Here is a 57,671-nt window from a genome sequence, read left to right on the forward strand (position 1 = left end):
CGACTAAGCTGGTCCGAATGGCGACGGTGCACGGGCAGGAGAAGGCAGCGACCCTCGCCGATGTGGTGCGGGTGCTGGACGGTTTCTACCCGCCGGACACCGCCGCCGGGTGGGACCGCGTCGGCCTCGTGAGCGGCGATCCCGCGCAGCCGGTGCGGCGGGTCCATTTCGCCGTCGACCCGACGCTCGCCGTCATCGAGGAGGCCCGCGACGCGGGCGCCGACCTGCTGGTGACCCACCACCCGCTGCTGCTGCGCGGCGTGCACTCGGTGGCGACCACCACCGCGAAGGGCGCCGCGCTCACCACGCTCGTGGTCGCCGACCTGGCGCTCTACTGCGCCCACACCAACGCCGATGTCGCCACGCCGGGCGTCAACGACGCGCTCGCGGCCGCGTGCGGGCTGCCGGCGGACGCCGCACCGCTCGACGAGGAGGACGGCCAGCCGATCGGCAAGGTCGCCGACCTGCCCGAGGCGACCACCCTGCGCGACTTCGCCGAGCGCCTCGCCGCCGCACTTCCCGCGGCGCCCGTCGGGCTGCGGGTGAGCGGCGACCCGGGGGCGACCGTGCGCCGGGTCGCGGTGCAGGGCGGCGCCGGGGACACCCGCTTCGACGCCGTGCGGGCGGCCGGCGCCGACGTCTACGTGACCGCCGACCTGCGCCACCACCCGGCCCTGGAGGCCCGGGAGGACGCGCGCGGCGGCCCGCCATACCTGATCGACGCGGGGCACTGGGCGACCGAGGCCCTGTGGCTCGACGGGAGCGCCGAGCGGCTCGCCGCGGCGATGGCGCAGGATGGGTACGACGTGCAGACCTGGGTCTCCCGGCTGCGCACCGACCCCTGGGATTTCCTGGTGACCACCAGGACGGACGATGACAGCGAAGGACCAGTGACCGCCTCGTGAAGGCTGATCTCACCCGGCAGTGGAAGCTGCTGGACCTGCAGAAGCTCGACACCCGACTCGACCAGCTCGCCCACCGTGAGCGCACCCTGCCCGCGCAGGCCGAGCTCGACACCGCGACTGCTCGCGCGCAGACGCTCGCCGAGGACGTGGTGCTCGCCCGGACCGCGGTGCAGGACAACGAACGCGCGGTCAGCAAGGCCGACGCCGACGTGCAGCTGGTGCGCGATCGGGCCGCCCGCGACCGGGAGCGCCTCGAGGGCGGCTCCGGGTCGGCCAAGGAGCTGCAGGGCCTGCAGCACGAGCTTGACACCCTCGCCCGCCGGCAGGCGGAGCTGGAGGACGTCGAGCTGGAGGTGATGGAGCGCGCCGAGACTCTGCAGCGCGAGCTCACCGCCAAGGAGGGTGCCCAGGCGGAGGCGCAGGACACCGTCGCGCGGCTCACCGAGCAGCGGGACAAGGAGGTCGCCGACATCACCGCCGAGCGCGAGCAGGTGCAGCGCGACCGCGCCAATGTCGCACCCGGCGTGGGGCAGGAGCTGCTCGACCTCTATGAGAAGGTGCGCGCGCAGCAGGGTGGCGTCGGTGCCGCCGCGTTGCAGCAAAAGCGTTGCACCGGTTGCGGATTGGAGCTGGTGCAGGCCGAGCTGTCCCGCATCCGCAGCGCCCCCGAGGACGAGGTGCTGCGCTGCGAGGAGTGCCGCCGCATCCTGGTCCGCACCGCCGAATCCGGGCTGTAACCGGACATGGGCAAGTCACTCATCGTCGAGGCCGACGGAGGGTCTCGCGGCAACCCCGGCGTGGCCGGGTATGGCGCCCTCGTGCGCGACGGGCGCAGCGGCGAACTCCTCGCCGAGCGCGCCGCACCGCTCGGCAAGGCCAGCAACAACGTCGCCGAATATCAAGGGATGATCGCCGGGCTGCTCGCCGCGCAGGCGATCGACCCGGCCGCCGACATCACCGTGCGGATGGACTCCCGCCTCGTCGTCGAGCAGATGGCCGGGCGGTGGAAGATCAAGCACGAGGACATGCGCCGGCTCGCCGGCGAAGCGCAGGAGGTGGTGCGCACCCTGCGCGCCGCGGGCGGCTCGGTCGACTGGACCTGGATCCCGCGTGAGCAGAACAAGGCCGCCGACAAGCTGTCCAACGTCGGGATGGACGGCGAGCACGTCAGCCGCGACCTGTGGCGGCAGGAGGAGCGCCGGGAGGGGACCGGCGCGCCCGCGGGCGACGACGCCGCGACCCAGCCTCCGCCGGTGCCGCACCGTGAGGTGACCACGCGGCTGATCCTGGTGCGCCACGGCGTCACCGACTTCACCCTCGCCGGCCGCCTCGACGGGCGAGACGGTGCCGACCCGTCCCTCAACGCCGAGGGCCGGGAGCAGGCCCGTCGCGCGGCCGACGCGGTCGCGCGACTGGTCACCGGGCCGGTCACGGTCATCAGTTCCTCCCTGGCCCGCGCGCGCGAGACCGGCGCCGCGGTCGCCGACGCGCTCGGGGTCGAGCCCACCGTCGATGCCGACTGGGACGAGCAGAACTTCGGGATCTGGGACGGGCTGTCGTTCGCCGAGATCGGCGAGCGCTTCCCGGGCCAGGCCACCCGTCTGCGGCTCGAGGACGACTTCCGGGTCGAGGGCGGCGAGACGCACCACGACCTGGCGGCCCGGGTCGATGCCGCCCGGCAGCGGGCGATCGCCCACGGTGGCACCGTGGTCGTGGCCACGCACCGCAAGCCGATCATGGTGGTGCTGCAGTCGCTGCTCGGCCTGTCCACCGGGCACTCCTGGCTGCTCGCCACCGATCCCGCGTCGCTGACCGCGATCGAGGTGCGCGACGACGGGTCGGCCGTGGTCGACTACACCAACGACACCCACCACCTGCGATAACCGGCGCTATGGGAAACTCCCGAGCATGAGTTATGCGGGAGACGTGACGCCGCAGCAGGCGTATGACGCGCTGCGCGACGATCCGGACGCGGTGCTGGTCGACGTGCGCACCCAGGCCGAGTGGACCTACGTCGGTGTGCCCGACCTGTCGCCGATCGGCAAGCGGGTCGTCTGCGTGGAGTGGCAGGACTTCCCGGCCGGCGCCCAGAATGCCCGGTTCGTCGACGACGTGCGCGAGGCCAACGCGGCCGGCGGAGCGGTCTACCTGCTGTGCCGGTCGGGCGCACGGTCCGTCGCCGCCGCGGAGGCGCTGTCGGCGGCGGGGGTCGGCCCGGCATACAACGTGGTGGACGGGTTCGAGGGCAACCTCGACGAGCACGGCCACCGGGCGCTCGCCGGCTGGAAGGTGGCCGGCCTGCCGTGGCGTCAGTGACCCCGCCCGAGGGCGGCTGGCAGCCGGACACCCTGGCTGTTCGAGCCGGGCTGGATCGCAGCGGCTTCGAGGAGACCGCCGAGGCGCTTTATCTGACCTCCGGTTTCGTCTACGAGACGGCGGAGGAGGCCGAAGCGGCCTTCACCGAGGAGATCGAGCGCTTCGTCTACAGCCGTTACGGCAACCCGACGGTCGCCGTCTTCGAGGAGCGGCTGCGCGCGCTGGAGGGCGCGGAGGCCTGCTACGCCACGGGATCCGGCATGGGCGCGGTCTTCACTGCGCTCGCCGCCCTGCTCGGCGCGGGGGACCGGGTGGTCGCCTCGCGAGGGCTGTTCGGCTCGTGCTTCGTGATCCTCGACGAGATCCTGCCACGCTGGGGCGTCGAGACGGTCTTCGTCGACGGCGGCGACAACGAGCAGTGGCGGGCGGCGCTCGCCGAGCCGACGACGGCGGTCTTCTTCGAGACCCCGAGCAACCCGATGCAGGAGCTGGTCGACATCGAATTCGTCTGCGAACAGGCGCATTCGGCGGGCGCGCAGGTGGTGGTCGACAACGTCTTCGGCACGCCGGTCTTCTCCCGTCCGCTCGACCACGGCGCCGACATCGTCGTCTACTCGGCGACCAAGCACATCGACGGTCAGGGGCGGGTGCTCGGCGGCGCCATCCTCGGCCCGGCCGACTACATCAACGGGCCGGTGAAGAACCTCATCCGGCACACCGGGCCGTCGCTGTCGCCCTTCAATGCCTGGGTGCTCGTCAAGGGCCTGGAGACCCTGCGGCTGCGGGTGGAGCACCAGGCGCGCTCGGCGCGGCAGCTGGCCGAGGCGCTGGAGGCGCACGACGCGGTGCGCACCGTCTGGTATCCCTTCCTCGAGTCGCACCCGCAGCACGAGCTCGCCAAGCGGCAGATGCTCGGCGGCGGCACGGTCGTCACCTTCGAGCTCGACGGTGACAAGCCCGAGGCGTTCGCGATGATGAACGCCCTTGAGATCATTGACATTTCGAACAACCTGGGTGACTCGAAGTCGTTGATCACCCACCCGGCAACCACGACCCACCGCCGGATGGGGGAGGAGGCGCGTGCCCAGGTGGGGATCACCGACGGCGTGCTGCGCATCTCGGTGGGCCTGGAGGACCCGGCAGATCTGGTGCGCGACGTCACGCACGCGCTTGACGCAGCTACGACCTGAGGCGGACGGCAAACCGGCACGTGGGTATGACGACAGTCGCTGCCCCGGCCCGTAGCGTGTTCGCCATGCCCACCCGCTACGACTTCGCGCTGGTCGCTGCGCTGATCGTGGGCACCGTCGTGCCCTACGCCGGTCACGACCACCCGGTGTGGGTGCTCGCCTGCGGTGCGGGCCAGATCGTGCCGCTGCTCTGGCGGCGGATCGCGCCGGTGCCGACCTTCGCGGCCGTGGCGATCGCGTCGGCGGCGAGCGTGCCTGTGCTCAACGTCGTCACGATCTCCGACATCGGCATCTTCATCGCGTTGTTCGCGGTCGTGTCCCGGAGGGGCTGGCGACCGTGGGGCATCGCCGCCACCGCGGTGTGCGTGCTCGGCGCCGGCATCGCGGCGGTGCGCTGGAGCAGCGACATCGAGGGTGCCCGCGGCGCCCAGGTGGTCTTCATCTTCGGCGTCAACCTCCTCGCGGTGATCGCGACGCTCGGCATCGCCGAGGCCAGCCGGCGGCGGGCGCAGCTCATCGAGCAGTTGCACGCCCGTGCGCGGGACGCCGAGCACGAGCGCGACCAGCAGGCGGTCATCGTCGCGCAGGCCGAGCGGGCCCGGATCGCGCGGGAGATGCACGACGTCGTCGCACACGCCCTGGCCGTGATCGTGGTGCAGGCGGACGGCGCGGGGCACGCGATCTCCAGGCGGTCGGCCCCCGATCCGACTGCGGCCCAGGCACTTTCGACGATCGGCGACACCGCGCGCACAGCTCTTGCCGAGACGCGCGCGCTGGTGGGCGTGTTGCGCGACGGAGGCGGGGACGGCCTCGCCGAGCTTGCGCCGACGCACGACCTGACGGCGCTGCCGTCGCTGGTCGACGGGGTGCGGGCCACCGGGCGCACGGTCCTTCTCGACGAGGGTTCGGTGCGCCCGGAGGACGTCTCGCCGGGGGTGAGCCGGGCGGCATACCGGATCGTGCAGGAGGCGACGACCAACGTGCTGAAGCACGCCGGCGACGAGGCGCGGATCTGGATCCGGCTGCGGCGTCGCGACGAGCTGCTGGTGCTCGAGATCGAGGACGACGGCGTCGGCGCGACCGATGCCTCGACGGGCGGCAACGGACTGCTGGGGATGCGGGAGCGCGTGCACGCCTTCGGCGGGCAGCTGTGGACCTCGCCGCGCCCGGGCGGCGGCTTTCGCGTCGCCGCCGAATTTCCGACGGAAGGAGAGCGATGACGGGCGCACAGGAGCCGTTGCGGCTGATGCTGGTGGACGACCAGCAGCTCGTGCGGGTGGGTTTCCGGATGATGCTGGAGGCCGAGGACGACCTGGAGGTGACCGCCGAGGCGTCCGACGGCCGGCAGGCGGTCGACCTGCTCGGCCGCGGCCTGGCCGTCGACGTGGTGCTGATGGACATCCGGATGCCCGTGCTCGACGGTGTCGCGGCCACCGGCGAGATCGTGCGGTCGCTCGGGGCGTCGGCGCCGAAGGTGCTGGTGCTGACCACCTTCGACCTCGACGAGTACGTCTATTCGGCACTGCGCGCCGGTGCGTCCGGCTTCTTCCTCAAGGATGCCGGTCCGGCCGAGCTCATCGCCGCGATCCGTGCCGTCCACGGTGGCGACGCGGTCGTGGCACCGTCGGCGACCCGGCGCCTGCTGGAGCGGGTGGTGCCGGTGCTGCCCGCCGAATCCGCGCCGGACACAAGGAAACTCGAGGAGCTCACCGACCGGGAGCGTGAGGTGATGATCGCGGTCGCACGCGGCATGAGCAACGGCGAGATCGCCGGGTCGCTCTTCCTCGCGGAGGCCACGGTGAAGACCCACATCGGGCGCATCCTCGCCAAGCTGCAGCTGCGCGACCGGGTGCAGATCGTGGTGCTCGCCTATGAGACCGGCCTGGTCCGGGCCGGCGAGGTGACCCCCGAACCCTGACGCTGCCCCTCGGGTTATCGTGGTGGGAGCAACCCGCGGGAGCCCGGAACGGACCGGGCTGAGAGGGCGACCGCCGTCGCCGACCGTCATACACCTGATCCGGGTAACACCGGCGTAGGAAGGGATGGCCCGATGGCACTTCGCACCGACTACCCGTGGTGGCCCACGCTCGGCGCCCCGATGCAGGACGGACTCGGGCGAGTGCTCGACCATCCGTTCCTCGTCGGTCTCGCCGACGGCACGCTGCCGCGAGAAGCGTTCGGCTACTTCGTGATTCAGGACACGCTCTATCTCGGCGACTACGCGCGGGCGCTCGCCCTGCTGGCCGCGAAGGCGCCCGACGGCGATGCGGGCACCCTCGCCGCGCATGCCGGGGAGGCGGTCGCCGCCGAGCTCGACCTGCACCCGAAGCTGCTCGCCGACGCCGGCATCGACCCGGACCTGATGCGGCAGACCCGGCCCTCACCCGCGACCACGGCATACACCAGCTACCTGCTCGCGACGGCGGCGCAGCGGCCGTTCCACGAGGGCCTGGCGGCCGCACTGCCGTGTTACTGGATCTACCAGCAGGTCGGCGCCGCGTTGGAGGCGGAGGGGTCGGCCGACCCGGTCTACCAGCAGTGGATCGAGGCGTATGCCGCAGCCGACTTCGCCGACACCGTCGCGCAGGTGCTCGACATCGTCGACCGCACCGTCGCCACCCTGACCGAGGAACAGGTCGCCGCGATGCGGCGGCACATCGAGACGACCACCCGCTACGAGTGGATGTTCTGGGACGCCGCCGTGCGCGGGGAGAGGTGGCCGTGGTGAGTGACGCGGACCAGGTCGCGGAGCTGCTGGCGCGGCTGCGCGCGGGGACGCCGCTGGTGCAGTGCATCACCAACGCGGTGGTCACCGGCTTCACGGCCAACGTGCTGCTGGCGCTCGGCGCGGCGCCGGCGATGGTCGACAACCGTGAGGAGGCACCGGTTTTCGCGAGCGTCGCCGACGGGGTGCTGATCAATCTCGGGACGCTGGACGCCGAGGTCGCGCAGACGATGCGGCTGACGGCGGAGGCGGCCGGTGCGGCGGGCACACCGTGGGTCCTCGATCCGGTGGCGGTGGGCGGACTGCCGCTGCGTGACCGGGTCGGCGCAGAGCTGGTGCCGTTGCGCCCCAGCGTGATCCGCGGCAACGCGTCCGAGGTGATCAGCCTGTCCGGCGCCGAGGGTGGCGGTCGCGGGGTCGACAGCACCGCCTCCACCGAGGCTGCGGTCGATGCTGCCGCGTCGCTGGTCGGGCGCACCGGGGGCGCGGTCGCGGTGAGCGGCCCCGTCGACCGCATCGTCGATGGCTCCGGGGTGCGCACGATCGCCAGCGGCACGCCGACGATGACCATGGTGACCGGGGTCGGCTGCGCGCTGGGCGCGATCGTGGCGGCGTTCGCGCCATACGCCGAGACGCCGGCGGATGCCGCATTCGCGGCCACCGCCGTGCTCACGATCGCCGCCGAGCTGGCCGACGAAAAGGCCGACGGCCCAGGCTCTTTCGCGGTGCAGCTGCTCGATGCGCTGCACCGGGTCGGCCCGGCCGACCTGGCCAGACTGCGGGTGGGCTGACGATGGATCCGAAACACCTGCGGATCTATCTGGTCACCGACGAGGGGCTGAGCGGCGCGCGCGGCGTCGTGGAGACGGTGCGGCAGGCGGTGGCGGGCGGCGTCACGATCGTGCAGCTGCGCGATCACGACGCGAGCTCCCGGCGCCTGGTCGAGACCGCTCGGCAACTCCTGGAGGTCACCCGGTCGGCCGGTGTGCCGTTCGTCGTCGACGACCGCCTGGACGTCGCGCTCGCGGTCGGCGCGGACGGCGTGCACCTGGGCCAGTCCGACCTCGACCCGGTCGACGCACGGCGCATCGCCGGGCCGGGTTTCCTGATCGGGCACTCGGTTTCGTCACCGGACGAGCTCCGCGCCGCCGATGAGTGGCCCGCCGGCACGGTCGACTACCTCGGCATCGGCCCGCTGCGAGCCACCACGACCAAGCCGAACGCCGCGGCGCCGCTCGGCTATGACGGGGTCCGCGCGATCGCCGGGGCGACCGCCCTGCCGTCGGTCGCGATCGGCGGCATCGGCGTCGGCGATGTGGCACCACTGCTCGATGCGGGCGTCGACGGGGTCGCGGTCGTCTCGGCCATCTGCGCTGCGGCCGACCCGGCCGCCGCGGCCGCCGAGTTGCGCACGGCCGTCGAGCGGAGCGCGCCGTGACCGAGTCCGCCGCGCGGCCTGAGGCCGCCCCACCGGCAACCCCATCACCCGTGCCCACGGCACTGACCATCGCCGGGACCGACCCGAGCGGCGGCGCCGGGATCAGCGCGGATCTCAAGACCTTCTCCGCGCTGGGTGCGTTCGGCACGGCGGTCGTCACCGCGGTGGTCGCCCAGAACACCCGGGGCGTCGCCGCGGTGCACCAGCTGGACGGGTCGACGGTCGCCGCACAGCTGACCAACCTGCTCGACGACGTCAACGTGGACGTGGTCAAGATCGGCATGCTCGGCACCGCCGACGTCATCGACGCCGTCGCGCAGGTGCTCGGCGAGCGGGAGGTCGGGCCGATCGTGCTCGACCCGGTGATGGTGGCCAAGAGCGGGCATCGCCTGCTCGACGCCGATGCGGTGAATGCGTTGCGCAGCAACCTGATCCCGCTCTGCGACCTGATTACCCCCAACCTGCCGGAGGCTGCTGACCTGCTGGGCACCGAGGAGACGACCAGCGTCACCGGCATGATGCGGCAGGTGCACGCACTCGGCGAGCTCACCGGGGGAGTGCTGCTCAAGGGCGGCCACCTGGACGGCGAGGCCAGCACCGATCTGCTGCTCACCGGCGGCCGGGTCACCGAGCTCTCCGCTCCTCGGGTATCGACCCGCAACACGCACGGCACCGGGTGCACGCTGTCGGCGGCGATCGCCGCCCTGCGGCCGCGCAGCGCGGGCTGGGAGCCGGCAGTGCGTGCGGCGAAGGACTATCTGACCGGTGCGCTGCGGCACGCGGACGAGTTGTCGATCGGGTCCGGTCACGGCCCCGTGCACCACTTCTGGCGCGCGTGGGACTGATCAGACCAGCGCGAGCACCACGGTGGCCGCGCCCACGGCCGCGATCGCAACCAGGAGGCTCTCGATCGTGAAACGCCGCAACGGGATCCGCAGACCGGCTCGTTCGCACCGGCTCCGCCACAGCAGCGTCGCGAGGGAACCCCAGAGGGTCACGACCGGTCCGGCGTTGACGCCGATGAGCAGCGCCATCAGACGCTGAGCGCTGTCCCCGGCTGCCGACTCCGCCGCGAGGTATGCCGGGAGGTTGTTGACCAGGTTGGCGCCCACCGCGCCGACACCGGCGACCCGCACCAGGTCGGTGAGCCCGTGCCCGCGTCCGACGAGGTCGGCGATCAGCGCGTTGAGGCCGTGCGACCCGAGCAGGTCGACCACGACGAAGAGCACGCTGACCCCGATCACCATCCGCCACGGCACGGCCACCTCGCGGATGCCGCCACGGTCGCGCATCCACAGCGTCACCGCCAGGATCGCCGCCGCGACGGCAGCCGGGATCGCCGGCGTCACCCCGGTGACGAACACCGGGCCGAGCAGCAGGCAGACCGCACCGGCGACCCGCAGCAGCACCGGGTCACCGGTCTCGGGCGCGGGCGGCGCGGCATACCGCCCGACGAGGGAGCGGCCGTGCAGCGCCGCGATGACCGCGGTGGTGGCGACCATCGCGGTCAGGGCCGGACGCCACGCCACCGACAGGTATGACGAGAAGCCACCCCAGCGCGAAAACCCATGCAGGGCAAGCAGATTCGTGAGGTTGGAGACCGGCAGCAGCAGCGACGCCGTGTTGGCCAGCCAGACCGTGGTCAGTGCGAAGGGCAGCGGGGAGATGCGTGCCTGACGGGCCATGGTGATGACCACCGGTGTCAGCAGGACTGCGGTGGTGTCCAGGCTGAGCACGGTGGTCGCGAGGCAGGAGAGCAGCACGACGATCAGCCACAGCACCAGCTTGCGACCGCGGGCGACTCGGGCGGCCCAGTGGCCCGCGACCTCGAAAACGCCTGCGCGGTCGGCGATTTCGGCGACGATCGTGATGCAGATCAGGAAGATGAGGACCGGGCCGACGCGATCGACCAGCTCGGTCACCGGGCCGTCACCGCCAGGTCCCACGGCGTGCCCGGCCGGGACGGCTCGCGCAGCTCGGCCTTGAAGTCGGTGGCGAGCACGTCGCGCAGCGCGGCGGCGGTGCGCGGGGTGGCACCGGTCTGGGCGAGGTGCCGGGCGACCAGGCCCCGGGTGTGCTTGGCCATGTGCGTGGCGCCGGGCACCGAGATCCGCACCCATCGTTGGGCGACCGCGCCGGCCGGGGACCACGCTGCGGCATACGTGCTGGACCGGCAGTCGACGACCACTCCCGTGCCGGCGGCGGCGGTCATCGGCTCGTCGAGCACCGCCCGCCACGAGGCCGCGAGGGGGCCGACGCCGGGCAGGTTGGTCCCCATCGAGAGCCGGTATGCCGGGACCTTGTCGCCCAGCCGCAACGCGCCGAACAGCGCCGACTGCACGACGAACCAGCGTCGCGCTCGGCGCAGCGCGGCCGGCTCGAGCGTGGGCAGGTCCAGCGCGTCGTAGAGCACCCCGGTGTAGAGGTCGCCGACGACCTGCGCGGGTGCGGTGCGCAGCGAACGGTTGCGCTCGACCTCGGGCGCGATGCCCGGGCTGACGCCGAGTTGCGCGAGGGCGTCGGGGCGGCCGCTGACCTCGACGAGCGCGTCGAGCACGGCGTCGCGGGTGGCGGAGAGCTCAGCGAAGCTCAGCCGGGTCAGGTCGAGCGATCCGCCCCGCGTCCGGGGCGTCTTGGTCTCCGACGGCGGCAGCAGGATCAGCACCGCGGCAGACTACCGACCGATGCCGCGGCTTCGTGCTCCCGCACCACCGGCCGGTTGCCACCTATGGTGGGCCCCATGACCCTTCGCCAGATCATCGCCCCTCAGGCCGATCCGCAGGCCGGCGCGGACGCCGGACCGCTGGAGCAGGCCTTCGCTGCGATCCGCGAGCAGTTGAAGCTCAGCCTGGACTACCCGGCCGACGCCCTGGCCGAGGCCGAAAAGGCAGCAGCCGCAGCGGTATTGCCCGAGCGGGACGAGACCGCGGTGCCGTTCTTCACGATCGACCCGCCGGGTTCCAACGACCTCGACCAGGCGATGTTCCTGGAGCGCGACGGCGACGGTTACCGGGTGCGCTACGCGATCGCGGACGTGCCGGCATACGTCACCCCGGGCGGTGCGCTCGACGCCGAGACCCGCCGGCGGGGCCAGACGATCTACATGCCGGACACGCGCCTGCCGTTGCACCCGCAGGTGCTGAGCGAGGGAGCGGCCAGCCTGCTGCCGGACCACGTGCGGGGCGCGTTCGTGTGGGACATCCGGTTGGCCTCCGACGGCGAGACGACCGCGAGCGAGGTCTACCTGGCGAAGGTGAAGAGCGTCGCCCGGCTCGACTACGAAGGCGTGCAGCAGCAGATCGACGGTGGCACCGCCGACGAGGGCCTCGCGCTGCTGAAGGAGATCGGCGAGCTGCGCATCACGCTCGAGGAGAAGCGTGGCGGCGCCAGCCTGCCGATGCCCGAGCAGGAGGTGCACAAGAAGGACGACGGCACCTACGAGCTGAGCTTCCGGCCGCCGGTGCCGTCGGAGGACTGGAACGCGCAGATCTCGCTGATGACCGGCATGGTCGCGGCGCAGCTGATGCTCGGCGCCAAGATCGGCATCCTGCGCACGATGCCCGAGCCGGAGCAGAGTGCGATCGACCGCTTCCGCCGGCAGGCGAACGCGCTGGGCGTCCCGTGGCCGGCCGATCAGGCGTATGGCGACTTCATCCGCGGGCTGGACCGCACCAACCCCCAGCATCTGGCGCTGATCTACGACGCCACCAGCCTCTTCCGCGGGGCCGGTTACACGCCGTTCGACGGCCAGGTGCCGGACCAGCCCAACCAGTCGGCGGTCGCTGCGCCATACGCACACGTGACGGCGCCGCTGCGCAGGCTGGTCGACCGCTTCGGACTCGCGGCTTGCGAGGCGATCAGCCGCGGCGCCGAGGTGCCGGGCTGGGTGCGGGATGCGCTGCCCACACTGCCGGACATCATGCAGGCCTCGGACCAACTGGCGCGCCAGGTCGAGAGAGCGTGCACCGACACCGCCGAGGCGGCCGTCCTGTCGCACCGCATCGGCGAGACGTTCCCGGCATACGTCGTGGACAAGAACGACAAGGGCGTCGTCGTGCAACTGGTCGATCTCGCGGTCACCGCCAAGTGCACCGGGGATGCCGAACTCGGCGCGCAGGTGCAGGTCAAGCTCACCAAGGCCGACATCGGGCAGCACCTGGTCGAGTTCGCGCTGGTGTGATCGGCGCCGGTAGACTGGCCCGTTGGATGAGTCGGCCGGGCGGCCGCGGCAGGAGTGATCCTGTCGAGGAAAGTCCGGACTCCGAAGGGCAAGGTGGTGGCTAACGGCCACCCGGGGTGACCCGCGGGACAGTGCCACAGAAATCAGACCGCCACCGGTTCGCCGGCGGTAAGGGTGAAACGGTGGTGTAAGAGACCACCAGCACGCCAGGTGACTGGCGTGGCTCGGTAAACCCCACCTGGAGCAAGATCAGACAGCGTGCGTTCGAGGGCGGCCCGCCCGAGCACGCGGGTAGATCGCTGGAGGCGGCCGGCAACGGTCGTCGTAGATGGATGGTCGCCGTGGCGCCGCCGGGAGACCGGCAGCGTCATACAAAATCCGGCTTACAGGCCGGCTCATCCGCCTACGATCGGGTCAGATCGAACGGCCCCAGATGGTGTCCGCGGCGATGAATCTGCTTACCCTGGACACATGTCTTGGTTTCGCCGTCGCCGTGCCAGTGATGTGTGTGACCGGTGTGGTCACACCGTCGCGCTCCACGTGAGCGCCGCCGCCGGATGCTCGCGGTGTGACTGCCCGCGAAGTCCCGGACAGGCGTTGCGTGGCATCGATGCGTTCGGCAGGCACCGCGCACGCACGCCGGGCAAGTGACGCACGACCCGTGCGCCCGGGTTTGCCCGTGGGGCGGAGGACTAGAGGGCTGGTCGAGTAGGGCGGAGGAGCGGAGCGGGGGAGCCGGCGGGGGCTGGTCGAGTAGGGCGGAGGAGCGAAGCGGGGGAGCCGGCGGGGGCTGGTCGAGTAGGGCGGAGGAGCGAAGCGGGGGAGCCCGTATCGAGACCACCTCGCTCCGCCCCGCTTCATAGCGGTCGCTCAAGGCGGTCGCTCAAGCGGCTCCTCTCCCGCTCAGTGATCTCGCGACTCACCTCATGGTGTTGTGTGCGGCTCGGGTGGGGCCGCGGGACGACATGCCGGCCGCTGGCCGCGGGACGAGGGACCGCCCTCGCGGCCTCACTCCGCTTCGCTCCGCTAGCGCTCCGCTTCGCTTCATAGGGCCGCTCACGCGGCCCCTCGCCCCGCTCGGTGATCTCGCCACTCACCTGATCGTGCCGACTGCGACCGAACAGGTGCAGTCCCCAGGCGCTGGTCGAGTAGGACACGAGCAGCCCCTGATGGTGGTCGAGTAGGGCGGACCAGCGAAGCCCCTTTGTGGTGGTCGAGTAGGGCGGAGGAGCGAAGCGAGGGAGCCCGTATCGAGACCCACCCACTCCACCACGCGACACCATCCCACCCGCCACTGACAACCCTGCCGAATCCCACGAATCACACTGGAAACACACCGAATTCATCGTGTTCAACTCTTCCCACCCGATTCGAACAGGTGTATGGTTTTGGTATGTCGAACCTGCAGCACGCACTCACCGATCAGGTGATCGCCGCTGCCACCACGACCGAAGTGTTGGAGACGGCACAGACGCTGCTGCGCGCCGCGTTCGACAAGACCCGCGACGACACCACCAGCGCACGAGGCGACGGGTCGGACCTCTCAGATGACGAGCTCCTCGACCAGGTGCTGGCGACGCAGCGGGTGCAGAACTCCGCCTGGGCCACCCAAACGCTGCGGCTGGAGCAGCTGGCGCAGCGTGAGTTCGACAAGCACCCGGAAAGCCCGGACACGTGGACGCCGTTGGAGGTGGGTGCCCGGTTGGGGTGGACCGATCGGCAAACCAGCCTGCGACTGACCCAAGCGGTCGAGAGCGTGCGCTACACGCCGCAGCTGCTCCACCACGCCGGGACCGGCGAACTGGAGTCGCGGAAGGTGGTCGCGGTCAGCGACGCCCTCGCCGACGCAATCCCCGCAACCGACACACCCGGAGCACCCGACAGTGTCGAGGCACCTGAGTCACCCGAGGCGCCTGATTGTCCGGCCGACCTCGCCGCGATCGTCGAGGCCGAGATCCTGGCCAGTGACCCGGAGGCATCCACTTCGACGAAGCTGCGCCGGCGCGCGCAGCGCTTGTTGGTGCAGCACGCGCCGGTCGCGTCCGATCAGGCGTCCGCGGCGCGGCGGCGGGACTGCACGAACGTGACCGTCGAACCCCATTGGGAGCCGGGCATGTCCATGCTCACCGCCGTCCTGCCGTCGTTGGACGCGGCGAAGCTGATGGCCGCGGTCAACGCCCACGCCCGCCTGCTCCACGACTCGACTACTGCCAGCAAGAGCCTCGGCGAATGCCGCGTCGACGCCCTGACGGACATGCTCCTGTCGAACGCGCAGGTGACCACCGAACTGGTGCTGCACGTCCCGTTCCACCCGGACACCGCGCCGTCCACCAACACGTGCCCGGGGACCGGCACTGGCGTCGGCGGCCCCGAAGCGGCTAGCCGCCACGGGGCGACGGGCACAGACGACACGACCGGCACGGGCGACGCGACGAGCACGAGCGACGCAAACAGCACGGGCACGGGCGGTGGGGTTGGCGTGCTGGACCGGTCGAGCCTCATTGACGACGCAGCAGCAGCCGGCGCGGCACCCGGGGTCGTCGGCGCGTGGATGTCGAAGGTGCGACCGCCCGGTCCGCCGAAGGTCATCCTCCCGGTCAACCGGAGGGTCGTCGATCTCGGCGGCTACCGCCCGATCGGCGCGGCCGAACGCCAACTCCAAGCGATGTTGTACGAAGCCGCGCTAGGCACTGGCACCCGACCACCACCTGACCCAGCGCCACCGGCCGGTCCCGTACGCACCACTGATCTCACTGATACCCGGCGAGCCGGTGATCGAGCGAGTCTTCCCCACAGACTTCCCGCGCCCACCGTGGACCCGGTGCGTTACCGGCTCGGCGACGTCCAGGTCCCGGGTGTCGGTGTCATCCCCGCCACCGTGATCCGTGAACTCACCCGTCTCCTCGGGGTGAAGCTCACCCGCGCCCTCGTGGATGCCGAGACCGGGATCGTCGCCGAAACCAGCTGCCACTCGTACACACCCGGCGCCGGGTTGGCGCGGTTCGTGCGGGCCCGTGACCAGCACTGCCGGTTCCCCGGCTGCACCCGACCCGCAAAACTTACCGACCTCGACCACGTCACCCCGTATCCGGACGGTCCGACCGCGCCACACAACCTGCAGTGCCTGTGCCGGCACCACCACCGCGCCAAGCACGAAGCCGGCTGGACCGTGTACATGACAACTGATGGCACCTGCACCTGGGCCAGCCCCACCGGACACACCTACACCACTCGACCCGCCGACTGAAGGACCGCTGATCTCGATACGGCCTCGCCTAGCGGCTCGGCCTACTCGATCAGCATGAGGAAGCGGCTCGGCCTACTCGATCAGCGTGAGGAAGCGGCTCGGCCTACTCGATCAGCGTGAGGAAGCGGCTCGGCCTACTCGATCAGCGTCGGGAGGGGCCGGTTACTCGAGCAGCGGGCAAGCGGCGGCTCGGCTGCGGCCAGGACGGGACCGTGCTGGCCGCAGCCGAAACTGCCCAAGCCGCCACCTGATCGCCGTCTGGCGTTCGATGTCAGTTTGCTGAACGGGCGACCCACACCGATCATGGTGGACGTATGACGATGCGCGCACTGGGGACCCGCTCTCTTGAACAGGTGGCACCGGCCGCCCTGCCCGGGACGCATGCGCACGGCGACTACGCCCACCGGCGACCGCTCTGGGACGCCCTCGCGGCCGGATTCACCAGCATCGAGGCGGACCTCTGGATGGTCCGTGGGCAGCTCTTCATCGGGCACAGCTGGCCCAACCCGTTGCGCACCCTGCGTCGTCTCTACCTCGACCCGCTGGCCGAGCTGGTCCGCGAAAAGGGTTGCATCTACGAGGGATTCAACGAGTCGGTGCTGCTGCTCATCGACCTCAAGAGCGACCCCGGCAATGCGCGCCCGATCATCGAGCGGCAGCTGGCCGAGTATCCCGAGCTGTTCAGCAGCTGGCACGAGGGTGAGCTGGTGCCGGGCCCGGTGACCGCGGTGGCGAGCGGCACGCTGGCCGGCAAGAACTTCGACGCGCCGCTGCGCTGGACCGGAGTCGACGGTCGGTTGCGGCCGGGGTCCGAGCACGGCACGGCGAGCACGATGCCGCTGCTCAGCGACAGCTGGCCGGGGCTGTTCTCCTGGACCGGTGAGGGGCCGATGCCGGCCACCGAGCGGCTGCGCCTGCAGCACCTGGTCGATGCGGCGCACGGTCGCGGTCAGCGGGTGCGCTTCTGGGGCACCCCCGACGGCCGTGGCCCCGCCCGCGACAACCTCTGGAACGCACTCCTGGACGCCGGGGTCGACTACCTCAACACCGACGACCTGACCGGTGCGCGCGACTTCCTGCTGCGCCGCCGCGCCGACGCCGGCATCACCGGCGCGGGAGAGGGGCGTGGCGTCACCGGCAACGCTGTCACCGGCAGCGGCATCACAGGCAGTGCTGTTACAGGCAGTGCTGTTACAGGCAGTGCTGTCACCGGCAGCGGTGCGCCGGCCGCAACCGCCTGACCGCGCCCACCGATTGCGTCCGTCGGCCGCTACCCCGAGCCGCCGCGGCGGTCACCAGGACGTCTCGCGCGGGCGACCCTCGTCATACCCGCTGGCGCTCTGCACCCCGACGACGGCACGCTCGCGAAACTCGCCGATCGTGCGGGCACCGGCGTAGGTGAAGCTCGACCGCACGCCGGCGATGATCGAGTCGATGAGGTCCTCCACTCCGGGCCGGCTCGCGTCGAGGAACATCCGCGACGAGGAGATGCCCTCCTCGAACAACGCCGACCGGGCGCGGTCGAAGGCACTGCGCGACTGTGTGCGGTTGCTCACCGCACGCGCACTCGCCATCCCGAACGACTCCTTGTAGAGCCGTCCGTCGCTCGCCTTGTTGAGATCACCGGGGCTCTCCCACGTGCCGGCGAACCACGAGCCGACCATCACCGAACCCGCACCCGCGGCGAGGGCGAGGGCGACGTCGCGCGGATACTTCACGCCACCGTCGGCCCAGACCGAGGCGCCGACTTCCGTTGCTGCTGCTGCACATTCGAGCACTGCCGAGAACTGCGGGCGTCCGACGCCGGTCATCATCCGGGTGGTGCACATCGCGCCCGGGCCGACGCCGACCTTGACGATGTCGGCCCCTGCCTCGGCCAGGTCGCGGGCGCCGTCGGCGGTGACGACGTTGCCGGCGGCGATCGGGATGCGGGTGCCGCGCTCGCCCTCGAAGGCGTGCCGCGCGGTGCGGACCACCGACAGCGCCTCGAGCATCTTGTCCTGGTGGCCGTGCGCGGTGTCGACGACGAGCACGTCGGCGCCCGCGTCCAGCGCGGCGCGAGCCTTGCCCTCGACGTCGCCGTTGATGCCGATGGCGACGCCGATGCGCAGCCGGCCCTGGTCGTCGAGCGCGGGCCGGTAGATCGCCGACCGCAGGATGCCCTTGCGGGTGAGCACCCCGGCGAGCGCGCCGTCGCGCACGACAGGAGCCAACTCGAAGTGGTGCTCGGTCAGCGCGTCGAAGGTGGCGTTGAGGTCGTCGCCGTCCTTGACCGTGAAGAGGTCGCGGGTCATCACCTCTCCGACGGTGGCGAAGCGGTCCACCTCGAGACAATGGCGCTCGGTCACCAGGCCGATCGGCGCGTGATCGGCGTCGACCACGATCGCGGTGCGGTGGGCGCGCTTGCCGATGAGCGCCAGCACGCCCCCGACCGGCGCGTCCGCGTCGACCGTCACCGGAGTCTCGTAGACCGGGTGCCGCCTCTTGACGTAGTCGACGGTTTCCCGCATCGCGTGCTCCGGGATGTCCTGCGGCAGCACGGCCATCGCGCCGCGCCGCGCCACCGTCTCGGCCATCCGGCGGCCCGCGACGGCGGTCATGTTGGCCACCACCAGCGGGATCGTCGTGCCGACGCCGTCCGGTGTGGTCAGGTCGACGTCGAGGCGGCTGGTCACCGAGGACCGCGAGGGCGCCATGAAGACGTCGTTGTAGGTCAGGTCGTATGCCGGGCGGTCGCCGAGAAACTTCACGTTCGGCAATTCTACGGGTAGGTCCGCGGGCGGGCGCCACTCGCGCCGCAGGCGCGCGGCATACGGTGCAGGAATGAACATCACACACCTCGGCCACGCCTGCCTGCTCATCGAGTCCGCCGGTAGCCGGGTCCTGGTCGACCCCGGCGCCTTCTCCTCGTATGACGACGTCACCGATCTCGACGCCGTCCTGGTCACCCACCAGCACTTCGACCACCTCGACCCCGACAAGCTCCCGGGCCTACTGCAGCGCAACCCGGGAGCGGACCTGCGCGCCGACCCTGAGACGGTGAAACTGTTGGCGGACAAGGAGATCGAGGCGAAACCGAACGTCGCGGGGGAGACCTTCGCGATCGGTCAGCTCGAGGTCACACCGGTCGGCGCGCAGCACGCGGTGATCTACGAGGAGCTGCCGCGGATCGCCAACGTCGGCCTCTACTTCAGCTCGCCGGGCGAGCCGTCGGTCTACCACCCCGGTGACGCGCTCGACGGCGCACCGGCCGGCGACGTCGACCTGCTCGCGGTGCCGGTGAGCGCGCCGTGGTGTGCGGTCAAGGAGACCATCGACTTCGTACGCCGGATCGCGCCCCAGGCGGTCATCCCGATCCACGACGGGCTCCTCACCGACACCGGCCGCTCGGTCTATCTGGGCCAGATCGAGCAGTTCGGTCGCGAGGGCGGGGTGCAGGTGCACGACCTGCGCGGGGCCGGCACCACGAATCTGTGACCGCCGGTTGTCGCCCGCATAGGTAAGCCTCACCTATGATGGTCGCGTGCCCGTCGTGACCGTGAAGAAGAAGTGCTGCGAGGACAAGCCACGCTGCAAGAAATGCCCGGTCACCATGCACCGGCTCGCCAAGGCCGGATTCGCCGAGCGGCTCGGCGGGCGACGCTACGCGCTGACCGGCAAGCCGTCGGGCAAGGTCGTCAAGGCGGCTCGCGCCCGCTGACCCGCGACTCGGCGCGGTGATTCGCACCGGCCGGTCGGCCGCCGGTAACTTGGGCGCCGTGACTTTGCGTGTGACCTCTTGCCGCGACCGCGACGTCTGGGACCGCACGGTGGTGACCTCCGGCGGCCACCCACTGCAGTTGTGGGGCTGGGGCGAACTCAAGTCGCGTTACGCCTGGAGCGCCGACCGGCTGCTCGTGCACGACGGTGACCGCCTCGTCGGTTGCGCCCAGGTGCTCTACCGCCGGCTGCCGCCGCCCCTGAAGTCGCTCGCGTACGTCCCGCGTGGCCCGGTCGCCGAGGAAGCCGATCGTGCCGCGGTGCTGACCGCGCTCGCCGACCACGTCAAGCGGGAACGCGGCTCGGTGGCGTTGTCGATCGAGCCGGACTGGGCGGAGCCGGCGTCGCCGCTTCCCAAGGCCGTCTCGGACGAGGAGGTCGCCGCGATCGAGGCGGCACCCCCGACCGGCTGGTTGCAGCAGGTCGCCGCCGCCGGCTTCTCGCGCAGCGCGAACACCGGCCTGATCCCGCGCACGCTCATCGTCGACCTGACCCCGGACGAGGACGACCTACTGGCCGCCTTCAGCTCCTCGACCCGGCAGAACGTCCGTAAATCCTTCCGCGCCAAGGACGTTCGCTTCGGTGAGGTCACCACCGACGCCGACCTCGAGCAGGTGCTGGCGATCAACCGGGAGACCGGCAAGCGCGCTGGTTTCGCCGTACACGACGACGGCTATCACCGCGCGATCCGTGACCTGATGGGGGAGCGGTCGCAGCTGCTCGCCGCGTGGGAGGGCGACGAGGTCGTCGCGTTCGTCTGGCTCGTCGTCTCCGACACCACCGCCTTCGAGCTGTATGGCGGGGTGTCACCCCGCGGCATGAAGCTGCGGCTCAACTACGGCCTGAAGTTCCACGCGATGAAACACGTGAAGGCACAAGGCGTTTCCCGCTACGACTTCAACGGTCTGCTCAACGACGGCATCTCCGACTTCAAACGGCAGTTCGCCAAGCACGAGGACCTGCTGATCGGCACCTGGGACAAGCCGCTGTCGCCGCTCTACCCGGTCTTCGCCTCCGCGCTGCCCAAGGTGCGGCACGCGCTCAAGCGAGGCATCCCGGCGGCCAAGCAGAAGGTCGCGGCCCAGCGGGCGAGGCTCGGCGGGCGCTGATCTCGATACGCGGCTCGTTCCTCGCCGCTACTCGATCAGCGAGTTGAGTCTCGCCGCTACTCGACCAGCGGGTTGAGCCCGGCCGCTACTCGACCAGCGGGTTGAGCCCGGCCGCTACTCGACCAGCGGGTTGAGCCCGGCCGCTACTCGACCAGCGGGTTGAGCCCGGCCGCTACTCGATCAGCGGGTTGGGGGCTGGTCTCGATACGCGGCTCGTTCCTCGCCGCTACTCGATCAGCTATTCGGCGTCCGCCTGATGGGCCAGCCAGGCGGCCCCGACGATGCCGGCGGCGTTCTGCAGCTGCGCGGCGACGATCGGTGCCCGCAGGTGCAGCAACGGCAGGAACTTGTCAGCCTTCTTGGAGACGCCGCCGCCGACCACGATCAGGTCCGGCCACAGCAGGTCCTCGATGTGGCTGAAGTAGCGCTGCAGCCGCTCCGCCCACTTCTCCCAGGACAGATCGTCCTTCTCCCGCGCGCTCTCGGCCGCCTTGGACTCGGCGTCGTGTCCGTCGATCTCGAGGTGGCCGAGCTCCGAATTAGCAACCAGCACACCGTAATTAAGCAACGCCGACCCGATACCGGTGCCGAGGGTCGACACCAGCACGAGGCCGTCGGTGTTGCGCGCCGCGCCGTAGTGCAGCTCGCCGACACCCGCCGCGTCCGCGTCGTTGACGACGGTCACCGTGCGGCCGAGCTTCTTGCTGAAGAGTTCCTCGACGTTGGTGCCGATCCATGACCGGTCGATGTTCGCGGCCGTGCGCACGACGCCGTGGGTGACCACCGCCGGCAGCGTGATGCCGATCGGCTCCTTGCCGGTCTCGGCAGCGAAGTTGTCGGCGATCTGCGCGATGATGTCCGCGACCGCGTCCGGCGTCGACTCCTCGGGAGTCTCGATGCGCAGCCGGTCCTTGGCGAACTCGCCCTTGTCCAGGTCGACCGGTGCGCCCTTGATGCCGGTGCCGCCGACGTCGATCCCGAGTGGGTAGGTCTTGCTCATGGCAGTGCGGACTCCTTCGTCGTGTCGTGCGCCGAGAAACCTTACGGCAGTGTGAGGATCTCCGGGCCGGACTCGGTGATCAGGATGGTGTGCTCGAACTGCGCCGAGCGCCGCTTGTCCTTGGTCACCACGGTCCAGCCGTCGTCCCAGAGGTCCCAGTCGGCGGTGCCGAGGTCGAGCATCGGCTCGACGGTGAAGGTCATCCCGGGCTGGATGACGTCCGCGTGCGCCGGGGCCGAGTCGTAGTGGGGGATGATCAGCCCGGAGTGGAAGACCGGGCCGACCCCGTGACCGGTGTAGTCGCGCACCACGCCATACCCGAAGCGCGAGGCGTACATCTCGATGACCCGGCCGATGACGTTGACCTCGCGCCCCGGCTTGGCGGCCTTGATGCCGCGCATCATCGCCTCCTCGGTGCGCTCGACCAGCAGCCGGGACTCCTCGTCGACGTCGCCGACCAGGAAGGTCGCGCAGTTGTCGCCGTGCGCGCCGTCCTTGTAGGCGGTGATGTCGATCTTGACGATGTCGCCGTCCTGCAGCTCGCGGTCGTCGGGGATGCCGTGGCAGATCACCTCGTTGACGCTGGTGCAGAGCGACTTGGGGAAGCCGCGGTAACCCAGCGTCGAGGGATAGGCGCCGTGGTCGAGGACGAACTCGTGCCCGATGCGGTCGAGTTCGTCGGTGGTGACGCCGGGCCGTACGGCGGCGCCCGCGGCCTGCAGAGCCTGCGCCGCGATCCGCGAGGAGACCCGGATCCGCTCGATCAGGTCGGGGTCGCGCACCTCCGAACCAGTGAACTCCGCCGGGGCGGGACGGTCGACGTACTCGGGGCGGGCGATGCTCGCCGGCACCGGGCGTCGGGGACTGAGCCGACCGGGTCGGACGGGAGTGCTGGTCGCGGACATATGGTGCAGTCTAAGGAGCAAGACAGCGCGCACCGCGCATCCGTCATGAGTGAGGAGCACCGAAGTGGCCTACTGGTTCAACGTCGACACGCGTCAGGTGGAGAAGGACGGGGAGACCGACCCCAAGGCGAAGCTGCTCGGCCCGTACGACTCCGAGGACGAGGCGCGCAACGCGCTGGAGTCGGCGCGCGAGCGCACCGAGGAGTGGGACAAGGCCGACAAGGAGTGGAACGAAGGCTGAGCGCTCCTTCGTAAGGCGTCGGTGCTGACGCCCTACCGGGCACTGCTCGCGGTGCCCGGTGCACGCACCTTCCTACTCGGCTCCGGCATCGCCCGCCTCGGCGGCGCGATGTTCGGAGTCGCAGTGGTTGCAATGGTTTCCGGCCGACGTGGCTCCTATGGGCTGGCCGGTGCGGTGTCCGCGGTCGGTCTGGTCGTGCTCGCGGCCACCGCGTCGAGCGTCGGTCGGGTCATCGACCGGCGGGGTCAGCGCCGGGTCACGCTGCCACTCACCGCGTGGAGCACCCTCTGGGGTGCCGCCCTGATCGTCGCCTCGTGGGTCGGCGCCCCCGACTGGACGCTGTTCGTCGGCTACGGGCTGTCCGCGGTGGTCGTCTCGACCGGGTCGATGAGCCGCGCGCGGTGGTCCTACCTGCTGGCGGACAGCCCCGGCCGGCTGCACACCGCGATGTCGCTGGAGCAGGTGCTCGACGAACTGTCGTTCGTGGTGGGGCCCGCCGTCGCAGTGTTGCTCGCGACCACCATCGAGCCGGAGGCCGGGCTCATCGCCGCGTTCGTCCTGTATGCCGTGGGCGCTCTCGTCTTCGTGTCCGCCCGGTCGACCGAGCCGCCGGTGCACCGCGAGGAGGGCGCGGTCGCGGCACTCGTCATACGCAATCCGGCGGTGCTGGTCGTGGCGACGGTCATGGTGCTTACGGGTGGCATCTTCGGCTCGAACGAGGTTGTCACGCTTGCCTTTTCGGGTGAGCTCGGCCGCAAGGACCTGGCCGGGCTGATCCTCGCGGTGTTCGCGATCGGCTCGGCGACCTCGGCGCTGGTCGTCGGCGCGCGCGCCACCCGAGGGTCGCTGGCTCGCGCGCTCGTGCTCGGCACCGGCGGGATGTTCCTGCTCGAGGCACCGGTCCTGCTCGTGACCTCGCTGCCCGCGCTCGCCGCCGTGCTCCTCGTCGCCGGCATCGCCACGGCACCGACCCTGATCACCTCGATGAAGCTGGCCCAGGCGCTCGTGCCGCCCTCACAGGTCAACGAGTCGATGGGCCTGGTCTTCACCGGCACCGTGGTCGGCGTCGCCGCGGGCTCCGCGATCAGCGGCGCGGTCGTCCAGCACGCCGGCGCCCGAGCCGGCTACCTCGTGCCGGTGCTCTCCGGGCTGGGCGCCCTCCTGCTCGCCGGTGCCTGCTACCGGCTGCTGCACCGGACCCGTGAATACGCCAGCCCTGGCGATGTGTGAAAGGCACTGAAAGCAGCTGCGCCCCAACCGTTTTCAGCGGGGTGGCGCCGTCGTCTCGCGCACGATCAGCTCGGTCTCCAGCTGGAACGGGTGCGCGAAGGCACCCGGGTCCTCGGCGAGCGCCACGACGCGCTCGACGGCGACCTTGCCCATCGCGGCCAGCGGCTGACGGACCGTGGTCATCGGCACGGGCGCCCACCGCGCCATGATCGTGTCGTCGAAACCGACGATGGACAGGTCGTCGGGCACGGCGAGGCCGCGCTCGGTGGCCGCCCGAAGGGTGCCGAGCGCGCTCGCGTCGCTCGAGGCGAAGATCGCGGTCGGCCGGTCGGGCAGGGCCAGCAGCTGATGGCCGGCGTGGCGGGCCTGCTCCACGGCATACAGGTCACCGGCGCGCAGCTCCGGTGACGGCTCGATCCCGTGATCGATCAGGGCGCTGGTGTAGCCGTGCAGTCGCTCGCGTGCGGGCAATGAGGTCGGCGGCCCGTCGACGAAGCCGATCCGGCGATGCCCGAGCGAGATGAGGTGCTCCGTCGCGGCGCGGCCGCCGGCCCAGTTGGTCGCCGAGATCGACACGACCGATTTGCTCACCGTGCCGATCGGGTCGACGACCACCAGCGCGAGCCCGGCCTGCGCGCACCACTCGACCTCGCGATCGGTGAGTGGCGTTGTCACCGCGATGATTCCGCCGACACCGCGAGCGGCCGCGGCGTCGAACCAGGCCTTGCTGAGCGCTCGCGGCTCGATGTCCTCGATGACCCGCTCGACGGTCAGCGACTGCCGCGAACGCGCGGCCGCCTCGGTGGCGCCGCTCATCACCGCCAGCGAGTAGGGGCTGACCAGATCGTCGAAGAGCATCAGCACCGACGGCAGCCGGCGGCGGGCCCGATGGCGTGATTGGTAGCCGAGGGTCGCGGCCGACCGCAGCACCCGCTCCTGCGTCTCCGGGCTGACGTCGGGACGGCCGTTGAGCACCTTCGACGCCGTCGACATCGAGACGCCCGCGTCGTCCGCCACTGCGCGCAGATTCGCGCTCACCCACTGCTCCTTGTCGGTTGTGAAGACTTGCCAAAGCCCTTGACCGGCCGGTCGGGCGGGTCTACGGTACCCGCACTCGAAAGTTTTCGGAAAATATTTCGTGAGCGTTTTCGCAACGAAGCGAAGGAGCCGTCCATGTCCGTCTCTCGTCGTCAGCTTCTGAAAGGTGCGGTCGCCAGCGCGCCGCTCTTCGCCCTCGCCGCCTGCGGCAGTAAGGCGGGCCAGGCAGGGGGTGGGTCCGCGGGGCTCAGCGCCTGGGCACTCACCGGAGGCCCCGAGCAGGTCTTCAAGGACACCTTTGCCGCGTGGAACTCCGCCAACCCCGATCACAAGTTCACCGTGCAGTACTTCGCCAACGACTCCTACAAGCAGAAGATCCGCACGTCGGTCGGCTCCGGCAACGGCCCGACGCTGATCTACTCGTGGGCCGGCGGCACGCTCAAGGACTACGTCGCGAGCAAGGACGTGGTCGACCTCACCGACAAGATCCCCAATCTCACCAAGCGGGTGATCCCGTCGGTGCTCGATGTGGGGAAGGTCGACGGCAAGGTCTACGCGGTGCCGATCAACAACTCCCAGCCGGTGCTCTTCTACTACAACAAGCTGCTGTTCAAGCAGGCCGGTGTGCAGGTGCCGACCACCTTCGGCCAGCTGCTGAGCGCGGTCCGGACCTTCAAGGCCAAGGGCATCCTGCCGATCGCGCTCGCCGGCCAGAGTCAGTGGCCGGAGCTGATGTGGATCGAATACCTGGTGGACCGGATCGGCGGCCCGGAGCCCTTCAAGAAGGTGTTTGAGCAGACCAAGGGCGCGTGGTCGGACCCGGCCTTCAGCAAGGCCTTCGAGAAGCTGAAGCAGCTCATCGACGCCGGCGCGTTCGGCAACCGGTTCGGCTCCGTGGTCGCCGACAACAACGCCGATGCCGCGCTGGTCTACACCAACAAGGCCGCGATGCTGTTGCAGGGCAGCTGGGTCTACACCACCTTCACGGGTGACGCCGCCGCGTGGGTCAAGCAGGGCAATCTCGGCTGGTTCGACTTCCCGACGGTCGAGGGCGGGGTCGGCGACAAGAGCGACGTCTACGGCAACCCGTCCAACTACTTCTCGGTCTCGGCCAAGGCGTCGAAGCAGAACCAGGACCAGGCGGCGAAATTCCTCGACACTTACAACCTCAACGACAAGGCATGCAAGGAACTCATCGACATGGGCCTGGTCCCCGCGGTGCAGAACATCGAGGGCCAGCTCGCGGCCAGCAAGGACAAGGACTTCCTCGAATACACCTACACCATGACGCAGAACGCGAAGTCGTTCCAATTGTCCTGGGACCAGGCGCTTTCGGACTCCCAGGCGCAGACGCTGCTCACCAAGCTGTCGCAGTTCTTCCTCGGCCAGGCCACGGGAGCGCAGTACATCGCGGCGATGAACGGCACGATCAAATGAGTATGCCGGGAAGCACCCTCGCCCCGCCCGCCGCTCCCGGCGAGCGCTCGGCCGCATCGGTCACGAGTCACGTCTCCGGCCGCCGCGGGCCCAGCCTGTGGATGCTCGTCCCGGCCATGGCGTTCTTCGCCTTCTTCGGTCTCGTGCCGCTGCTCGGCACCGTGGTCCTGTCGTTCTTCACCTGGAACGGCCTCGGCACGCCGTCGTTCGCCGGGCTCGACAACTGGACCACGGTGCTGCAGCGCAGCGCGACCTACCACGCACTGTGGCTGACCATCCTGATGTGCGCGGCCACCTTCGTCGTGCAGTTCCCGATCAGCCTGCTGCTGGGTGTGTTCATGGCCGGCCGGCAGCGCTACCGCGCGGTCTTCTCCGTGCTCTACTTCCTGCCGCTGCTGTTCTCCGCGACAGCCATCGGCATCGCCTTCAAGAACCTGCTCGACCCCAACTTCGGGTTGTCCAGTGCCTTGCATCTCGGTGTGCTGCAACAGGATTGGCTCGGCTCGCCGGGGCTGGCGTTCTGGGTGGTGATCCTGGTCGTCTCGTGGTGCTTCATCCCGTTCCACTCCCTGCTCTACCAGGCGGGCGCGCGGCAGATCCCGCAGACGATGTACGAAGCGGCCCAGCTGGACGGTGCCGGACGGGTGCGCTGCTTCTTCAGCATCACCCTGCCGCAGCTGAAGTACACGATCGTCACCAGCACCACGCTGATGGTCGTGGGAACGCTCACCTCCTTCGACCTGATCTACGTGATGACCAACGGTGGCCCCGGTGACGCGACGCGGATCCTGCCGGTCGACATGTATCTCCAGGGTTTCCAGAGCAATCAGATGGGCCTGGCCAGCGTCATCGCGGCGATCCTCATCGCGCTCGGTCTCACCTTCTCGCTGGTGCTCAACCGGCTGAGCGGCAGCGACCGCATGGAGAGCCAGATGGAGGGCATGTGATGACCCGCGACGTGGTGAACCGCCGACCCAACCTGCCCGGTGGCCTGCTGGGCTTCCTCTGGCTGATCCTCACCATCGGCCCGATCTACTACGTGGTGATCACCAGCCTGAAGTCGCAGAGCGACTACTACGACTCCAATGCGCTCGGTCTGCCGACCAATCCGACGTTGCGGGCCTACCGCACCGTGCTGCAGAACGACTTCCTGCGCTACTTCCTCAACAGTCTCGTCGTCGCCGTCGTGACCGTGGCGGTGGTGGTCGCGATCTCACTCATGGCCAGCTACGTGATCGTCCGCCGAGTGTCCGCCGTGGCACGTCTGTCGCAGCGAATCTTCTTGCTGGGCATAGCGATTCCGATCCAGGCGACGATCGTGCCGGTCTACTACCTGATCGTGCAGCTCGGTCTCTACGACACGTTGCCGGCGCTGATCCTGCCCGGCATCGCGTTCGCCATCCCGATCACCGTCCTGATCCTCGTCAACTACCTGCGGGACATCCCGGTCGAGCTCTACGACTCGATGCAGGCCGACGGGGCGAGCGACTGGCGCACCTTCGTCAGCCTCGTCATCCCGCTGTCGCGGCCGGCGATCGTGACAGTGGCGATCTACGACGCCCTCAACTGCTGGAACGGCTTCCTCTTCCCGCTGATCCTCACCCAGAGCGAGAACGTGCGCACCCTGCCGCTGTCGCTGTGGAGCTACCAGGGCGAGTTCAGCTCCGACACCCCGCCGTGCTGGCCGCAGTGGTGCTCTCCTGCCTGCCGATCCTCGCGGCATACATCGTCGGCCGCCGCCAGCTGGTGGCCGGCCTCACCGCCGGATTCGGCAAGTGACCCAAAGTCCGTGACCAACGTTCCATGACCCATGACCCACGCCCAAGGAGACCGTATGACGCAGGCCCCGTGGCGCGACCCCTCGCGCTCACTCGACGAGCGCGTCGAGTCGCTGCTCGCCGAGCTCAGCACGGAGGAGAAGGTCGCCCAGCTCGGCTCGTTCTGGGAGCGGCCCGCCGACCCCGACGCCGAGGGTGACGTCGCACCGATGCAGTCGGCCTTCGACGAAGGCCGGCGGACCCTGGCGGAGGCCGCGTCGAACGGTCTCGGGCACCTCACCCGGCCGTACGGATCGGCACCGGTCGATCCCGTGCAAGGGGCCCAATTGCTCCGTGCCGCACAGGAATTCGTGGCGGACAACAACCGGCTCGGCATCCCGGCGATCGCACACGACGAGTGCCTCACCGGCTTCACGATGCTCGGGGCGACCTGCTATCCGGCTGCCATCGCGTGGGGTGCGTCGTTCGAGCCGGCGCTGGTGCACGAGATGGCGCGGCGGATCGGCGCCGACATGCACGCGCTCGGGGTGCACCAGGGCTTGTCGCCGGTGCTGGACGTGGTGCGGGACTACCGCTGGGGCCGGGTCGAGGAGACGATGGGGGAGGACCCCTACGTCGTCGGGACGCTCGGGACCGCCTACGTGCAGGGGCTGCAGGAGTCCGGGGTGATCGCCACGCTCAAGCACTTCGCCGGCTACTCGGCCTCCCGTGCCGGGCGCAATCATGCGCCGGTGTCGATCGGGCGCCGGGAGTTGGAGGACGTGATTCTCGTGCCGTTCGAGATGGCCGTGCGGCTGGGCCGGGCCGGGTCGGTGATGAACTCCTACTCCGACGTGGACGGCGAGCCACCGGCGGCGTCATACCGGATGTTGACCGAAATCCTCAGGGATCGTTGGGGATTCGACGGCACGGTCGTCTCCGACTACTGGGCGGTGACCTTCCTCGACACCATGCACCGGGTCGCCGCATCCCATGCCGACGCCGGAGAGCAGGCGCTGGCCGCGGGGCTCGACGTGGAGCTGCCGGAGACAAGCTGCTTCACCGATCTGGCCGACGCCGTCCTCGCGGGCCGCGTCGACCCGGAAGTGCTGGACACCGCGGTGCGGCGCGTGCTGCGCCAGAAGGTGCAGCTGGGGCTGGTGGACGACGGCTGGTCACCCGCGCCCGACGCTCAGGCATCGGCAGCGATCGAGGTCGACAGCGACGACAATCGCGCCCATGCTCGTCGTATGGCGGAACGCTCGATCGTGCTGGTGCGCAACGAGTCCGGCCTGCTCCCGCTCGGCTCCAGTGCACGCCGGATCGGCCTCATCGGACCGTCCGCGGTGCAACCGCGCACCTACCTCGGGTGCTACACCTTCCCCAACCACGTGCTGTCCCGCTACGCCGAACACGGTGCCGGCATCGCACTGCAGACCGTGCTCGACGCTCTCCGGGAGGAGCTGCCGGAGGCGGAGGTCGAGCACGCCGGCGGCGTCGACTTCACCGACCCCGACACGTCAGGCATCGCCGAGGCGCTCGATCTCGTGACCCGCAGCGACCTCGTGGTGCTGACCGTGGGCGACCTGGCGGGCCTCTTCGGCCGGGGCACCTCGGGCGAAGGCTGCGACGTGGTCGATCTCGCGCTGCCGGGTGCCCAGCCGCAGCTGGTCTCTGCCGTGCTCGACGCGGCCGCAGAGCGTGGCGTTCCCGTGGTGCTGGTGCTGATCACCGGAAGGCCTTATGCCGTAGGCGAATACGTCGATCGGTGCTCGGCCATCGTCCAGGCGTTCATGCCCGGCGAGGAAGGCGGCGCGGCGATCGCCGGCGTGCTGAGCGGCCGGGTCAACCCGAGCGGGAAACTGCCCGTCGGCCTGCCGGCGCTCCGCGGCGGCCAGCCCGGCACCTATCTCGGGCCGCTACTCGCGACCGCGAACGACGGCGTCTCCAACCTCGACCCGCGTCCCGCCTTCGCCTTCGGGCACGGCCTCAGCTACACCACGTTCGACGTCGTCGACCTGACCCTGTCCAGCGACACCATCGCAGCCGACGGCGAGCTCGAGGTCGGCGTGACGGTGCGCAACACCGGCGACCGGCCCGGCGCCGAGGTGGTGCAGCTCTACCTGTCCGACCCGGTCGCACAGGTCGTCCGTCCCGTGCGCCTGCTCGCCGGTTTTGCGAAGGTCGACCTCGAGCCGGACACCGAGGCTCGCGTGACCTTCCACCTGCACGCCGACCGGCTCTCCTTCACCGGCCGTGACGGTCGCCGGGTCGTCGAGCCGGGCGACGTCGACGTCGCCGTCGGCACGTCGAGCGACGACCTGCCATTGGTCGAGTCGTTCCGCGTCGAGGGCCCGCTACGGGTCGTGCCGGAAGGACGACAACTGGACACACCGGTCGCTGTCAGCGAAGCGAAATCCATGATGAGAGTGAGGAATTGACGTATGACGACCCCTACTGCCACGCCGACTCCGGCGGACAAGTTCTCCTTCGGTCTGTGGACCGTCGGCTGGACCGGTGCCGACCCGTTCGGTGCCGCAACGCGTGCGCCGCTCGAGCCGTGGGACTACGTGAAGCAGCTCGGCGAGCTCGGGGTGTGGGGCATCACCTTCCACGACAACGACGTCTTCCAGTTCGACGCGGACGAGCAGACGAAGCGCTCCCGCGTCACGCAGCTCAAGGAAGCCTGCGACAGTGCGGGCATCGTGATCGAGATGGTCACCACCAACACCTTCACCCATCCGGTCTTCAAGGACGGTGGACTGACCAGCAACGACCGGGGAGTGCGGCGCTTCGGGCTGCGCAAGATCCTGCAGGCGGTCGACCTCGCCGCCGAGTGCGGCGCCAGCACGTTCGTGATGTGGGGCGGCCGTGAGGGCGCGGAGTATGACGGCAGCAAGAACCTCCATGCCGCGTTCGACCGTTACAAGGAGGGCCTGGACACCGTTGCGTCATACATCAAGGAGCGGGGGTACGACCTGCGGATTGCGTTGGAACCCAAGCCGAACGAGCCTCGCGGCGACATCCTGCTGCCGACCGTCGGACACGCCCTCGCCTTGATCGCCGAGTTGGACAACGGCGACATCGTCGGGCTCAACCCGGAGACGGGGCACGAGCAGATGGCCAACCTCAACTACAGCCACCAGCTCGCGCAGGCGCTGTGGAGCGGCAAGCTCTTCCACCTGGACCTCAACGGCCAGCGCGGCCTGAAGTACGACCAGGACCTGGTCTTCGGTCACGGTGACCTGCTGTCGGCGTTCTTCACGGTGGACCTGCTCGAGAACGGCTTCCCCGGGCAGCCCGACGCACCGCGCTACACCGGACCGCGACACTTCGACTACAAGCCCTCGCGCACCGAGAACATGCAGGGCGTGTGGGATTCGGCGCGGGCCTGCATGTCGACCTACCTGCTGCTCGCCGACAAGGCGCGCGCCTTCCGCGCCGACCCCAGGGTCACCGAGGCGATGGACTACGCGGGCGTCAGCTCGCTGCAGCAACCCACGCTCGACGCGGGGGAGTCGGTGAGTGACTTCCTGGCCGCAACGGACGAGACGTTCGACGTCGAGGCGGCCGCGGACCGCGACTACGGCTTCGTGCGCCTCAACCAGCTCGCCGTCGAGCACCTGACCGGACGCTGAAAGGACCGCAGTGACAACGCAATCGACACCACCGGCCGAGGTCGACGTCGCGGCGCTCCCACTGGAGACCAAGGCGGAGCTCTTCGCCGGGAAGAACTTCTGGGCCACGGTCGACGTGCCGGACGCCGGGATCGAGAGCGTGCAGGTCGCGGACGGTCCGCACGGCCTGCGCAAGGCGACCGGTGACGAGCTCGGGCTCAACGAGGCCGCGCCGGCGACCTGCTTCCCGCCGGCCGTCGCGGTCGGGAACAGCTGGAGCACGGACGCCGCTCGGCAGGTCGGGGCGGCGATCGCCGTCGAGGCCCGCGCGCTCGGGGTCGACATCGTGCTCGGCCCGGGCGTCAACATCAAGCGCACGCCGCTGTGCGGTCGCAACTTCGAGTACTACTCGGAGGACCCGTTGCTCGCGGGGACGCTGGGCGCGGCCCATGTCGAGGCTCAGCAGGGCGGCGGGGTCGGGGCGTCGGTGAAACACTTCGCGGCCAACAACCAGGAGACCGAGCGGATGCGCGTCGACGCGCAGATCGACGAACGGACGCTGCGGGAGATCTACCTGCCGGCGTTCGAGCGGGTCGTGCGAGAGAACCGCGCGGCGACGGTCATGGCGTCGTACAACAAGATCAACGGCACGCACGCGACCGAGAACCCGTGGCTGCTCACCGAAGTCCTCAGGGAACAGTGGGGATTCGACGGTCTGGTGATGTCCGACTGGGGTGCGGTCGAGGACCCGGTGGCGTCGGTGGCCGCCGGCCTCGACCTGCAGATGCCGGGCCCGGCGTCCGCCTCCGCGTCGGCAATTGTGGACGCGGTGCGGTCCGGCGACCTGGCCGAGGCCGACCTCGACCGCGCCGTCGCCAGCGTCCTCGCGCTGCGGCGCTGGAGCGCCGGCCGCGGCGGTGACTTCGACGTCGACGCCCATCACGCGATCGCGCGTGAGGTGGCGGCATCGTGTGCGGTGCTGCTGAAGAACGACGGCGACGTCCTGCCCCTGCGCCCGGAGACGTCGGTGGCGGTGATCGGGGAGTTTGCCCGCACCCCGCGGTTCCAGGGCGGCGGGAGCTCGCGCGTCAACCCCACGCGGGTCGAGGGCGCCTGGGAGACGATCCGGTCGCGGGTCGGCGACGGCGCGGTGTTCGCCGCGGGCTTCACGCTCGACGGCAGTGGCGATGCTGAGTCGCTCCGCAGCGAAGCGGTCGCTGCCGCTCGAAATGCCGTCGTCGCAGTGGTTTTCGCCGGTCTCGCGGACGACGACGAGTCCGAGGGCTTCGACCGCGACCGGCTGAGCCTGCCGGAGGACCAGGTGGAGCTGATCCGGGCGGTGGCGGCCGCCGCCCCGCGCACAGTGGTGGTGCTGTCGCACGGCGGCGTCGTGACGCTCGAAGGCTGGCACGACGACGTCGACGCGGTGCTCGACGGCTTCCTGCTCGGGCAGGCGGGTGGCGCCGCGCTCGTCGACCTGATCTACGGCGCGAGCAACCCGTCCGGGCGCCTCTCGGAGACGATCCCGACCAGCCTCGAGAGCACGTCGGCATACCTCAATTTCCCCGGCGATCATCGCGAAGTGCGTTACGGCGAGGGCGTTTTCGTGGGTTACCGCGCCTACCAGACCGTCGGCACGCTGGTGCGTTACCCCTTCGGGCACGGGCTGAGCTACACGACCTTCGGCACCACCGACCTTGCTGCCGAGGCGACCGGTCCGGTGTCGGCACGCGTCACCGCGACGGTGACCAACACCGGAACACGGGAGGGCCGGCAGGTCGTGCAACTGTATGTCGGTGCTCCCGCAGGCCCGGTGCACCGCCCGCGGCGCGAACTGCGCGCGTTCACGTCGGTCACCCTGGCGCCGGGACAGTCCGAGCAGGTGAGCTTCGAGCTCGACAGCCGGGCGTTCGCCTACTGGGACGTCGACGACGCACAGTGGGTGGTGCCGGCCGGTCGCTACCGGATCGAGATCGGCGACAACGCGCGGGACATCGTCGCGGCGGCCGAGGTCGAGCTGGACGGCAACGAGCCGGTGCGGGCGCTGACCCGCAAGTCCTCGATCGACGAATGGCTGGACCACCCGGTGATCGGCGGCGACCTGCTCGCCGAAGAGCTCGCAAAACTGTTGCCGGAGAAGGAAGCCGCGATGATGCGGGCCAACCCCGCGGTGCTGCGGCTGATGGGTTCGATGCCCGCCGACAAGGCGCTCACGATGTTCGGCGCGGACGACGCGGTGCCGGCCCTCGACGAGCTCGCGGCGCGCACGAGGTGACGGTCACCTGGTCAGCTCAGGGCCGCCTCGGTGATCGGCAGGTATCGCGCGGCGTGCACCAGCACCTGCGTGTTGTCGCTGAGCTGGCTGAGGTTGCCGACCGGCCGTAGCTGCCGGACTGCTGGGTCGCCGATCGACGCGAGGAGTGCGGTCGCGAACCGGTCGGCGCCCAGCACCCGGAAGGGCCGGTCGTGGAACGCCCGTGGCGCGGGATCGACCGGGGGTGTGATGCCGAGCTCGTTGTGTCGCTGCGCGAGGTGGGTTGCAGCCAGTAGATATTCACGTTCTCGCTCGGCGGGATCGCCGGCCCGGACGGTGGCCAGCAACTGCCCGTGCAGACCGGCCGAACCCGGCAGCGCGGCCACCGCACTCCCGAGCCATTTGGCGTATGGCGGGTAACGGCGCTCCATCAGCAGCGCGAGCTGCATGAGGTCGCGGACGATGCGTGCGGCAATGACCGATGCGCCGAGGGCGTCGCCGACCTCCCCGGCCCGAGCCATGAGGTGCTCGTCCTGGCCGACCCGGTCCCACCCTGCGGCCAGCACGTATCGCCAGACGTCGTCCGGATACCACGCGAGAGCCGTTCGTACGCGACCGAGTTCGCCGGTGTCGTCGTGATGGACAGCCCCGCCGGTGACCTCGGCGAGACGCTGGGTCGGCATGGACAGCCAGCGCAGCACGCTGACGCTGTCGCGCGGGTCGAAGCCGAGCGCCGCGGTGAGCCAGTCGCCGAGCGTGGTGACCTCCACGCCGTGTCGCGGCGCGTCGGGAGCGGGGGTGCGCGAGGCGCGGCGGTGGGCGAGATCGATCGGCCACCCGGCGACGTGCGGCGGGAGGTGCTGGTCGAGCACCTCGTGGAGCCGGCCGCCGTGACGGGCCAGGTCGCGCGGGGTGAGGAAGAGTTGGAGGCGCGGGCCCCAGTCGTGGTCGGTGGAGCGCGCGGTGTCGAACCCGAGCACCTCCGACCCGCCGCCGAGCAGCGCTGCCGCGTGCGGGAGCCCGGGGAGGTGGCGGAAGAGGAGCGGCGCGACGGCCTCGTCATACAGCATCCGGGAGAGGGTGCGTCCGGGCACGAAGTCGGGCATGACCTCAAGCCTGCCAGCCGCGCGCCTACCTCAGGCGATCGTTAGACTGCCTAACGATGACCGCGACGCCCGACTTCGACCTCCGACGACTGGCGATCCCGGCATACGGTCCGTCGCTGCTCTTCGGGGTGGCCGAGGGCGCGATGCTCCCGGTGATCCCGCTCTCCGCACGCGACCTCGGCGGGTCGGTCGCCGTCGCGGCCCTGATGATCACGCTGCTCAATGTCGGCTCGCTGCTGTTCAACGTGCCGAGCTCCATGATCACCGCGCGGTATGGCGAGCGCCACGCACTCATCGGCGCCTCCGTCGTCGGGGTCCTCTCCGCCGCGTGCTGCATGCTCGCCACGTCGCTCGCGATGTTCGCGGTCGGTGTCTTCCTGCTCGGCGTCAGCGGGTCGGTCTTCATGCTCGCCCGGCAGAGCTATCTCACCGAGGCGGTCCCTGCGCACTTCCGGGCGCGCGCCCTGTCGACGCTCGGCGGGGTGGGCCGGGTCGGGATGTTTGCCGGGCCGTTCGCGGGTGCGGCCGCCATGGGCCTCTGGCACCTGCGCGGCGCCTACGCGGTGTGCGCGCTCGCGCTGGCGATCGCGGGCGTCCTCGGCGCCACTCTGCAGGACCTGCCGCCGCACCCGGCCAGGGCGGCCGCTGCACCGGCCACCGTGCGCGGTGTCCTGCGTGACCACCGCAAGGTCTTCCTCACGATCGGCATGGGCGTGCTGCTGGTGTCCGCGATCCGCGCCACGCGCCAGGCGGTGGTGCCGCTCTGGTCGGAGCACCTCGGCCTCAGCGCCCAGACCGCGTCGATCATCTACGGCGTCGCCGGCGGCATCGACATGCTCGTCTTCTACCCGGCCGGGAAGGTGATGGACGTCTTCGGCCGCCGGTGGGTGACCGTGCCGTCGATGCTCGTGATGGGCCTGTCGATGATGGCGATCCCGCTGACCCAGGGCGCCGTCACGCTCTGCCTCGTCGCCTGCATCCTCGGCTTCGGCAACGGCATCGGGTCGGGCATGGTGATGACCCTCGGCGCCGACTACTCACCCGACGTCGGCCGGGCGCAGTTCCTCGGCATCTGGCGCGAGCTATCCGACGCGGGTCAGACCATCGGCCCCGCCGTGCTCTCCGGGGTGACCGCCGCGTTCGCGCTCGGTGCCGGCATCGTCACCTCCGGTGCCGTCGGGCTCGCCGCGGCAGCGGTCATGTGGCGCTCGGTGCCGCCGCTCAGGACTCGAAACTCTGCTCCGCAGAAGGAAACTCGCCCGACGCCACCTCTGCGGCATACGTCTGGGCAGCCCGGCCCAGCTCACCCCGCAGATCGGCATACTTCTTGACGAAGCGCGGCGACTTGCCGCCGCGCAGCCCGGCCATGTCCTGCCAGACCAGCACCTGGGCGTCGCAGTCGGGCCCGGCGCCGATGCCGATGGTCGGGATCGCCAGAGCCTCGGTCACCCGCTGGGCGGCCGGCGCCGGCACCATCTCCATCACCACCGCGAAGCAGCCCGCCTCCTGCAGCGCGAGCGCATCCTCGAGCAGCCGCTCCGCGCCGTCGCCGCGCCCCTGCACCCGGTAGCCGCCGAGCACGTGCTCGCTCTGCGGGGTGAAGCCGATGTGGCCCATCACCGGGATGCCGGCCCGCACCAGCAGCTCGACCTCCGGGACCATCGCCTTGCCGCCCTCGAGCTTCACCGCGTGCGCCAGCCCCTCCTTCATGAAGCGGGTCGCCGTCGCGAGCGCCTGCTGCGGGCTGGCCTGGTAGGACCCGAACGGCAGGTCCGCCACCACCATCGAGTGCGACGTCGCCGTCGCCACCGCCCGCACCAGCGGCACCAGGTGGTCGACGGTCACCGGCACGGTGGTCTCGAAGCCGAAGACGTTGTTGCCGGCCGAGTCGCCGACCAGCAGCACCGGGATGCCGGCCTCGTCGAAGATCTCCGCGGCATACATGTCGTATGCCGTGAGCATCGCCCACTTCTCGCCCTTGGCCTTCTTGGCCTGCAGGTGCGGGACTCGGACGCGGCGCTGCGGGGCCGCCTGGGCTCCGGTGCCGTAGGGGGCGCTGACCTCGGTGGGCTTGTCCGTCATACCGGCGACCTTATCGGCGGTGTGAAAATCGCCGCGAAGGGTAAAGGGCGTTCACAGAATTTCCAGGCTTTTCCCACCATTCGCCCAGCGAATGAGTCAAACTGCCAAAGTTGCCGTCCATCCCCGTCGCGGACGGCACAGATCGCCCAACACCCGGAGGAATTGTGAGAAGACGTGTCTTCAAAGGCGTAGCCGGACTCACCGCGACCGCGGCGACCGCAGCCTTCACCATCGGCGCGAACAGCCCGTCCGCCCTCGCCGCCGCGGCACCCCCGCAGGAGCCGGGCAAGGTGACCAAGTCGGACAACCTGCCCAACCCGCGGGCCGAGAAGCAGGCCAAGCTGCGGCAGGAGGCCGTGACCAAGCTGGTCAAGGGGCAGGCCAAGGTCAAGACCATCGGGGGCAAGAAGGTCATCGAGCTGCAGGCGCCCGAGGCCGGTGCCGCGCAGGCCGGGGCCCGCGGCAAGGGCAGCAAGCCCAGGAAGGGCAAGTACGTCGAGTACGACCCCAACCAGACGACCAAGATCTTCACCACGCTCGCCGAGTTCGGCACCCAGACCAAGCCGGTCCAGGGCGGCACGCCCGGGCCGGTGCACAACCAGATCCCGGAGCCGGACCGGTCGACGAACAACTCGACCTACTGGGAGAAGGACTTCAACCAGCAGCACTACGAGAACATGTTCGACGGCGACGGCGAGTCGTTCCAGAACTTCTACAAGAAGCAGTCGCAGGGCCGCTTCCAGGTCACCACCGAGGTCTCGGACTGGGTGAAGGTGCCCTACAACGAGGCGCGTTACGGGCACAACCCGGTCGACAGCAACGGCGACGGCGTGCCGGACGACGGCACCAGCGAGGCCGAGGGCTACTGGTCGTTCATCAAGGACTCGCTGACCGCCTGGTACAACCAGCAGAAGCAGTCCGGCAAGACCGACGCCCAGATCAAGGAAGACCTGAAGCAGTTCGACACCTGGGACCGCTACGACTACGACGGCGACGGCAACTTCAACGAGCCGGACGGCTACATCGACCACTACCAGGCGATCCACGCCGGTGAGGGCGAGGAAGCCGGCGGCGGCGCCCAGGGCGACGACGCGATCTGGTCGCACCGCTGGGCGGTCAGCTCCGGCATCGGCACCACCGGCCCCGCGGACAACAAGTCCGGCGGTGTGCAGATCGGCAACACCGGCATCTGGGTCTCGGACTACACCACCGAGCCGGAGAACGGCGGACTCGGCGTGTTCGCGCACGAGTTCGGCCACGACCTCGGTCTGCCCGACCTCTACGACACCACCAACCGGGGTGACAACAGCGTCGCCTACTGGAGCCTGATGAGCAGCGGCTCGTGGCTCAACCACGGCAAGGACGACATCGGCACCACGCCGGGTTACATGGGCGCCTGGGAGAAGCTGCAGCTGGGCTGGACCGACACCCAGACCGTGCAGTTCGGCGAGCGTGCCGACGTCAACCTCGGCCCGGCCGACGAGGACAGCAAGCAGAAGCCGATGGCGCTCGCGGTCAACCTGCCCGACCAGACGGTCGTCACCAACTACAACACCCCGAAGTCGGGTCAGTACGAGTGGTGGAGCGGCCGCGGCGACAACCTGAACAACACGCTGCAGCGCGAGGTCGACCTGACCGGCGCGAGCAGCGGCTCGGTGTCGGCGGCCCTCTGGTACGACATCGAGCAGGACTACGACTACCTCTACGGTCAGGTCTCCACCGACGGCGGCGCCACCTGGACCAACGTCGGCGACGCGATGACCGGCAAGCAGGAGTCGTGGGGCACCGTCAGCTACGACCTCACGCCGTACGCCGGCAAGAAGGTGCTCTTCCGCTTCTCCTACCAGACCGACGGCGGCGTCAACGAGGCCGGCGCGTTCCTGGACGACATCACCGTGAAGGTGGGCGACATCGCCACGACCGACGACGTCGAGTCGGCCACGTCCGCGTGGACCCCGAAGGGGTTCGTCCGGATGGGCGGCACCACCAGCGAGCAGGTCAGCCACTACTACCTGGCCGAGTCCCGCCGTTACAACGGGTATGACGCGACGCTGCGCACCGGGCCGTACAACCTCGGCTTCCCGGACAAGCCGGACTGGGTCGAGCACTACCCCTACCAGGACGGTCTGGTGGTCTGGTACGTCAACAACCGCTACCCGGACAACAACGTCACCAAGCACCCCGGCTACGGCCAGGTGCTGCCGGTCGACGCGCACCCGCGCCCGAACGTCTGGCCGGGCGGCACGGTTGCGAGCAACCGGATCAACTCCTACGACTCGACGTTCGGGCTCGACCGCACCGACGCGTTCACCCTGCACCGCAGGGGTGCGACGCTGGACTTCCTGTCGCAGGCGCCGGTGAAGACGTTCGACGACACCAACCCCAACCAGTACTGGTACGCACAGTCGCCGACCTCGTCGGTGAAGGTGGCCGGCACCGGCACGCAGATCACCGTCCACAACAAGCAGGGCGACGGTCTGAAGGTGCAGGTCCGGTTCACCCGCTGACCTCCGTCGGCAGGGTATGACGCAGGCGACGCGCCGGTCGCGGGATTGCTCCCGCGGCCGGCGCTTTCGCGTGCCCGCTCCCGTCATACGGTCCCGGTAAGGCAGGATCTGCGGTATGGATCGTCAGCAGGAATACGTGCTCCGCACCATCGAGGAGCGGGACATCCGGTTCATCCGGCTCTGGTTCACCGACGTGCTGGGGACGCTGAAGTCGGTGGCCGTCGCACCCGCCGAGTTGGAGGGCGCCTTCACCGAGGGCATCGGCTTCGACGGCAGCTCGATCGAGGGCCTCGCGCGGGTGTTCGAGTCCGACATGCTGGTGCTGCCCGACGCCGACACCTTCCAGGTGCTGCCCTGGCGTGGCGAAAACCCGGGCACCGCAAGGATGTTCTGCGACATCCGGCTGCCCGACGGATCGGCAAGCCAGGCCGACCCGCGCAACGTGCTGCAGCGGGCGCTCACCAAGGCCAGCGACAAGGGGCTGACGTTCTACACCCACCCCGAGATCGAGTTCTACCTCTTCGAGCAGAACATGCGGCCGGGGGAGCCGCCGACGCCGGTCGACCAGGCCGGGTTCTTCGACCACGTGCCGCACGGCACCGGGCACGACTTCCGCCGCTCGGCGATCTCGATGCTGGAGCAGATGGGCATCTCGGTGGAGTTCTCCCACCACGAGGCCGGGCCGGGGCAGAACGAGATCGACCTGCGCTACGCCGACGCCCTCTCGACCGCCGACAACATCATGACCTTCCGCACCGTGATCAAGGAGGTCGCGCTCGAGCAGGGCGTGTTCGCCTCGTTCATGCCCAAGCCGCTCGCCGACGCCCCCGGCTCCGGCATGCACACCCACGTGTCGCTGTTCGAGGGCGACCGCAACGCGTTCTACGAGGCCGGCGCGCCCTACCAGTTGTCAAGCACGGCAAAGGGATTCATCGCCGGCATCCTGCACCACGCACCGGAGATCTCGGCGGTCACCAACCAGTGGGTCAACTCTTACAAGCGCATCTGGAGCGGGGCGGAGGCCCCGGCGCACGTCAGCTGGGGGCACAACAACCGCAGCGCGATGGTGCGCGTGCCGATGTACAAGCCGGCCAAGGGCCAGAGCGCGCGGGTCGAGGTGCGCTCCATCGACGCGTCGGCCAATCCCTATCTCGCGTATGCCGTCGTGCTCGCGGCCGGCATGAAGGGCATCGAGGAGGGCTACGAGCTGCCGCCCGAGGCCGAGGACGACGTGTGGAACCTCACCGACCGGGAACGCCGGGCGATGGGGATCGACCCGTTGCCGGCGTCGCTGGATCACGCCATACATCTGATGGAGGGCAGTGAGCTGGTCGCCGAGACCCTCGGCGAGCACGTCTTCGACTTCTTCCTGCGCAACAAGCGCGCCGAGTGGGCCGGCTACCGCGACCAGGTCACCCAGTTCGAGCTGGACCAATACCTCAAGCGACTGTGATGCGCCAGGCAACGACCGTGCAGCCGTGAACGTGCCCCGGGAGCAGAGCCGTCGAGCGGCACTGGTGCGGGCCGGCTTTGCCGAACCCACCCGCGCCGAGCCGATGCTCGACGAGTTGGAGCTGCCCGCCGACGCCATCGCGACGATGAGCCGGGCGGCCTCGCCCGACCAGGCGTTGCTCGGGCTGGTGCGGTTGCGCGAGGTGCTGCCCGATGCCGAGAAGCGCTCGTTCGCAGCGCTTTTCGCCGACGACCCGGACGCCTGGGCGCGGCTGGTCGCGGTCACCGGTGCCTCCGCCGCGCTGACCGACCGGCTGATCCGGCACCCCGACCAGTGGCACGACGTCGCCGCGGCGCGCATCGCCCCCCGCGAGGAGCTGTATGCCGCGCTCACCGATGCCGTCGGGGACCGCACCGGCACCGAGGCGTATGACGCGCTGCGCGTCGCCTACTTCCGGCAACTGATCCAGATCGCCGCCGTCGACCTCGCCGGCGACGGGATCGAGCAGTTCCCGGTGATCGCCGAGGCGCTCTCGGACCTCGCGGGCGCCGCGCTCGAGGCTGCGCTGCGAATCGCCCGCAACACCGTCTCCGACGAGGAGAGCTGCCGGCTCAGCGTGATCGCGATGGGCAAGTGCGGCGGCCGCGAACTCAACTACATCAGCGACGTCGACGTCATCTTCGTCGCCGAGCCGGCGGGCGACGCCGACGAGGACGAGGCGCTCGCGGTCGGCACCAAGCTCGCGACCGAGCTGATGCGTGCGTGCTCGGTGGCGACCGGCGAGGGCAGCCTCTGGCAGGTCGACCCGGCGCTGCGCCCCGAGGGCAAGCAGGGGCCGCTCGTGCGCACGGTCGCCTCCCACCGCACCTACTACGAGCGGTGGGCCAAGACGTGGGAGTTCCAGGCACTGCTCAAGGCCCGGCCGATCGCGGGGGACGAGGAGCTCGGCGCGGCATACCTGGAGGTGATCCAGCCGATGGTCTGGCGGGCCGCGGGCCGCGACCATTTCGTCGAGGACGTGCAGGCGATGCGCCGCCGGGTCGAGCAGCACCTGCCGGCGGCCGAGGCCGACCGGGAGCTCAAGCTCGGCAAGGGCGGCCTGCGGGACATCGAGTTCAGTGTGCAGCTGCTGCAGCTGGTGCACGGGCGCACCGACGAGCGGCTGCGCAACCGCAGCACGCTGGCCGCGATCGAGTCGCTCTCCCGGGGCGGCTACATCGGCCGGGTCGACGCCCACGAACTCGACGACGCCTACCGGCAGCTGCGGCTGCTGGAGCACCGCATCCAGCTGTCCCGGATGCGGCGCACCCACCTGCTGCCGACCGGTGAGGGCGACCTGCGCGCGCTCGGACGGGCCGTAGGTCTGCGGGTCGACGCCGAGCGGAAAGTGGTCGAGCTGTGGCGGTCGCAGTCGGCCCAGGTGCGCCGGCTGCACGAGCGCATCTTCTACCGGCCCCTGCTCTCGGCGGTCGCCCGGTTGTCCGCCGACGACGCCCGGCTGTCGCCGGAGAGCGCGCGAGATCGCTTCGCAGCGTTGGGGTTTCGCGACAGTGCGGGAGCGATCCGGCACATCGAGGCGCTCACCGCGGGCGTCAGCAGGCGGGCCGCGATCCAGCGCACGCTGTTGCCGGTCATGCTGCAGTGGTTCGCCGAGGAGGTCGACCCCGACCTCGGCCTGCTCGCCTTCCGCAAACTCAGCGACGCGCTCGGCTCGACGCCGTGGTTCCTGAAGATGCTGCGGGACGAGGGCCGCGCCGCGGAGACCCTGGCCCGGGTGCTGGCCAGCAGCCGCTTCGTCGGGCAGTTGCTCGAGCGCGCGCCGTCGGCGGTGTCGGTCTTCGGCAGCCGCGAAGCCCGGCGGCCGCTCACCCGCGACCAGCTGGGCTCCACGATGCGCGCGGCGATCCAGCGCCAGGACGACGACGACGCGGCGCTGCTCGCGGTCCGCTCGGCCCGCCGCAACGAGCTGATCCGCATCGCGGTCGCCGAGCTCTCCGGTGAGCTGGAGGACCTCGACGCCCTGGAGATCGCGCTGACCGACCTGGCCGCGGCCACTCTGCAAGGCGCCCTGGACCTCGCGATCCGACACGTCGAAAAGGAAAGCGGCACCATGCTTTCCACCTCGCTCGCGATCATCGGCATGGGCCGGTTCGGCGGCCGTGAGCTCGGCTTCGGCTCCGACGCCGACGTGATGTTCGTGCACGACCCGTTGCCCGGCGCCGACGCCGGCGTCGCCCAGTCCCAGGCGGAGCAGGTCGTGGCCTACCTGCGCACCGGCCTGTCCGCGAGCGGGCCGGACCCGGCGCTCGGGGTGGACGCCGACCTGCGGCCGGAGGGCAAGGCGGGGCCGATCGTGCGCACGCTCGCGTCATACGCCGGTTACTACGAGCGCTGGTCGGAGGGCTGGGAGGCGCAGGCGCTGCTGCGGGCGACGCCCGTCGCCGGCGACGAGGACCTCGGTCGCCGGTTCACCGACCTGATCGACCCGTTGCGCTGGCCGGAGGGGGGCATCAGCGAGAAGGCGGTGCGGCAGATCCGCACTCTCAAGGCGCGCATGGAGGCCGAGCGCATCCCGCGCGGGGGAGACGTGCGCACCCATTTCAAGCTGGGTCGCGGCGGGCTGTCCGACGTGGAGTGGACGGTCCAGCTGGCGCAGCTGGAGCACGCCCACGAGATCCCGGCACTGCGTCATCCGGGCACGATCACGCCGTTGCGGGTGATGGCCGAGCACGACCTGATCAGCCTGCGGGACGCCGCTGCGCTCCGCGAATCATGGTCGCTGGCAACGCGATTGCGCAACGCATCGGTGTTGTGGCGGGGTCGTCCGGTCGACGCGCTGCCGAGCAACCTCACCGACGCCGACGGCATCGCCCGCATCCTCGGCGCACCGGTCGGCGCCGGTCACGAGCTGGGGGAGCGCTACCTGCGCGTCGCCCGGCGGGCCCGCGCCGTCGTCGAGCGGGAGTTCTACGGCTCCGACCCCGACGAGGGCGACGACTTCGAGCCGACCCGGTAGCGACTCAGCGGGAGCGGCCGATCGCGCCGAGCATGCCGCGGATGGTCAGCTCGGTGGTCACCAGCACCGCGATCGCCTGCGCCACCAGCAGCGCGATCAGCACGAGCAGCTGCACGGCCGCGGCCTCCCACGCGCTCGCCCCACCGAGCAGCGCACCGACGAAAGCCCCTGGCAGCGTGACGATCCCGACGGTGCGGGTCTGGTCGAGCCCGGGGATCAGCGCCAGCGCGGCGTCGTCGCGGGCGACCACGTCGGCGGCGTCGCGGTCGCTGAGACCGATCGACAGCCCGGCCTCGTATTCGCCATATCTGGTGCTGAGCGCATCGTGGATCCGCTTGCCGGTCAACGAGGTCGCGGTCATCGAGTTGCCGCCGACGATGCCCAGCACGGGGATGACCGCGATCGGCCGCACCGGCACCAGCCCGGTCGCCAGCATGCCGAGGACACCCGGCACGACCCCTGCACAGATCGGCAGCAGCGTCCAGGGCGACCACCGGCCGAGGATCCGGTGGGCGCTGGTGAACGCCGCGACACCGAGCATCAGCGCGCAGAAGAGCAGCGACAGCGGCCACGAGTGCAGCACCGCACCGATCACCAGGCCGACAACCGCCAGCTGCACGGTCGCCCGAGCCGCCGCGGTCAGCTGGCCGAGACCGCTGCCGAGTCGTCCCCAGCGCACGATCGCCGCGGCGAGCAGCGCGCCGCAGATCACGAAGATCAGCACCGCGACCTCGTCGCGCCAGCCGTGCATCTGGACCAGGCTCACGCCACCTGAGTATGGCCCTCGGTCGCTCGCGCCTCGGACGCGACGCGGGTCACGCTGGCCGCGACCCTAGAATTGCCGCGTGATTGCTCGTGTCGACCTGCGTGGTGCCGCCCTGTCCTCCCTGGACGCGCGTGCGCTGCGCGAAGCCCTGCCCCGCGCCGAACTCGACGTCGAGGCCGCACTGGAGACCGTGCGGCCGATCTGCGAGCAGGTGCATGCGGGCGGGGTCGACGCGATCCTCGACCTCGACGAGCGCTTCGACGGCATCCGGCCGCCGTCGCTCCGGGTGCCGGCGGAGGTGCTCGACAAGGCGCTCGCCGCGCTCGAGCCGACGCTGCGCGCCGCCCTGGAGGAGTCGATCCGCCGCGCCCGGCTGGTGCACGCCGACCAGGCACGGGTCGACTCGGTGACCCAGGTCGTCCCCGGCGGCACCGTCACCGAACGCTGGGTGCCGGTGGACCGCGTCGGGCTCTACGTGCCGGGCGGCCAGGCGGTCTACCCGAGCAGCGTCGTGATGAACGTCGTGCCGGCGCAGATCGCCGGTGTCGGCTCGCTTGCCGTCGCCAGCCCGCCGCAAAGCTCGAACACCGGTGATTTCGTGGGCTATCCGGACCCGACGATCCTCGCGGCGTGCGCGCTGCTCGGGGTCGACGAGGTCTACGCCGTCGGCGGCGCCCAGGCAGTCGCGATGTTCGCATATGGCGCGAGCGACGCCTCCGGCGCGACCGTCTGCGAGCCGGTGACGCTGGTGACCGGCCCGGGCAACGTCTACGTCGCCGCCGCCAAGCGCCTGCTGCTCGGCATCATCGGCATCGACGCCGAGGCCGGCCCGACCGAGATCGCGATCCTCGCCGACGAGACCGCCGACGCCGAGCTGGTCGCGGCCGACCTGATCAGCCAGGCCGAGCACGACGAGCTGGCCGCGTCGGTGCTGGTCACCGACAGCGAGGAGCTGGCCGCCGCCGTCGAGGCGGCGCTCGAGCGGCGGGCCGCGCGCACCAAGCACACGATCCGGGTCAAGACCGCCCTCGGCGGCCGGCAGTCCGGCATCGTGCTGGTCTCCGGGGTGGACGAGGGCGTGCGCGTCGTCGACGCCTACGCGGCCGAGCACCTGGAGATCCAGACCCGCGACGCCGCGGCGGTCGCGGCCCGCATCCGCAACGCCGGCGCGATCTTCGTCGGCGACTACGCGCCGGTGAGCCTCGGCGACTACGCCGCCGGATCCAACCACGTGCTGCCGACCGGCGGGTGCGCCTGCCACAGCGGCGGCCTGTCGGTGCAGACCTTCCTGCGCGGCATCCACGTGGTCGACTACTCGCGCGAGGCGCTCGCCGACGTGGCCGACACCGTGGTCACGCTCGCCACCGCCGAGGACCTGCCGGCACACGGCGAAGCGGTCACCGCCCGCTTCGCGTCGGACTCGTGACCGAGCTGCGGGCGTTGCTGCGGCCCGAGTTGCAGGGAGCAACGCCCTACGGCGCCCCGCAGCTCGACGTGCCGGTCGCCCTCAACACCAACGAGTCCGCCTACCCGGTGCCGCCTGTCGTGGTCGATCAGATCGCCCACGACGTCGCGCAGGTCGCGGCCACGCTCAATCGCTATCCCGACCGCGAATTTGCCCGGCTGCGAGAGCTTTTGGCGTCATACCTGACGAAGACGAGTGGCGAGCACGTCACCGCCGACCAGGTGTGGGCGGCCAACGGGTCCAACGAGGTGCTGCAGCACCTGGTGCAGGCGTTCGGGGGAGCGGGGCGCACCGCGCTCGGTTTCACCCCGTCCTACTCGATGCACCCGCTGATCGCCGGCCGCGGCGGGGCGACCTGGATCGACGGGCTGCGGGACGCCGACCCCAAGCGCTTCGACCTCGACGCCGACCTCGCCGTCGAGCAGACCAAGCAGCACGACCCGGACCTGATCTTCCTGACCTCGCCGAACAACCCGACCGGCACCTCGATCGATCTCGACGTCGTGCGGCGGGTGTATGACGCGAGCGACCACGCGATCGTGGTCGTCGACGAGGCCTACACCGAGTTCGCCCGCACCGGCACCCGCAGCGCGCTCACGCTCCTGCCGGGCCGCGACCGGCTGGTGGTGAGCCGGACGATGTCCAAGGCGTTCGCGTTCGCCGGCGCCCGGCTCGGATACTTCGCCGCCGCAACCGAACTCGCCGAGTTGATGCGTCTGGTGCGGCTGCCCTATCACCTCTCGAGCGTCACGCAGGCCGTCGCGTGCGCGGCGCTGGAGCACGCCGACACGATGCTGGCGATGGTGGAGCGCATCAAGACCACCCGCGACGCGCTCGTCGACGGTTGTCTCGAGCTCGGGCTGCAACCGGTCCCGAGCGACGCCAACTTCGTGCTCGTCGGGGGATTCGCCGACAGTGCGACGGCGTGGCAGGCTCTGCTCGACGAGGGCGTGCTGGTGCGTGACGTCGGCATCCCGCACCACCTGCGCATCACCGCCGGCACCGCCGAGGAGAACACCGCCGTGCTGCAGGCATTGCGCACGGTCACGGCCGCCGGTCGCACGAGCACGACGAAAGGCAACGCATGACCGAGCACCGCACCGCCCGCATCGAGCGGGCGACCAAGGAGAGCCAGATCGAGCTGTCGCTCGACCTGGACGGCACCGGACAGAGCGATGTCTCGACCGGCGTGCGGTTCTACGACCACATGCTCGAGAGCTTCGCCAAGCACAGCCTGATCGACCTGTCGGTCAAGGCAACCGGCGACCTCGACGTCGACGCGCACCACACGGTCGAGGACACCGCGATCGTGCTCGGGCAGGCGGTGCGCGAGGCGCTCGGCGACAAGTCCGGCATCTCCCGCTTCGGCGACGCGACCGTGCCGCTCGACGAGGCGCTGGTGCACGCGGTCGTCGACGTCGCCGGGCGCCCCTACGTCGTGCACACCGGCGAACCCGACGGCCAGATCTACGCGATCATCGGCGGCAACTACGCCGGCTCGCTGACCCAGCACGTGCTGGAGAGCTTCGGCCACCACGCCGCGATCGCGCTGCACGTGCGGGTGCTCTCCGGCCGCGACCCGCACCACATCGTCGAGGCGCAGTTCAAGGCGGTCGCCCGCGCGCTGCGCGCGGCCATCGCCCGCGATCCGCGCGTCGTCGGCATCCCGAGCGCCAAGGGCGCGCTGTAAGTCCATGGCGGCACCGAGTCGTCGATCCGGCGTGCTGCTGCTGCACGGCGACGCCAAGTCGGCGTCGGCGTGGGTGCGCCAGGGGATCGTGCCGTCATACGTCGTGCCGCTCGCGGGGTGGACCGCCGTCGTGCCCGGCGGCGCTGCGCAGGGGCCTGCGCCATACGACGATCGGCTGACGGTCACCGCTGCTCGCCCGGTGCCGGCGCGAATGCGAACAGCGTTGGGATTCTTCGAGATCGGCGGTCGCGCTGTCGTGGTGGTCCACCCGCGCGGCTGGCGTGCGCTGCCGCGGTGGCTGGTCTGGGAGTCCGGACGGGGCGTCGCCGGCCTGCCGTCGCTGCCGACCGCGCGCCCGGGTGACCTCGCGATGGCCGCCGGGGTCGTGCCCGAGGCGACCCGGCCGATCCGGCAGGTGCTCGCCGAGCACTCCGCACTCGCGCTCGACGTGCTCTCCGACCTGATGACGACCCTCGCGCTGCCGGGGGAGGAGCTCCTGCGTGGCGGCGTCGTGAAGTCGGCGGACGACGCGGCGCTCATCGAGCCCGACGGCAAGTCGGTCGATCGCTTCGCTCGGGTGACCAAGGAAGACAAGGAAATTCGGGCCGAGTTGGAGTCGATGTGAAGAAGGTCGTCGTCTTCGACTACGGCAGCGGCAATGTCCGGTCGGTCGTGCGGATGCTCGAGCGGGTCGGGGCCGACGTCACCCTCACCGCCGACCACGACGCCGCACTGGCCGCCGACGGACTCTATGTGCCCGGCGTCGGCGCCTTCCACGCCTGTATGACGGGGCTGCTCGCCGCGGGGGGTCGCGAGGTGATCGCCGAGCGCATCGCGAGCGGCCGGCCGGTGCTCGGGGTCTGTGTCGGCTTCCAGGTGCTCTTCGACGGGTCGACCGAACCCACGACGCTGCAACCGCCGCCACCGGGTCTCGGCCACTTCGTCGGGGTCGTCGACCGGTTGCAGGCGCCGGTCGTGCCGCACATGGGCTGGTCCCTGGTGCAGGCACCGGAGGAGTCGACGCTCCTCGCGGGTGTCGCGGACGAACGCTTCTACTTCGTGCACTCCTACGCCGCGTCGCAGCTGCTCGCCAGCCGCGTCGCCGGCTACCCGCTCGTGACGACCGCGGAGCACGGCGGCGCGTTCGTGGCGGCGGTCGAGGACGGTCCGCTCACCGGCACGCAGTTTCATCCCGAGAAGTCCGGCGACGCCGGCGCCCAGCTGGTCGCCAACTGGCTGCGTAGTCTGTGATCTTCGTAGTCTGCGACCTTCGACATCTACCAATCAGCGCTCAGATCAAGGAGTTTCGATGACTGACGAGGCGGCTCCCCGGCTGCAGCTGCTGCCCGCGGTCGACGTGGCCGGCGGCGAGGCCGTGCAGCTCGTGCAGGGCGTGGCCGGCACCGGCGGGCGCTTCGGTGACCCGTTCGAGGCGGCGAAGGCCTGGCAGGACGCCGGTGCCGAGTGGCTGCACCTGGTCGACCTGGACGCGGCGTTCGGGCGCGGCAGCAACCGCGACCTGCTGGCCGGCATCATCGGCCGGCTCGACCTGCAGGTGGAACTCTCCGGGGGCATCCGCGACGCCGAGTCGCTCGCCGCGGCGCTGGCGACCGGATGCCGCCGGGTCAACCTCGGCACCGCCGCGCTGGAGGACCCGGAGTGGACCGCGCAGGCGATCGCCGAGCACGGTGACCGCATCGCGGTCGGGCTCGACGTGCGCGGCACCACCCTGGCGGCGCGCGGCTGGACCCAGGAGGGCGGCGACCTCTGGGAGACCCTCGAGCGTCTCGACCGCGAGGGTTGTGAGCGCTACGTGGTGACCGATGTCGCCAAGGACGGCATGCTGCAGGGGCCCAATGTGACGCTGCTGCAGCAGGTCTGTGCGCGCACCGACCGGCCCGTCGTCGCCTCCGGAGGGGTCTCGACCCTGGACGACGTGCGGGCGCTGCGCGAGCTCGTGCCCGACGGAGTGGAGGGCGCGATCATCGGATCAGCGCTCTACAAGGGGGCTTTCGAGCTTTCCGACGCCCTCGACCTGGCCGGCCGGCCGGAGGCGCGGACGTGACGAGCGGCCCGGCGAACGGACAGGACGGCCCTGCAGCCGGTCCGGCTGACCCGGGTGGCACGGCCGGCTCGGGCGGCACGACCGGTGCGGCTGACCAGGGTGGCACGGCCGGCTCGGGCGGTGCGGCTGACCCGGGTGGCACGGCCGGTGCGGCTGACTCGGCTGGGCAGACGTTCGCGGGCCGGTCCCTCGCCGGCACCGGATTCGACGGCGACGACGGGTCGGTCGACGCCGGCCTCGCGGCGGCGCTGGCCGACCGCACGGACGAGCGCCGGCTGATGGCGGCGCTCGCCGGGGCGCGGCTGCTGGTCCCGGTCGTCGCCGCACCGACCGAGGTCGACGACTCCGGCGAGCACGCCGTCGAGAAGACCACCGACATGGCGGTGGTCACCCTCACCGCGCAGTCCGGGGAGCGCGCCCTGCCGGTCTTCTCCGACGTGGTGGCCCTCGCGGCGTGGGACCCGGCCGCCCGGCCGTCCCCGGTCACCGCCGCGCTGGCGGCGCAGGCGGCCGTGGGCGAGCAGTGCGACGTCATGGTGCTCGACGTCGCCTCGCCGCAGCCGCTGGTGCTGCGGCCGAGCATGGTGTGGGCACTCGCGCAACGTCACGAGTGGCTTCCGCCATACCTCGATCAGCATGTGCAGCAGGCGTTGCGCAAGGCGGTCGCCGACGAGCCGGACGTCGCCGAGGCCCGCGGCGAGGCGGGCGCCGAGCCGGGGGAGCTGCGCGTGGTGCTGTCGGTGCTGCCGGGCCTCACCCAGCAGGAGCTGCAGGCACTCGCCCGCCGGGTCGGCGAGACCGTCGCCACCGACGGCGAGGCGCGCGCCCGCATCGACGGCCTCGCCTTCGCGATCGTGGCGGCACCGACCTCCTGACCGAGCAGCCCTCCTGACCGAGAGGCACACCTCCGCACCGAGAGGCACACACGTTCGACCCGATTGTGTGTGCCTCTCGATGCGTTGATGGGCCGGTCGATCAGGCGTGCGCGGGGGCTCCCTCGCGGGTGCGCTTCGGCAGCAGGAAGGTGAGCGCGAAGGCGATCGCGACCGCGCCGATCGCCACCCAGGTCGTGACCTGGGTCGCGGCGCCGAAAATCGCAGTGCGAGAGCCTGTTCCGCCGTCGACGTGACCGAAGAAGACCGTGCCGAGCACCGCGACGCCGAGGGCGCCATCGATCTGCTGCACCGCGGTCATCGACCCGGACGCCGAGCCCGACTCGTAGTCGTCCGCCACGAAGACGACCAAGAAAGCGGCCGGCAAGACGACCAAGAAGGCGGCCAGCGCGACAGCCAGCAGGACGGCCAAGAAGGCCGTCAGGAAGGCGACGTAGACCGCTGGGCGGCGCGGTCCCATGCGTCGATCTCGCCCCACCGGTCGTGCAGCCACTGGTGGGTCTGGTCGTCCGGCGGTGCGGGGTGCATGCGGAGCCGCACCTCGACGGTGCCGTCCAGCGGCACGCCCTGCCAGATGGTGCGCACCGAGTTGAAACCTTCCAGCCCGCGGTGCGCGGCGACCACGAGCGGCAGCCCCGGCCGGGCGGCGAGCAGGCGGCGCAGGCCACCGGAGCGGGGCGGCAGGACCGAGGGGTGCTGCCGCATCCAGCGCGCTTCGTCGTCGCTCGCCTGCGCCAACTGCGCCTCCCACCGGGCCGGCGTCCAGTTGCGGCCCTCGGGGAAGAGCAGCAACGCGTCGTCGTCGGCATCGATGCTCTGCGCGAATTCGACCAGCCGGCGGCTGCTTTCCTCCCGGTCGACGCGGCGCGAGGGGAGGAAGTGCGCGTCGAGGCGAGTGAGGACCAGGTCGACCGCGGCGTCCCAGAGCAGGAAGCGCTTGAGCAGCACGCGCGGCTCACGTCGCAGGTGGTGGGTGAGGACGTAGGCGATCAGCGGGGAGTCGCCCAGCCCCGCATGCCGGCTCAGCACGAGCAGGCCTGCGTCATACGTCCGGGTGCGTGGGTCGATGTCGATCAGCAGCCGGATCCTCATCACCCGCTGCGCGATCGCGATGACCCGGTGCAGCGCGGACCCGATCAGGTCGATGTGGTCGAGCCGCCAGGTCGCCGGATCGGAACGGCCCAGCCGCCTCCTCACCCAGAGGCGCCACGCGCCGACGACCACACTGAGATCGGCCGCGATCGCTGCCGCCAGCATGATCAGGATGCGGGTCAATCGCTTGCGACGCGAAGGGATTTCGAGGATCAGCGCGAGCCCGGTGCCGGCAGACAGGACGACGAGCAGAGCCATGCCGCCGATGACCTGCACCGGGTGGCAGACGACGCGCCGCACCCAGCGCGGGGGCACGATCACGACGAGCGGCGTTCTTCCTCGTCGAGATAGGCATGCGCGGCGTCGTATGCCGAGTTGACCCGTCCGAGGACGAACGCGCGGTTGATGTGCAGCAGCGACACCATCGGCGCGTCGCTCGTGCCGGTCGGCAGCACGTGCAGCCGCACTCGGTCGGGCACCGACGCGATCTCTTCGAGGTAGCGGTGCCGGCGGGCGATCTCGAAGGTGACCTGCCCGACCTGCCACGGCCAGCGGGGCGGGCTGAGTGCCTGCTCGACCCGGCCCACCTGCAGGACGTAGACGTCGGTCGCGCCCAGGCTCACCGCGCGGCCGACCGGGATCGAGTGCACCAGTCCGCCGTCGAAGAAATGCTCGTCGCCGATCCGCATCGCCGGGAAGAGCCCGGGCACGGCGCAGGACGCGGCGATCGCCTCGGGCAGCTTGCCCGACGAAAACCAGTGGGACACAGCATGTTCGACACTTGCGGCGACGCACTGGAAGGGCACCTGCAACTCCTCGAATGTCTGCACCGGAAGCTCCTGGCGCAGGATGCGCAGCAGCGGACCAGGGGAGTAGAGGTGGGTGCGCAACCGGCCCGGCCGCCAGCGTCGGCGGCCGCGGGAGGTGCCGGTGTCGAAGAGCAGCCGCCCACTCCCGAGCCCGGCCCACAACTCGCCGAGCGCCTCGATGCCGTCCTCGCTCGGCTCGGCCGCGACGAACGATCCGTTGATCGCGCCGATGCTGGTGCCGACGACCAGGTCCGGGGTGATGCCGCGCTGCAGCAGGGCGCGCATGGCACCGATCTGGGTGGCGCCGAGCACGCCGCCACCGCCGAGCACGAACGCGGTCTTGAGGGCGGCGGGTGCGGTCATGACGCTGGACCCTACCGACGTCGCTCCGCCGGGTCGGGGTCGGTGGGGCCGCCCGCGACGAAGTCGGCGATGTTCGCGGTGAGCCGCCCCCATTGGGCGTCCCAGCGGCGGCTGCGCTCGGCGGCCCGGGCCGCCTTGGCCGGGCCGTAGCGCCCGCCCCACCAGGAGTGCGGCCGGGCGAGGGTGAGGGAGGCGAAGAGGGCCACCGGGCCGACGAAGGCACCGATGAGGGCGACGTGGTATTTGCCCTTCAGCACGACCACGATCTCGGTGAGGATGTGCACCGGCAATCCGGCGAGCATCACCAGGTGGATCCAGTGATGTCGTGGATCGGCATGGAAATGAAAGGGTTCCAGTCCGATCGTCAGCAGGGCGAGGCACGCCGTCGTCAGCGTCACCAGCTCCACCGAGACCCGGCCCTCGCCGCTCCAATAGACGTCGCGCAGGTGCAGGATCAGCGCGAACTCGTCCAGCAGCAACGACGCGCCGACGCCGATCAGCACTGCCGCGATCTCGATCCACGGGCGCGTCCCACGCGCTGCCAGGCTGGCGAACGAGCCGATGAGCAGCACCACCAGCCCGGGCACTGCATGGTGGACGTGCACCCCGGCCGACGACACCCGGTTGCGGAACGGCCCGCGCCCGGCGCGTATCAGCCGGGTGATCGTGCGGGTGACCAGGAAGGTCGCGATGAACGCGAAGAGCGCGAGCAGCAGCGGCAGCCGTCCGGGGTCGAGGACATGACTGTCGAGCCAGGCACGACCGTGGGCGGTCAGCAGGAGGAGCAGCTGCACCGGGCCATTCTCACCCGGGCGGCTGCGAGCCGGCTCAGAGCTTGATCAACCTCAGAGGTAATCAGACTCAGAGCTTGATCAGACTCAGAGGTTGATCATGTGGCCGGCGATGCCCTCGACGGCCTCCTTGACGGCCTCGCTCAGCGTCGGGTGGGCGAAGATGTTGCGCGACACCTCGTCGGCGGTCAGGTCCCACTTCTGCGCGAGCGTGAGCGCGGGCAGCAGCTCGGTGACCTCGGGGCCGATCATGTGGGCGCCCAGCAGTTCGTTGTGCTTGGCGTCGGCGACCACCTTCACGAAGCCGACGGTCTCGGCCATGCCGCGGCTCTTGCCGTTGGCGGAGTAGGGGAACGACGCGGTCTTGACGTCATACCCGAGGTCCTTGGCCTGCTGCTCGGTGTAGCCGAACGAGGCGATCTGCGGCTGGCAGAACGTCGCCCGCGGGATCATGTCGAAGTCGATCTCGACGGTCTCGACGTCCGCGATGGTCTCGGCGGCGACGATCGCCATCGCCTCGGCGGTGTGCGCGAGCATCAGCTTGCCGGTGACGTCGCCGATCGCGTAGACGCCGTCGACGTTGGTGCGGCCCCGGGCATCGACCGCGATGGCGCCCTTGTCGTTGAGCTCCACGCCGGTCTTCTCCAGGCCGTAGCCCTGGGTGCGCGGCGCGAAGCCGATCGCCTGCAGCACCTTGTCGGTCTCGATGACCTGGCTGTCGCCGCCGGCCGCGGGGGAGACGGTGACCTTGACCTTGTCGCCGGAGTCGTCGATCGACTCGACCTTGGTCGACAGCAGCACCTTGATGCCGAGCTTCTTGTACTGCCGCAGCAGCTCCTTGGACACGTCGGCGTCCTCAGTCGGCACCATCCGGTCGAGGAACTCCACGATCGTGACGTCGACGCCGTATTGGCTCATCACGTAAGCGAATTCGACGCCGATGGCACCGGAGCCGGCGATGACGATCGACTCCGGGAGGTTGTCGGTGAGGATCTGCTCCTCGAAGGTGACGACCCGCTCGGACAGCTCGGTGCCCGGGATGAGCCGGGTCGTGGTGCCGGTGTCGATGATGACGTTGTCGGCGGTCACCGTCTCCGAGCCGCCGGCGTTGAGTGCGACCTCGATCGTGTGCGGGTCGGTGAAGGTGCCGGTGCCCTCGAACTCGGTGACGGAGTTCTTCTTCATCAGGTAGTGCACGCCCTTGGCGCTGGCGTCGGCGACGCCGCGGCTGCGGGTGAAGGCGACGCCATAGTCCATCGACACGTCGCCGGAGATGCCGAACGTCTTGGCTTCCTTGGTCAGGATGTGGGCGATCTCCGCGTTGCGCAGCAGCGCCTTGGACGGGATGCAGCCGACGTTGAGACAGATGCCGCCCCAGTACTGCTTCTCGATGATGGCGGTCTTGAGGCCGAGCTGGCTGGCGCGGATGGCCGCGACATACCCACCAGGACCTGCACCGAGGACTACGACGTCAAAGTGTTGTGCCACGTCATCAGACGATAGCCCGCCGCCGGGCGGCACATCTCAGCGCGTCGGCAACTCGTGCAGCAATGCCTCGGCGAGCGGACGGTCGACGACCAGCCGGTTGACGTAACCGCCCCTGACCGCCGCCCGCACCACATCGGCGCGCGGCGCGCCGAGGACCAGGCCGATCACGTCGGGTATGCCGCGCAGCTGATCGGCCGACAGCGTGATGATGCGGTCGGCGAGGTCACCGTCGACCGGGTTGCCGCCCGCGTCGATGAACACCCCCGAGATCTCGCCGATCGCGCCGGCCGTGGTCATCGCGTCGCGCTCGGCGGGTGTGGCGAGGTCGTAGAGGGTGGACTCGCCGGACGCCCAGCCGCCGACGCCGACGACGGCCACCGTCACGTCGGGCACCCGGTCGAGCGCATCGGCGACGCCCGGCTGCCGCCGCAACATGTGCGCGCTGTCGGCGTCGGCGGCCACGAGCGGCGCATAGAAATGGTGGGCGGTGCCGTGGCTCAGGTTCGCGGCGCTGCGCACGACGTCGACCGGCGTCTCGACATCGGGTATGGCGAGCGCCCCGGACAGTTGCACGACCGGCACGCGGGGCAGTTGCTCCAGGGCCGCGACCGTCGCCGAGACCGTGCGGGACCACGGCAGGCCGAGCACGTCGCGCTCGGTGACGATGCGGGTCAGCTCCCGGGCCGCCATCGCGCCGATGTCGCGCCGCAGCTCCTGGACGGTCTGCTCGGTGTCGGGTCGCACCACCACGGCCGCGGCGAGCCCGAGCTGCTCGGCGAGACGTTCGGAGAGGCGGTAGTCGACCTGCGGCTCTCCGAGGATGTCGATCCGCACGATGCCGCGGGCGCGCGCGGCATCGAGCAGCCGGGCCACCTTGAAGCGGGAGAGGCCGAGCTCGCGGCCGATCTCGATCTTGGACTGGTCCTGCAGATAGAACCGCCGGGCGACCCCGGCGAGCAGCGCGCGATCGCTGCTGGTCGATTCGATCGGCACGTTCGGCACGTCCGGCCCCCTTGTCCATCCGCTGTCGTCCACGGGCACTTCGGTCCCCGATTTGCCCACCTGACCCGGTGAAGTGTGTCACACTATTTCTCATCTGTGCGGAGAACTGCTCATATGAGCACAACCGAGTTGAGTTTCTCACGACTCCTGAGGAGGACGCATGCGAGCGCGGAGACGACGGATTGCGGCCCTGGCGGCCGGTGCAGTCGCGATGAGCACGCTCACCGCGTGCGGGGCCGCCGCCGGCTGGGGCGGTGGCGGCGGAGGGGGTGGCGCCAACACGATCAACGTGCTGATGGTCAACAACCCGCAGATGATCGACCTGCAGAAGCTGACCGACCAGTACTTCACCAAGCAGACCGGCATCAAGGTCAACTACACGGTGCTGCCCGAGGACGACCTGCGCGACAAGGCCAGCCAGGAGTTCTCCTCCCAGGCCGGGCAGTACGACGTGGCGACGCTGTCCAACTTCGAGATCCCGATCTACGCCAAGAGCGGCTGGGTGGCGCCACTCAGTGACGACATCGCCAAGGATCCGGGCTTCGACCAGGGCGACATCCTGAAGTCGATGCAGAAGGCGCTCACCGTCGACGGCACGGTGTACGGCGAGCCGTTCTACGGCGAGTCGTCGTTCCTGATGTACCGCAAGGACGTCCTCGCGTCCAAGGGCATCACGATGCCGCCGAACCCGACCTGGCAGCAGGTCGCCGACATCGCGGCCAAGGTCGACGGCGC

General features: G+C 70.5%; 52 protein-coding genes, 1 other RNA gene and 1 riboswitch (1 of these 54 running past the window's edge). Of the genes, 38 read left to right on the top strand and 15 right to left on the bottom strand.

Going from position 1 to position 57,671, the window contains the following annotated elements; all coding sequences use genetic code 11:
• Positions 1-17: 17 nt before the first annotated feature.
• The 11 genes from HJ588_RS15045 to thiD all read left to right on the top strand — a co-directional run bounded on the left by HJ588_RS15045 (position 18) and on the right by thiD (position 9,419).
• Positions 18-905 (top strand): Nif3-like dinuclear metal center hexameric protein, encoded by an 888-nt coding sequence (locus HJ588_RS15045; protein WP_171156991.1) that lies wholly within the window; start codon positions 18-20, stop codon positions 903-905.
• On the top strand, positions 902-1,642 hold the full coding sequence (locus HJ588_RS15050; protein ID WP_171156993.1) for a CT398-like coiled coil hairpin domain-containing protein: 741 nt from the start codon (positions 902-904) through the stop codon (positions 1,640-1,642). Before HJ588_RS15045 ends, HJ588_RS15050 begins: the two co-directional genes overlap by 4 nt.
• 6 nt (positions 1,643-1,648) lie before the next feature.
• Positions 1,649-2,788, top strand: coding sequence for a bifunctional RNase H/acid phosphatase (locus HJ588_RS15055; RefSeq protein ID WP_171156995.1), 1,140 nt, complete (start codon positions 1,649-1,651; stop codon positions 2,786-2,788).
• Positions 2,789-2,813: 25 nt separating this feature from the next.
• Positions 2,814-3,221, top strand: coding sequence for a rhodanese-like domain-containing protein (locus tag HJ588_RS15060; protein ID WP_171156998.1), 408 nt, complete (start codon positions 2,814-2,816; stop codon positions 3,219-3,221).
• Positions 3,218-4,411 (top strand): O-succinylhomoserine sulfhydrylase, encoded by a 1,194-nt coding sequence (locus tag HJ588_RS15065; protein ID WP_171157266.1) that lies wholly within the window; start codon positions 3,218-3,220, stop codon positions 4,409-4,411. The genes HJ588_RS15060 and HJ588_RS15065 overlap by 4 nt, the downstream gene beginning before the upstream one ends.
• Before the next feature lie 65 nt (positions 4,412-4,476).
• Positions 4,477-5,631, top strand: a complete 1,155-nt coding sequence (locus HJ588_RS15070; protein WP_171157000.1) for a sensor histidine kinase — start codon at positions 4,477-4,479, stop codon at positions 5,629-5,631.
• Positions 5,628-6,329, top strand: coding sequence for a response regulator (locus HJ588_RS15075; RefSeq protein WP_171157002.1), 702 nt, complete (start codon positions 5,628-5,630; stop codon positions 6,327-6,329). The genes HJ588_RS15070 and HJ588_RS15075 overlap by 4 nt, the downstream gene beginning before the upstream one ends.
• A gap of 25 nt (positions 6,330-6,354) precedes the next feature.
• Positions 6,355-6,467: riboswitch (TPP riboswitch) on the top strand.
• On the top strand, positions 6,462-7,139 hold the full coding sequence (tenA, locus tag HJ588_RS15080) for a thiaminase II (RefSeq protein WP_171157004.1): 678 nt from the start codon (positions 6,462-6,464) through the stop codon (positions 7,137-7,139). (Overlaps the previous riboswitch by 6 nt.)
• On the top strand, positions 7,136-7,927 hold the full coding sequence (gene thiM / locus HJ588_RS15085) for a hydroxyethylthiazole kinase (protein ID WP_343036746.1): 792 nt from the start codon (positions 7,136-7,138) through the stop codon (positions 7,925-7,927). Before tenA ends, thiM begins: the two co-directional genes overlap by 4 nt.
• A 2-nt stretch (positions 7,928-7,929) precedes the next feature.
• Entirely contained in the window at positions 7,930-8,574 is a 645-nt protein-coding gene (thiE, locus tag HJ588_RS15090; protein ID WP_171157008.1) for a thiamine phosphate synthase, read from the top strand.
• A 50-nt stretch (positions 8,575-8,624) separates the two neighbouring features.
• On the top strand, positions 8,625-9,419 hold the full coding sequence (thiD, locus tag HJ588_RS15095) for a bifunctional hydroxymethylpyrimidine kinase/phosphomethylpyrimidine kinase (protein ID WP_171157010.1): 795 nt from the start codon (positions 8,625-8,627) through the stop codon (positions 9,417-9,419).
• Here the strand turns inward: thiD and HJ588_RS15100 are convergent, their stop codons facing one another.
• Positions 9,420-10,496: an SLC13 family permease gene (locus HJ588_RS15100; RefSeq protein ID WP_171157012.1), complete on the bottom strand. Its 1,077-nt coding sequence runs from the start codon at positions 10,494-10,496 to the stop codon at positions 9,420-9,422.
• The gene (locus HJ588_RS15105) at positions 10,493-11,239 is read right to left on the bottom strand and encodes a peroxide stress protein YaaA (RefSeq protein ID WP_171157014.1); all 747 of its coding nucleotides are present in this window, start codon (positions 11,237-11,239) and stop codon (positions 10,493-10,495) included. The genes HJ588_RS15100 and HJ588_RS15105 overlap by 4 nt, the downstream gene beginning before the upstream one ends.
• Before the next feature lie 75 nt (positions 11,240-11,314).
• Between HJ588_RS15105 and HJ588_RS15110 the strand changes: the two genes are divergently transcribed.
• The 4 genes from HJ588_RS15110 to HJ588_RS15125 all read left to right on the top strand — a co-directional run bounded on the left by HJ588_RS15110 (position 11,315) and on the right by HJ588_RS15125 (position 17,242).
• Positions 11,315-12,754 carry an RNB domain-containing ribonuclease gene (locus HJ588_RS15110; protein WP_171157017.1) on the top strand — a complete coding sequence of 480 codons (1,440 nt, stop codon included), beginning with the start codon at positions 11,315-11,317 and terminating at the stop codon, positions 12,752-12,754.
• 27 nt (positions 12,755-12,781) lie between these two features.
• Positions 12,782-13,156: RNase P RNA component class A (rnpB, locus tag HJ588_RS15115), an RNA gene on the top strand.
• A 991-nt stretch (positions 13,157-14,147) separates the two neighbouring features.
• Positions 14,148-16,001, top strand: coding sequence for an HNH endonuclease signature motif containing protein (locus HJ588_RS15120; RefSeq protein ID WP_171157019.1), 1,854 nt, complete (start codon positions 14,148-14,150; stop codon positions 15,999-16,001).
• Positions 16,002-16,315: 314 nt separating this feature from the next.
• On the top strand, positions 16,316-17,242 hold the full coding sequence (locus tag HJ588_RS15125; protein ID WP_171157022.1) for a phosphatidylinositol-specific phospholipase C/glycerophosphodiester phosphodiesterase family protein: 927 nt from the start codon (positions 16,316-16,318) through the stop codon (positions 17,240-17,242).
• A 51-nt stretch (positions 17,243-17,293) separates the two neighbouring features.
• On the opposite strand, the gene HJ588_RS15130 is transcribed toward HJ588_RS15125, so the two are convergent.
• Complete coding sequence (locus tag HJ588_RS15130) at positions 17,294-18,751, bottom strand: GuaB1 family IMP dehydrogenase-related protein (protein ID WP_171157024.1); 1,458 nt, start codon at positions 18,749-18,751, stop codon at positions 17,294-17,296.
• 73 nt (positions 18,752-18,824) lie between these two features.
• On the opposite strand from HJ588_RS15130, the gene HJ588_RS15135 reads away from it, so the two are divergent.
• The 3 genes from HJ588_RS15135 to HJ588_RS15145 are packed head-to-tail and all read left to right on the top strand — an operon-like array spanning position 18,825 to position 20,869.
• On the top strand, positions 18,825-19,478 hold the full coding sequence (locus HJ588_RS15135; protein WP_171157027.1) for an MBL fold metallo-hydrolase: 654 nt from the start codon (positions 18,825-18,827) through the stop codon (positions 19,476-19,478).
• 46 nt (positions 19,479-19,524) lie between these two features.
• Positions 19,525-19,701 (top strand): hypothetical protein, encoded by a 177-nt coding sequence (locus HJ588_RS15140; RefSeq protein WP_171155826.1) that lies wholly within the window; start codon positions 19,525-19,527, stop codon positions 19,699-19,701.
• Between the two features lie 58 nt (positions 19,702-19,759).
• Positions 19,760-20,869, top strand: coding sequence for a lipid II:glycine glycyltransferase FemX (locus tag HJ588_RS15145; protein WP_343036747.1), 1,110 nt, complete (start codon positions 19,760-19,762; stop codon positions 20,867-20,869).
• 238 nt (positions 20,870-21,107) lie between these two features.
• Here the strand turns inward: HJ588_RS15145 and ppgK are convergent, their stop codons facing one another.
• Together ppgK and map are read right to left on the bottom strand one after the other, a co-directional pair.
• Entirely contained in the window at positions 21,108-21,869 is a 762-nt protein-coding gene (gene ppgK, locus HJ588_RS15150) for a polyphosphate--glucose phosphotransferase (protein WP_171157029.1), read from the bottom strand.
• Positions 21,870-21,910: 41 nt separating this feature from the next.
• Positions 21,911-22,774, bottom strand: coding sequence for a type I methionyl aminopeptidase (gene map, locus HJ588_RS15155; RefSeq protein WP_171157031.1), 864 nt, complete (start codon positions 22,772-22,774; stop codon positions 21,911-21,913).
• A 49-nt stretch (positions 22,775-22,823) separates the two neighbouring features.
• On the opposite strand from map, the gene HJ588_RS15160 reads away from it, so the two are divergent.
• Together HJ588_RS15160 and HJ588_RS15165 are read left to right on the top strand one after the other, a co-directional pair.
• Entirely contained in the window at positions 22,824-23,015 is a 192-nt protein-coding gene (locus HJ588_RS15160; RefSeq protein WP_265447077.1) for a methionine aminopeptidase, read from the top strand.
• Positions 23,016-23,036: 21 nt separating this feature from the next.
• Complete coding sequence (locus HJ588_RS15165; RefSeq protein ID WP_171157036.1) at positions 23,037-24,245, top strand: MFS transporter; 1,209 nt, start codon at positions 23,037-23,039, stop codon at positions 24,243-24,245.
• A 33-nt stretch (positions 24,246-24,278) separates the two neighbouring features.
• Here HJ588_RS15165 and HJ588_RS15170 read toward each other — a convergent pair whose 3' ends face one another.
• Entirely contained in the window at positions 24,279-25,283 is a 1,005-nt protein-coding gene (locus tag HJ588_RS15170; RefSeq protein WP_343036748.1) for a LacI family DNA-binding transcriptional regulator, read from the bottom strand.
• Between the two features lie 135 nt (positions 25,284-25,418).
• Here HJ588_RS15170 and HJ588_RS15175 point away from each other — a divergent pair, with 135 nt between their 5' ends.
• Genes HJ588_RS15175 through HJ588_RS15200 form a run of 6 tightly spaced genes read left to right on the top strand, consistent with a single transcriptional unit; the run spans position 25,419 to position 34,369 of the window.
• On the top strand, positions 25,419-26,720 hold the full coding sequence (locus HJ588_RS15175) for an extracellular solute-binding protein (RefSeq protein ID WP_171157037.1): 1,302 nt from the start codon (positions 25,419-25,421) through the stop codon (positions 26,718-26,720).
• Between the two features lie 2 nt (positions 26,721-26,722).
• Complete coding sequence (locus HJ588_RS15180) at positions 26,723-27,667, top strand: ABC transporter permease subunit (protein WP_171157039.1); 945 nt, start codon at positions 26,723-26,725, stop codon at positions 27,665-27,667.
• Complete coding sequence (locus tag HJ588_RS15185; protein WP_343036749.1) at positions 27,667-28,527, top strand: carbohydrate ABC transporter permease; 861 nt, start codon at positions 27,667-27,669, stop codon at positions 28,525-28,527. The genes HJ588_RS15180 and HJ588_RS15185 overlap by 1 nt, the downstream gene beginning before the upstream one ends.
• 27 nt (positions 28,528-28,554) lie before the next feature.
• On the top strand, positions 28,555-30,918 hold the full coding sequence (locus HJ588_RS15190) for a beta-glucosidase (protein ID WP_171157041.1): 2,364 nt from the start codon (positions 28,555-28,557) through the stop codon (positions 30,916-30,918).
• 3 nt (positions 30,919-30,921) lie between these two features.
• Positions 30,922-32,115 carry a xylose isomerase gene (gene xylA / locus HJ588_RS15195; protein ID WP_171157043.1) on the top strand — a complete coding sequence of 398 codons (1,194 nt, stop codon included), beginning with the start codon at positions 30,922-30,924 and terminating at the stop codon, positions 32,113-32,115.
• 10 nt (positions 32,116-32,125) lie between these two features.
• Complete coding sequence (locus HJ588_RS15200; RefSeq protein ID WP_171157045.1) at positions 32,126-34,369, top strand: glycoside hydrolase family 3 C-terminal domain-containing protein; 2,244 nt, start codon at positions 32,126-32,128, stop codon at positions 34,367-34,369.
• A gap of 11 nt (positions 34,370-34,380) precedes the next feature.
• On the opposite strand, the gene HJ588_RS15205 is transcribed toward HJ588_RS15200, so the two are convergent.
• Positions 34,381-35,454, bottom strand: coding sequence for a DUF4037 domain-containing protein (locus tag HJ588_RS15205; protein ID WP_171157047.1), 1,074 nt, complete (start codon positions 35,452-35,454; stop codon positions 34,381-34,383).
• A gap of 56 nt (positions 35,455-35,510) precedes the next feature.
• On the opposite strand from HJ588_RS15205, the gene HJ588_RS15210 reads away from it, so the two are divergent.
• On the top strand, positions 35,511-36,785 hold the full coding sequence (locus HJ588_RS15210) for an MFS transporter (protein ID WP_171157049.1): 1,275 nt from the start codon (positions 35,511-35,513) through the stop codon (positions 36,783-36,785).
• Here the strand turns inward: HJ588_RS15210 and panB are convergent.
• Positions 36,676-37,536: a 3-methyl-2-oxobutanoate hydroxymethyltransferase gene (gene panB, locus HJ588_RS15215; protein ID WP_171157051.1), complete on the bottom strand. Its 861-nt coding sequence runs from the start codon at positions 37,534-37,536 to the stop codon at positions 36,676-36,678. The two genes, HJ588_RS15210 and panB, sit on opposite strands and share 110 nt — an antisense overlap.
• Before the next feature lie 164 nt (positions 37,537-37,700).
• On the opposite strand from panB, the gene HJ588_RS15220 reads away from it, so the two are divergent.
• The 3 genes from HJ588_RS15220 (at position 37,701) to HJ588_RS15230 (ending at position 44,512) form a co-directional block, all read left to right on the top strand.
• A complete protein-coding gene (locus HJ588_RS15220; protein WP_343036750.1) occupies positions 37,701-40,043 on the top strand; it encodes an immune inhibitor A domain-containing protein in 2,343 nt (780 codons plus the stop codon).
• 115 nt (positions 40,044-40,158) lie between these two features.
• Positions 40,159-41,496 carry a type I glutamate--ammonia ligase gene (gene glnA / locus HJ588_RS15225; protein WP_171157053.1) on the top strand — a complete coding sequence of 446 codons (1,338 nt, stop codon included), beginning with the start codon at positions 40,159-40,161 and terminating at the stop codon, positions 41,494-41,496.
• A 25-nt stretch (positions 41,497-41,521) separates the two neighbouring features.
• The gene (locus HJ588_RS15230; RefSeq protein ID WP_171157055.1) at positions 41,522-44,512 is read left to right on the top strand and encodes a bifunctional [glutamine synthetase] adenylyltransferase/[glutamine synthetase]-adenylyl-L-tyrosine phosphorylase; all 2,991 of its coding nucleotides are present in this window, start codon (positions 41,522-41,524) and stop codon (positions 44,510-44,512) included.
• 4 nt (positions 44,513-44,516) lie between these two features.
• On the opposite strand, the gene HJ588_RS15235 is transcribed toward HJ588_RS15230, so the two are convergent.
• A complete protein-coding gene (locus HJ588_RS15235) occupies positions 44,517-45,278 on the bottom strand; it encodes an ABC transporter permease (protein WP_343036751.1) in 762 nt (253 codons plus the stop codon).
• Between the two features lie 79 nt (positions 45,279-45,357).
• On the opposite strand from HJ588_RS15235, the gene hisD reads away from it, so the two are divergent.
• From hisD to HJ588_RS15270, 7 genes are read left to right on the top strand one after another with little or no spacing between them, the layout of a single operon-like run.
• Positions 45,358-46,704: a histidinol dehydrogenase gene (hisD, locus tag HJ588_RS15240; RefSeq protein ID WP_171157057.1), complete on the top strand. Its 1,347-nt coding sequence runs from the start codon at positions 45,358-45,360 to the stop codon at positions 46,702-46,704.
• Positions 46,701-47,831 (top strand): histidinol-phosphate transaminase, encoded by a 1,131-nt coding sequence (locus HJ588_RS15245; RefSeq protein ID WP_171157059.1) that lies wholly within the window; start codon positions 46,701-46,703, stop codon positions 47,829-47,831. The genes hisD and HJ588_RS15245 overlap by 4 nt, the downstream gene beginning before the upstream one ends.
• Positions 47,828-48,433: an imidazoleglycerol-phosphate dehydratase HisB gene (hisB, locus tag HJ588_RS15250; RefSeq protein ID WP_171157061.1), complete on the top strand. Its 606-nt coding sequence runs from the start codon at positions 47,828-47,830 to the stop codon at positions 48,431-48,433. Before HJ588_RS15245 ends, hisB begins: the two co-directional genes overlap by 4 nt.
• A 4-nt stretch (positions 48,434-48,437) precedes the next feature.
• Positions 48,438-49,058, top strand: a complete 621-nt coding sequence (locus HJ588_RS15255; protein ID WP_171157063.1) for a hypothetical protein — start codon at positions 48,438-48,440, stop codon at positions 49,056-49,058.
• On the top strand, positions 49,055-49,684 hold the full coding sequence (hisH, locus tag HJ588_RS15260) for an imidazole glycerol phosphate synthase subunit HisH (protein ID WP_171157065.1): 630 nt from the start codon (positions 49,055-49,057) through the stop codon (positions 49,682-49,684). The genes HJ588_RS15255 and hisH overlap by 4 nt, the downstream gene beginning before the upstream one ends.
• Positions 49,685-49,742: 58 nt before the next feature.
• Positions 49,743-50,498 (top strand): bifunctional 1-(5-phosphoribosyl)-5-((5-phosphoribosylamino)methylideneamino)imidazole-4-carboxamide isomerase/phosphoribosylanthranilate isomerase PriA, encoded by a 756-nt coding sequence (priA, locus tag HJ588_RS15265; protein ID WP_171157067.1) that lies wholly within the window; start codon positions 49,743-49,745, stop codon positions 50,496-50,498.
• A complete protein-coding gene (locus tag HJ588_RS15270) occupies positions 50,495-51,373 on the top strand; it encodes an SseB family protein (protein WP_171157070.1) in 879 nt (292 codons plus the stop codon). Before priA ends, HJ588_RS15270 begins: the two co-directional genes overlap by 4 nt.
• A 100-nt stretch (positions 51,374-51,473) precedes the next feature.
• Here the strand turns inward: HJ588_RS15270 and HJ588_RS15275 are convergent, their stop codons facing one another.
• From HJ588_RS15275 to HJ588_RS15300, 6 genes are all read right to left on the bottom strand, one after another.
• Complete coding sequence (locus HJ588_RS15275; protein WP_171157073.1) at positions 51,474-51,851, bottom strand: MFS transporter; 378 nt, start codon at positions 51,849-51,851, stop codon at positions 51,474-51,476.
• Positions 51,812-52,804: a 1-acyl-sn-glycerol-3-phosphate acyltransferase gene (locus HJ588_RS15280; protein WP_171157076.1), complete on the bottom strand. Its 993-nt coding sequence runs from the start codon at positions 52,802-52,804 to the stop codon at positions 51,812-51,814. The genes HJ588_RS15275 and HJ588_RS15280 overlap by 40 nt, the downstream gene beginning before the upstream one ends.
• Complete coding sequence (locus HJ588_RS15285; protein WP_171157078.1) at positions 52,801-53,655, bottom strand: patatin-like phospholipase family protein; 855 nt, start codon at positions 53,653-53,655, stop codon at positions 52,801-52,803. Before HJ588_RS15285 ends, HJ588_RS15280 begins: the two co-directional genes overlap by 4 nt.
• Before the next feature lie 11 nt (positions 53,656-53,666).
• A complete protein-coding gene (locus HJ588_RS15290; RefSeq protein ID WP_212755967.1) occupies positions 53,667-54,449 on the bottom strand; it encodes a hypothetical protein in 783 nt (260 codons plus the stop codon).
• 84 nt (positions 54,450-54,533) lie between these two features.
• Positions 54,534-55,934, bottom strand: a complete 1,401-nt coding sequence (gene lpdA, locus HJ588_RS15295; protein WP_171157080.1) for a dihydrolipoyl dehydrogenase — start codon at positions 55,932-55,934, stop codon at positions 54,534-54,536.
• A 36-nt stretch (positions 55,935-55,970) separates the two neighbouring features.
• On the bottom strand, positions 55,971-56,927 hold the full coding sequence (locus HJ588_RS15300; protein WP_171157082.1) for a sugar-binding domain-containing protein: 957 nt from the start codon (positions 56,925-56,927) through the stop codon (positions 55,971-55,973).
• A 220-nt stretch (positions 56,928-57,147) separates the two neighbouring features.
• Between HJ588_RS15300 and HJ588_RS15305 the strand changes: the two genes are divergently transcribed.
• Positions 57,148-57,671, top strand: the start of a protein-coding gene (locus HJ588_RS15305) for an ABC transporter substrate-binding protein (protein ID WP_425483556.1). 799 nt of this gene lie beyond the right edge of the window; 524 of the gene's 1,323 nt are visible here — the first part of the coding sequence; the start codon lies at positions 57,148-57,150; the stop codon falls past the right edge of the window.

Source organism: Flexivirga aerilata (assembly GCF_013002715.1).
Lineage (GTDB): Bacteria > Actinomycetota > Actinomycetes > Actinomycetales > Dermatophilaceae > Flexivirga > Flexivirga aerilata.

What these genes read in the sequence shown, in the direction of transcription:
- HJ588_RS15285 (WP_171157078.1), bottom strand. Translation starts at nt 53,655, where the DNA reads ATGACCGCACCCGCCGCCCTCAAGACCGCGTTCGTGCTCGGCGGTGGC.
- HJ588_RS15275 (WP_171157073.1), bottom strand. Translation starts at nt 51,851, where the DNA reads ATGGGACCGCGCCGCCCAGCGGTCTACGTCGCCTTCCTGACGGCCTTC.
- HJ588_RS15135 (WP_171157027.1), top strand. Translation starts at nt 18,825, where the DNA reads ATGAACATCACACACCTCGGCCACGCCTGCCTGCTCATCGAGTCCGCC.
- HJ588_RS15125 (WP_171157022.1), top strand. Translation starts at nt 16,316, where the DNA reads ATGACGATGCGCGCACTGGGGACCCGCTCTCTTGAACAGGTGGCACCG.
- xylA (WP_171157043.1), top strand. Translation starts at nt 30,922, where the DNA reads ATGACGACCCCTACTGCCACGCCGACTCCGGCGGACAAGTTCTCCTTC.
- HJ588_RS15045 (WP_171156991.1), top strand. Translation starts at nt 18, where the DNA reads ATGGCGACGGTGCACGGGCAGGAGAAGGCAGCGACCCTCGCCGATGTG.
- map (WP_171157031.1), bottom strand. Translation starts at nt 22,774, where the DNA reads ATGTCCGCGACCAGCACTCCCGTCCGACCCGGTCGGCTCAGTCCCCGA.
- tenA (WP_171157004.1), top strand. Translation starts at nt 6,462, where the DNA reads ATGGCACTTCGCACCGACTACCCGTGGTGGCCCACGCTCGGCGCCCCG.
- glnA (WP_171157053.1), top strand. Translation starts at nt 40,159, where the DNA reads ATGGATCGTCAGCAGGAATACGTGCTCCGCACCATCGAGGAGCGGGAC.
- HJ588_RS15055 (WP_171156995.1), top strand. Translation starts at nt 1,649, where the DNA reads ATGGGCAAGTCACTCATCGTCGAGGCCGACGGAGGGTCTCGCGGCAAC.
- HJ588_RS15255 (WP_171157063.1), top strand. Translation starts at nt 48,438, where the DNA reads ATGGCGGCACCGAGTCGTCGATCCGGCGTGCTGCTGCTGCACGGCGAC.
- hisB (WP_171157061.1), top strand. Translation starts at nt 47,828, where the DNA reads ATGACCGAGCACCGCACCGCCCGCATCGAGCGGGCGACCAAGGAGAGC.
- HJ588_RS15110 (WP_171157017.1), top strand. Translation starts at nt 11,315, where the DNA reads ATGACCCTTCGCCAGATCATCGCCCCTCAGGCCGATCCGCAGGCCGGC.
- HJ588_RS15120 (WP_171157019.1), top strand. Translation starts at nt 14,148, where the DNA reads ATGTCGAACCTGCAGCACGCACTCACCGATCAGGTGATCGCCGCTGCC.
- thiE (WP_171157008.1), top strand. Translation starts at nt 7,930, where the DNA reads ATGGATCCGAAACACCTGCGGATCTATCTGGTCACCGACGAGGGGCTG.
- HJ588_RS15210 (WP_171157049.1), top strand. Translation starts at nt 35,511, where the DNA reads ATGACCGCGACGCCCGACTTCGACCTCCGACGACTGGCGATCCCGGCA.
- HJ588_RS15205 (WP_171157047.1), bottom strand. Translation starts at nt 35,454, where the DNA reads ATGCCCGACTTCGTGCCCGGACGCACCCTCTCCCGGATGCTGTATGAC.
- HJ588_RS15185 (WP_343036749.1), top strand. Translation starts at nt 27,667, where the DNA reads ATGACCCGCGACGTGGTGAACCGCCGACCCAACCTGCCCGGTGGCCTG.
- ppgK (WP_171157029.1), bottom strand. Translation starts at nt 21,869, where the DNA reads ATGAGCAAGACCTACCCACTCGGGATCGACGTCGGCGGCACCGGCATC.
- panB (WP_171157051.1), bottom strand. Translation starts at nt 37,536, where the DNA reads ATGACGGACAAGCCCACCGAGGTCAGCGCCCCCTACGGCACCGGAGCC.
- HJ588_RS15180 (WP_171157039.1), top strand. Translation starts at nt 26,723, where the DNA reads ATGCCGGGAAGCACCCTCGCCCCGCCCGCCGCTCCCGGCGAGCGCTCG.
- priA (WP_171157067.1), top strand. Translation starts at nt 49,743, where the DNA reads ATGACTGACGAGGCGGCTCCCCGGCTGCAGCTGCTGCCCGCGGTCGAC.
- HJ588_RS15190 (WP_171157041.1), top strand. Translation starts at nt 28,555, where the DNA reads ATGACGCAGGCCCCGTGGCGCGACCCCTCGCGCTCACTCGACGAGCGC.
- HJ588_RS15175 (WP_171157037.1), top strand. Translation starts at nt 25,419, where the DNA reads ATGTCCGTCTCTCGTCGTCAGCTTCTGAAAGGTGCGGTCGCCAGCGCG.
- HJ588_RS15060 (WP_171156998.1), top strand. Translation starts at nt 2,814, where the DNA reads ATGAGTTATGCGGGAGACGTGACGCCGCAGCAGGCGTATGACGCGCTG.
- HJ588_RS15075 (WP_171157002.1), top strand. Translation starts at nt 5,628, where the DNA reads ATGACGGGCGCACAGGAGCCGTTGCGGCTGATGCTGGTGGACGACCAG.
- HJ588_RS15070 (WP_171157000.1), top strand. Translation starts at nt 4,477, where the DNA reads ATGCCCACCCGCTACGACTTCGCGCTGGTCGCTGCGCTGATCGTGGGC.